At 65.5% G+C, this 56,464-nt stretch carries 53 protein-coding genes (1 of these 53 cut by a window edge); 17 read left to right on the top strand and 36 right to left on the bottom strand.

What is annotated here, in order from left to right; genetic code table 11:
- Positions 1-401 (bottom strand): alpha/beta fold hydrolase (locus tag DQG15_RS06385; protein WP_116084671.1); only part of this gene is annotated, 401 nt, incomplete at its 3' end.
- 337 nt (positions 402-738) lie between these two features.
- Here DQG15_RS06385 and DQG15_RS06390 point away from each other — a divergent pair.
- On the top strand, positions 739-1,299 hold the full coding sequence (locus DQG15_RS06390) for an adenylate kinase (RefSeq protein WP_232830744.1): 561 nt from the start codon (positions 739-741) through the stop codon (positions 1,297-1,299).
- 108 nt (positions 1,300-1,407) lie between these two features.
- Here the strand turns inward: DQG15_RS06390 and DQG15_RS06395 are convergent, their stop codons facing one another.
- On the bottom strand, positions 1,408-1,860 hold the full coding sequence (locus DQG15_RS06395; protein ID WP_116083794.1) for a GNAT family N-acetyltransferase: 453 nt from the start codon (positions 1,858-1,860) through the stop codon (positions 1,408-1,410).
- A 1,031-nt stretch (positions 1,861-2,891) separates the two neighbouring features.
- On the opposite strand from DQG15_RS06395, the gene DQG15_RS06400 reads away from it, so the two are divergent.
- Together DQG15_RS06400 and DQG15_RS18140 are read left to right on the top strand one after the other, a co-directional pair.
- Complete coding sequence (locus DQG15_RS06400) at positions 2,892-3,305, top strand: ester cyclase (RefSeq protein ID WP_116083795.1); 414 nt, start codon at positions 2,892-2,894, stop codon at positions 3,303-3,305.
- 175 nt (positions 3,306-3,480) lie between these two features.
- The gene (locus tag DQG15_RS18140) at positions 3,481-4,248 is read left to right on the top strand and encodes a hypothetical protein (protein WP_157968924.1); all 768 of its coding nucleotides are present in this window, start codon (positions 3,481-3,483) and stop codon (positions 4,246-4,248) included.
- A 188-nt stretch (positions 4,249-4,436) separates the two neighbouring features.
- Here DQG15_RS18140 and DQG15_RS06405 read toward each other — a convergent pair whose 3' ends face one another.
- Positions 4,437-5,387 carry a hypothetical protein gene (locus DQG15_RS06405; protein ID WP_232830745.1) on the bottom strand — a complete coding sequence of 317 codons (951 nt, stop codon included), beginning with the start codon at positions 5,385-5,387 and terminating at the stop codon, positions 4,437-4,439.
- A gap of 425 nt (positions 5,388-5,812) precedes the next feature.
- Here DQG15_RS06405 and DQG15_RS06410 point away from each other — a divergent pair, with 425 nt between their 5' ends.
- The gene (locus DQG15_RS06410; RefSeq protein ID WP_157968926.1) at positions 5,813-7,066 is read left to right on the top strand and encodes a hypothetical protein; all 1,254 of its coding nucleotides are present in this window, start codon (positions 5,813-5,815) and stop codon (positions 7,064-7,066) included.
- 650 nt (positions 7,067-7,716) lie between these two features.
- Here DQG15_RS06410 and DQG15_RS06415 read toward each other — a convergent pair.
- The 5 genes from DQG15_RS06415 to DQG15_RS06435 are packed head-to-tail and all read right to left on the bottom strand — an operon-like array spanning position 7,717 to position 13,403.
- Positions 7,717-8,658, bottom strand: a complete 942-nt coding sequence (locus DQG15_RS06415) for an ABC transporter substrate-binding protein (protein WP_116084672.1) — start codon at positions 8,656-8,658, stop codon at positions 7,717-7,719.
- Between the two features lie 41 nt (positions 8,659-8,699).
- Positions 8,700-9,650 (bottom strand): ABC transporter permease, encoded by a 951-nt coding sequence (locus DQG15_RS06420; RefSeq protein ID WP_116083800.1) that lies wholly within the window; start codon positions 9,648-9,650, stop codon positions 8,700-8,702.
- Between the two features lie 47 nt (positions 9,651-9,697).
- Positions 9,698-11,209 carry a sugar ABC transporter ATP-binding protein gene (locus DQG15_RS06425; RefSeq protein ID WP_116083801.1) on the bottom strand — a complete coding sequence of 504 codons (1,512 nt, stop codon included), beginning with the start codon at positions 11,207-11,209 and terminating at the stop codon, positions 9,698-9,700.
- A complete protein-coding gene (locus tag DQG15_RS06430) occupies positions 11,206-12,348 on the bottom strand; it encodes a Gfo/Idh/MocA family protein (protein ID WP_116083803.1) in 1,143 nt (380 codons plus the stop codon). Before DQG15_RS06430 ends, DQG15_RS06425 begins: the two co-directional genes overlap by 4 nt.
- Positions 12,345-13,403, bottom strand: a complete 1,059-nt coding sequence (locus tag DQG15_RS06435) for a sugar phosphate isomerase/epimerase (protein WP_116083805.1) — start codon at positions 13,401-13,403, stop codon at positions 12,345-12,347. The genes DQG15_RS06430 and DQG15_RS06435 overlap by 4 nt, the downstream gene beginning before the upstream one ends.
- Positions 13,404-13,532: 129 nt before the next feature.
- Between DQG15_RS06435 and DQG15_RS06440 the strand changes: the two genes are divergently transcribed.
- Positions 13,533-14,555: a LacI family DNA-binding transcriptional regulator gene (locus DQG15_RS06440; RefSeq protein ID WP_116083806.1), complete on the top strand. Its 1,023-nt coding sequence runs from the start codon at positions 13,533-13,535 to the stop codon at positions 14,553-14,555.
- Between the two features lie 266 nt (positions 14,556-14,821).
- Here DQG15_RS06440 and DQG15_RS06445 read toward each other — a convergent pair whose 3' ends face one another.
- The 7 genes from DQG15_RS06445 to DQG15_RS06475 form a co-directional block, all read right to left on the bottom strand.
- Positions 14,822-15,628, bottom strand: coding sequence for a DUF1684 domain-containing protein (locus DQG15_RS06445; RefSeq protein WP_116083808.1), 807 nt, complete (start codon positions 15,626-15,628; stop codon positions 14,822-14,824).
- Between the two features lie 25 nt (positions 15,629-15,653).
- Positions 15,654-16,406: an ABC transporter ATP-binding protein gene (locus DQG15_RS06450; protein ID WP_116083810.1), complete on the bottom strand. Its 753-nt coding sequence runs from the start codon at positions 16,404-16,406 to the stop codon at positions 15,654-15,656.
- Complete coding sequence (locus DQG15_RS06455) at positions 16,403-17,212, bottom strand: ABC transporter ATP-binding protein (RefSeq protein ID WP_116083811.1); 810 nt, start codon at positions 17,210-17,212, stop codon at positions 16,403-16,405. The genes DQG15_RS06450 and DQG15_RS06455 overlap by 4 nt, the downstream gene beginning before the upstream one ends.
- The gene (locus tag DQG15_RS06460) at positions 17,209-18,057 is read right to left on the bottom strand and encodes an ABC transporter permease (RefSeq protein ID WP_116083812.1); all 849 of its coding nucleotides are present in this window, start codon (positions 18,055-18,057) and stop codon (positions 17,209-17,211) included. The genes DQG15_RS06455 and DQG15_RS06460 overlap by 4 nt, the downstream gene beginning before the upstream one ends.
- Positions 18,054-19,010, bottom strand: a complete 957-nt coding sequence (locus DQG15_RS06465; protein WP_116083813.1) for an ABC transporter permease — start codon at positions 19,008-19,010, stop codon at positions 18,054-18,056. Before DQG15_RS06465 ends, DQG15_RS06460 begins: the two co-directional genes overlap by 4 nt.
- 66 nt (positions 19,011-19,076) lie before the next feature.
- On the bottom strand, positions 19,077-20,594 hold the full coding sequence (locus DQG15_RS06470; protein ID WP_116083814.1) for an ABC transporter substrate-binding protein: 1,518 nt from the start codon (positions 20,592-20,594) through the stop codon (positions 19,077-19,079).
- A gap of 223 nt (positions 20,595-20,817) precedes the next feature.
- Positions 20,818-21,300 (bottom strand): Lrp/AsnC family transcriptional regulator, encoded by a 483-nt coding sequence (locus DQG15_RS06475; RefSeq protein WP_116083815.1) that lies wholly within the window; start codon positions 21,298-21,300, stop codon positions 20,818-20,820.
- Positions 21,301-21,445: 145 nt separating this feature from the next.
- Here DQG15_RS06475 and DQG15_RS06480 point away from each other — a divergent pair, with 145 nt between their 5' ends.
- The gene (locus tag DQG15_RS06480) at positions 21,446-24,886 is read left to right on the top strand and encodes an indolepyruvate ferredoxin oxidoreductase family protein (RefSeq protein ID WP_116083816.1); all 3,441 of its coding nucleotides are present in this window, start codon (positions 21,446-21,448) and stop codon (positions 24,884-24,886) included.
- 114 nt (positions 24,887-25,000) lie between these two features.
- Here DQG15_RS06480 and DQG15_RS06485 read toward each other — a convergent pair whose 3' ends face one another.
- From DQG15_RS06485 to DQG15_RS06500, 4 genes are read right to left on the bottom strand one after another with little or no spacing between them, the layout of a single operon-like run.
- Positions 25,001-26,152, bottom strand: coding sequence for an energy transducer TonB (locus DQG15_RS06485; protein ID WP_116083818.1), 1,152 nt, complete (start codon positions 26,150-26,152; stop codon positions 25,001-25,003).
- 10 nt (positions 26,153-26,162) lie between these two features.
- Entirely contained in the window at positions 26,163-26,621 is a 459-nt protein-coding gene (locus DQG15_RS06490) for a biopolymer transporter ExbD (RefSeq protein ID WP_116083819.1), read from the bottom strand.
- Complete coding sequence (locus tag DQG15_RS06495; RefSeq protein ID WP_116083821.1) at positions 26,618-27,085, bottom strand: biopolymer transporter ExbD; 468 nt, start codon at positions 27,083-27,085, stop codon at positions 26,618-26,620. The genes DQG15_RS06490 and DQG15_RS06495 overlap by 4 nt, the downstream gene beginning before the upstream one ends.
- A complete protein-coding gene (locus tag DQG15_RS06500; protein WP_116083823.1) occupies positions 27,082-27,771 on the bottom strand; it encodes a MotA/TolQ/ExbB proton channel family protein in 690 nt (229 codons plus the stop codon). The genes DQG15_RS06495 and DQG15_RS06500 overlap by 4 nt, the downstream gene beginning before the upstream one ends.
- Positions 27,772-28,285: 514 nt before the next feature.
- Between DQG15_RS06500 and DQG15_RS06505 the strand changes: the two genes are divergently transcribed.
- From DQG15_RS06505 to grxD, 5 genes are all read left to right on the top strand, one after another.
- The gene (locus DQG15_RS06505) at positions 28,286-29,185 is read left to right on the top strand and encodes a LysR family transcriptional regulator (protein WP_116083824.1); all 900 of its coding nucleotides are present in this window, start codon (positions 28,286-28,288) and stop codon (positions 29,183-29,185) included.
- 404 nt (positions 29,186-29,589) lie between these two features.
- Entirely contained in the window at positions 29,590-31,749 is a 2,160-nt protein-coding gene (gene purL, locus DQG15_RS06510; RefSeq protein ID WP_116083826.1) for a phosphoribosylformylglycinamidine synthase subunit PurL, read from the top strand.
- Positions 31,749-32,660, top strand: coding sequence for a hypothetical protein (locus DQG15_RS06515; protein ID WP_116083828.1), 912 nt, complete (start codon positions 31,749-31,751; stop codon positions 32,658-32,660). Before purL ends, DQG15_RS06515 begins: the two co-directional genes overlap by 1 nt.
- A gap of 89 nt (positions 32,661-32,749) precedes the next feature.
- Positions 32,750-32,992: a BolA/IbaG family iron-sulfur metabolism protein gene (locus DQG15_RS06520; protein WP_116083830.1), complete on the top strand. Its 243-nt coding sequence runs from the start codon at positions 32,750-32,752 to the stop codon at positions 32,990-32,992.
- A gap of 51 nt (positions 32,993-33,043) precedes the next feature.
- Positions 33,044-33,418, top strand: a complete 375-nt coding sequence (grxD, locus tag DQG15_RS06525) for a Grx4 family monothiol glutaredoxin (protein WP_116084674.1) — start codon at positions 33,044-33,046, stop codon at positions 33,416-33,418.
- A 161-nt stretch (positions 33,419-33,579) separates the two neighbouring features.
- On the opposite strand, the gene DQG15_RS06530 is transcribed toward grxD, so the two are convergent.
- The 3 genes from DQG15_RS06530 to DQG15_RS06540 are packed head-to-tail and all read right to left on the bottom strand — an operon-like array spanning position 33,580 to position 34,713.
- Positions 33,580-33,885 (bottom strand): hypothetical protein, encoded by a 306-nt coding sequence (locus DQG15_RS06530; RefSeq protein ID WP_116083831.1) that lies wholly within the window; start codon positions 33,883-33,885, stop codon positions 33,580-33,582.
- On the bottom strand, positions 33,882-34,274 hold the full coding sequence (locus DQG15_RS06535; protein WP_116083833.1) for a cell division protein ZapA: 393 nt from the start codon (positions 34,272-34,274) through the stop codon (positions 33,882-33,884). Before DQG15_RS06535 ends, DQG15_RS06530 begins: the two co-directional genes overlap by 4 nt.
- Positions 34,267-34,713 carry a hypothetical protein gene (locus tag DQG15_RS06540; RefSeq protein ID WP_116083835.1) on the bottom strand — a complete coding sequence of 149 codons (447 nt, stop codon included), beginning with the start codon at positions 34,711-34,713 and terminating at the stop codon, positions 34,267-34,269. The genes DQG15_RS06535 and DQG15_RS06540 overlap by 8 nt, the downstream gene beginning before the upstream one ends.
- A gap of 245 nt (positions 34,714-34,958) precedes the next feature.
- Between DQG15_RS06540 and tkt the strand changes: the two genes are divergently transcribed.
- Positions 34,959-36,974 carry a transketolase gene (gene tkt / locus DQG15_RS06545; protein WP_116083836.1) on the top strand — a complete coding sequence of 672 codons (2,016 nt, stop codon included), beginning with the start codon at positions 34,959-34,961 and terminating at the stop codon, positions 36,972-36,974.
- A 68-nt stretch (positions 36,975-37,042) separates the two neighbouring features.
- On the opposite strand, the gene DQG15_RS06550 is transcribed toward tkt, so the two are convergent.
- Positions 37,043-37,438: a DoxX family protein gene (locus tag DQG15_RS06550; protein ID WP_116083838.1), complete on the bottom strand. Its 396-nt coding sequence runs from the start codon at positions 37,436-37,438 to the stop codon at positions 37,043-37,045.
- Between the two features lie 95 nt (positions 37,439-37,533).
- On the opposite strand from DQG15_RS06550, the gene DQG15_RS18380 reads away from it, so the two are divergent.
- The 3 genes from DQG15_RS18380 to DQG15_RS06560 all read left to right on the top strand — a co-directional run bounded on the left by DQG15_RS18380 (position 37,534) and on the right by DQG15_RS06560 (position 40,740).
- Positions 37,534-37,674, top strand: a complete 141-nt coding sequence (locus DQG15_RS18380; RefSeq protein WP_198665101.1) for a hypothetical protein — start codon at positions 37,534-37,536, stop codon at positions 37,672-37,674.
- 102 nt (positions 37,675-37,776) lie between these two features.
- Complete coding sequence (gene gap, locus DQG15_RS06555) at positions 37,777-38,778, top strand: type I glyceraldehyde-3-phosphate dehydrogenase (protein ID WP_116084676.1); 1,002 nt, start codon at positions 37,777-37,779, stop codon at positions 38,776-38,778.
- Between the two features lie 363 nt (positions 38,779-39,141).
- Positions 39,142-40,740, top strand: coding sequence for a PRC-barrel domain-containing protein (locus DQG15_RS06560; RefSeq protein WP_116083840.1), 1,599 nt, complete (start codon positions 39,142-39,144; stop codon positions 40,738-40,740).
- Positions 40,741-41,018: 278 nt separating this feature from the next.
- Here the strand turns inward: DQG15_RS06560 and coaD are convergent, their stop codons facing one another.
- From coaD to DQG15_RS18840, 3 genes are all read right to left on the bottom strand, one after another.
- On the bottom strand, positions 41,019-41,513 hold the full coding sequence (gene coaD, locus DQG15_RS06565) for a pantetheine-phosphate adenylyltransferase (protein ID WP_116083841.1): 495 nt from the start codon (positions 41,511-41,513) through the stop codon (positions 41,019-41,021).
- 71 nt (positions 41,514-41,584) lie between these two features.
- A complete protein-coding gene (gene chrA / locus DQG15_RS06570; protein ID WP_116083843.1) occupies positions 41,585-42,958 on the bottom strand; it encodes a chromate efflux transporter in 1,374 nt (457 codons plus the stop codon).
- A 102-nt stretch (positions 42,959-43,060) separates the two neighbouring features.
- Positions 43,061-43,444 (bottom strand): hypothetical protein, encoded by a 384-nt coding sequence (locus DQG15_RS18840; protein WP_370454171.1) that lies wholly within the window; start codon positions 43,442-43,444, stop codon positions 43,061-43,063.
- Between the two features lie 421 nt (positions 43,445-43,865).
- On the opposite strand from DQG15_RS18840, the gene DQG15_RS06580 reads away from it, so the two are divergent.
- The gene (locus DQG15_RS06580) at positions 43,866-45,218 is read left to right on the top strand and encodes an MmgE/PrpD family protein (protein WP_255415125.1); all 1,353 of its coding nucleotides are present in this window, start codon (positions 43,866-43,868) and stop codon (positions 45,216-45,218) included.
- A gap of 62 nt (positions 45,219-45,280) precedes the next feature.
- Here the strand turns inward: DQG15_RS06580 and DQG15_RS06585 are convergent, their stop codons facing one another.
- The 9 genes from DQG15_RS06585 to DQG15_RS06625 form a co-directional block, all read right to left on the bottom strand.
- Positions 45,281-46,309 (bottom strand): NAD/NADP octopine/nopaline dehydrogenase family protein, encoded by a 1,029-nt coding sequence (locus DQG15_RS06585; RefSeq protein ID WP_116083846.1) that lies wholly within the window; start codon positions 46,307-46,309, stop codon positions 45,281-45,283.
- Between the two features lie 61 nt (positions 46,310-46,370).
- Positions 46,371-47,330, bottom strand: coding sequence for an ABC transporter ATP-binding protein (locus DQG15_RS06590; RefSeq protein ID WP_116083848.1), 960 nt, complete (start codon positions 47,328-47,330; stop codon positions 46,371-46,373).
- Positions 47,327-48,319 carry an ABC transporter ATP-binding protein gene (locus DQG15_RS06595; RefSeq protein WP_116083849.1) on the bottom strand — a complete coding sequence of 331 codons (993 nt, stop codon included), beginning with the start codon at positions 48,317-48,319 and terminating at the stop codon, positions 47,327-47,329. The genes DQG15_RS06590 and DQG15_RS06595 overlap by 4 nt, the downstream gene beginning before the upstream one ends.
- Positions 48,316-49,188: an ABC transporter permease gene (locus DQG15_RS06600; protein ID WP_116083851.1), complete on the bottom strand. Its 873-nt coding sequence runs from the start codon at positions 49,186-49,188 to the stop codon at positions 48,316-48,318. The genes DQG15_RS06595 and DQG15_RS06600 overlap by 4 nt, the downstream gene beginning before the upstream one ends.
- The gene (locus DQG15_RS06605) at positions 49,188-50,126 is read right to left on the bottom strand and encodes an ABC transporter permease (RefSeq protein ID WP_116083852.1); all 939 of its coding nucleotides are present in this window, start codon (positions 50,124-50,126) and stop codon (positions 49,188-49,190) included. Before DQG15_RS06605 ends, DQG15_RS06600 begins: the two co-directional genes overlap by 1 nt.
- Positions 50,123-51,226: an FAD-binding oxidoreductase gene (locus DQG15_RS06610; RefSeq protein WP_232830748.1), complete on the bottom strand. Its 1,104-nt coding sequence runs from the start codon at positions 51,224-51,226 to the stop codon at positions 50,123-50,125. Before DQG15_RS06610 ends, DQG15_RS06605 begins: the two co-directional genes overlap by 4 nt.
- Positions 51,227-51,246: 20 nt before the next feature.
- Complete coding sequence (locus tag DQG15_RS06615; RefSeq protein ID WP_116083856.1) at positions 51,247-52,656, bottom strand: NAD(P)/FAD-dependent oxidoreductase; 1,410 nt, start codon at positions 52,654-52,656, stop codon at positions 51,247-51,249.
- Positions 52,653-52,952 carry a (2Fe-2S)-binding protein gene (locus DQG15_RS06620; RefSeq protein ID WP_116083857.1) on the bottom strand — a complete coding sequence of 100 codons (300 nt, stop codon included), beginning with the start codon at positions 52,950-52,952 and terminating at the stop codon, positions 52,653-52,655. The genes DQG15_RS06615 and DQG15_RS06620 overlap by 4 nt, the downstream gene beginning before the upstream one ends.
- On the bottom strand, positions 52,933-54,051 hold the full coding sequence (locus DQG15_RS06625) for an FAD-binding oxidoreductase (RefSeq protein WP_116083859.1): 1,119 nt from the start codon (positions 54,049-54,051) through the stop codon (positions 52,933-52,935). The genes DQG15_RS06620 and DQG15_RS06625 overlap by 20 nt, the downstream gene beginning before the upstream one ends.
- Positions 54,052-54,147: 96 nt before the next feature.
- Here DQG15_RS06625 and DQG15_RS06630 point away from each other — a divergent pair, with 96 nt between their 5' ends.
- Positions 54,148-55,065: a LysR family transcriptional regulator gene (locus tag DQG15_RS06630; protein ID WP_116083861.1), complete on the top strand. Its 918-nt coding sequence runs from the start codon at positions 54,148-54,150 to the stop codon at positions 55,063-55,065.
- A gap of 69 nt (positions 55,066-55,134) precedes the next feature.
- Here DQG15_RS06630 and DQG15_RS06635 read toward each other — a convergent pair whose 3' ends face one another.
- A protein-coding gene (locus DQG15_RS06635) for an ABC transporter substrate-binding protein (RefSeq protein ID WP_198665102.1) crosses the window boundary here: on the bottom strand, positions 55,135-56,464 show its 3' portion. Its footprint extends 167 nt past the window's final position; the window shows 1,330 of its 1,497 coding nt (coding positions 168-1,497); its start codon lies off the right edge, out of view — the gene reads right to left on this strand; the stop codon is at positions 55,135-55,137.

A 56,464-nucleotide genomic window follows, 5' to 3' on the forward strand; every position in this document is an offset into this window, starting at 1 on the left:
TCGTATATCGGCACCCCGTCCATGATGGCCAAGCCAGCCACGGCGTCGGGGAAATCCATCGCGAGGCGGAAGGCCCGGTAAGAGCCGCGATCGTGACCGGCAACGCCGAACCTGTCGAAGCCCAGCACGTCCATTGCCGCATGCAGCGCCATCGCCTTGGCGCGTCCGGAGGAACCTTCCACGGTTTCGGGTTGATAGCTTTTGCCGAAGCCAGGCAGGTCCGCGCAGACGACCGTGAACCGATCTCTCAGAAGGGGCGCGACCTGCCACCACGTCGTGTGGGTTCTCGGATGGCCGTGTAGAAGGAGAAGGGGAAAACCGGAACCGATGACGCGTACACAGATGGAGCCGTACGGGGTTTCCAGATGCTTGGCCTCGACGCCTTGGAAGAATTCGCTCATCAGTCGAACCTTTGCTTCGTTCTAAATGGTGCTTGTATACGAACGCTCTGCCCACGGAACCGTCAGCGGGAAATCGGAAATGGCCGAGAACGGCTCGACGCCAGCATGCGGCGCTGCCGCGTGCTGGAAGCCCAAGTGAGTGGGTCTGCGTGGCAGAGGCGGCCCAAAGCGGACGTCCGTCACCCTGCTCGGCCCATGGCGCTTCCGGCCCAGAGCGGACCTTCAGCCCTGGATCAGAATGCCGCAGCGCAGCCCGTCCAAGCTGTCGTTCGCCGCGCCTGCAAACCCTAACGGGGTAGCAAGGCCTGTAGAGCGGATGAAGCGGACATTGTAGAATGTGACGCGCACCGCTATTGCCCCCATGGTTTTGAATGCTCACGGCGGGACTGACGTGCCAAGAATATACCTGATCGGAGCATCATGCTCGGGCGTCTCAACGCTTGGCGCGACACTTTCCGCGCAGATGGGCGTTCCACTGCTGGACGTAGACGACTTCTATTGGATGCCAACAGATCCACCATTCACGACAAAGCACCTGCCAGAAGATCGGGTCCGCTTGATCCAAAAGCGGCAATCCCAGACGGACGGCTGGGTTCTGTCAGGCTCCTTTATGGGTTGGGGGGACATCCTGATTGAGAATGTTGAGATCATCGCCTTCCTATATACACCTACCGCGATACGGCTGCGACGTCTGGAGAGCCGAGAAGCACAAAGACATGGTGATCGTATCCTGCCGGGCGGCGACATGTATGAGGGCCATCTGGCATTCCGTGATTGGGCGTCTCGCTATGATGACTCCTCGTTCACAGGACGCAATCTCGAGCAGCATGAACGCTGGCTCAAATCACAAGCCGCTCCGGTTCTGAGGCTGCCGGCACACAGTCCGCTGAAGTGTTAGCTGATACCGTTGCGACCGCGTTGGAACGGCTCTGAAAGGCCACAAAGGGGTCGCCCCCTATCTTCGCGATAGGTGGTCTGGCAGGGAATAGCCCTGCCAGACCTGGTCTCAGATCTTGATGCGGAGTGCCGCATTTGGGAACGGGACCCCGAAGTCATCGACCGCGCGCCGGGAAACCTCCTGAAATCCGAGCGTCCTGTAAAAGCGGACGGCTCGCTCATTCTCAGTATAGACCTCAAGGGACAGTTCGCCCTTCCGGGTCAAGGCATCGGCGATAAGGGTCCGCCCGATACCGTGACCTTGCCAGCCCGGCGCGATGAATATGCCGCCGATGAAACACCCCAGAAGGCTGATGAAGCCAACAGCTTCTCCGCCAAGGCAGGCCACGAAAGTCTCCGCCTTCGGCAGATACGCCTCCTCGATCAGCTTGCGCTGTTCAGTCAGCCTTTCTTCACCAATGAAGGGGTGCGCCTCCAGCGAGGCTTCGAACCAGATGGTCGACAGTATTTTCAGATCCGTTGCCGCGTCAAAGGGCCGGATCACCACATTTACGTTCTTCAAGAGAACTCCACGGAAATCATGCAAAAAGGTTCGGCATCCATGTGCCGAGCGATGCCGCTACATGCGGGTCAATCGAAGCCTCTGTGCATAAATCTCCGTCTGGTGCGGGCCGAGCATAAGCCGCCCCGCCACCACTTTCAATGACAGCAGAGCGCTCGAAGCCGAATTGCTTCAGCACGGTGACCGCCTCACCCAGGTGAGGCGGTCATATGGCGAGGACGGCCCAGAGCCGCCGTTCGCAGGCGTCGAGCACTGCCGCAACGCAGCATGAGTACCGGCCATTCGTGCCCTCGCAGCATTCAATGCCCTCTGAAGGTCAGCAGAGCGGACGAAGCGCCGAATTGAGGATGCTTGAACGGGCGTAGCTTACAAAACCGCGTCCGAAATCCCATATGTAGTTAATCAGCGCGACATTCTTCGCTATAAAAGGCATCCCTCAATGACCATGTTTTCCATGAAGCCAAAGTTCAACCTTGCCGAATTCCTTGCGGTACCCGCCCCCGTGGGTGCGGCCAGATCCCGTGGCGCCCGACGCCGCGGACCGCAGTTCCAGCGCGATGCGGCATCGGAAGATACAACCATGCCCAAGCCGGATGAAGATCCCAGCTCGACAGAGAAATGAACCGCGCCGGATCTGCCGGCAACTGTATTCAGGCCAGAGCCGCATGACGGCAGTCGCTCCGGTTGCGACCATTGCAGCGAGCCTACGATCAGCCTCCGTGCGATCACCTGCTCGGTCTACCTCCGCCGCACCCCGGCCCAAAGCGGACGTCCGTCACCCTGCTCGGCCCATGGCGCTTCCGGCCCGTAGCTGACAATCGACAGGTCCGGCTGCTCAGGGCGCTCCCGGCCCTTAGCAGCCGTTGGCTGTGGCTTAGAGTGCTGCAGTGCGGCTTCCCCAAAGCAGTCGTTCGTCGATACTGCAGCATTTGAGTTCATGAGTTGACCGCTGAGCGGGCGAAGCGGGCATGCCATTGCTGCGCAATCTGCGCTACTCGAGATAGAATAAGCAGGTATTACGAGGTGAGCCGATGCAGCGGGAGGAAATTATAGATGCCTACCGGGAATACATTGCCTGCTTGAACGCCCAAGACTGGAGCAACCTCCAGCGCCATGTTGCGGACAACGTCGAATATAACGGGAGGACCATTGGGTTTGACGGCTACCGCGACATGCTAGTCGAGGATTTCCGAGCCATCCCCGATCTTTCGTTCAATATTGCCTTTCTTGTCTGCGACCCGCCCATGATCGCAAGCAGGCTTTCATTCGACTGCACACCGATGGGCCAGCTCTTCGGCATGCCTGTGAACAAAAAACGTGTCCGCTTCGCCGAGAACGTATTCTATGAGTTTCGTAACGGCAGGATACGGATCGTCTGGTCTGTTATCGACAAGGCAAGCGTCGCGGCCCAAATCTCAAATTATGCTGGGCAGTATGGGCTCTAAGCGATCATGCGGCACCGCGGCGGGATTCCTGCCGTTTAGGTGTGCCCGTCGTCGCTCGCGGCCCAGACCGGACGTTCGACGCATGTGTCGGCGACCGTCGCTCCCGGCCCGAAGCAGACCTCCAGAGGGAGGCCCGGTGCCAACCGCTTCCGGCCGTTAACTGCCGCTCACCAAGATGACCGGCGTTGCAGCGCAGATTCACCAGACCGGCCATTCGTGCATCGCGCTGCATTTTTCAAGCGTCAAGGTCGGCAAGCCTACGGCAGTGCAGCACTCGGTTTGTGACCTGGACCGTATGATGCGCAAACAAACAGTGAGCATAGGCGTCTGGCTGAGTAGATTGCGCGGGCGTCATGAAGATGATAGCCAGATAATCCCAATCTGTTATTCAATATGTAAAAGCAGGTCGATTCGAGTGCCGATGTCATATCTCAAATTTGTGGAATCCAGCCTTCTGAGGGTAGCGGTCTTAGTCTGCGTTCTCTGTCTGCCTTCAAACCCTGCTTTTGCCTGCATTCCTATCAACGAGCCTTTGGGACTTTCGATGTGTGTCGCGGGCACGTCATGGGAGCTGCGCGAAGGCGATGGAGATGATTTCCTCTTTTACAATGCCGTAGATGAATACGCTGGTAGCGTCAGGGTCTTTGAAGGGGGCACAAACGACGGACTGGAAAGCGAACGCGCTGCACGTATCATTGTGAGGTCCGACAGTCAGGAAACTCGAGATTTTACTCTCCTGAAAGCGGGAAAGGTTCCAAGCGGCAACTTCGTCTACGCAGCGCGCGGATCATTGAATGGTCGAACCAACATCTATGTAAATACGGTTTCTGTGGGCCCAACAGAAACGCTACGCATTACCACGTGGCGCATAGGTGAAGCGCTCTCTGATAGAGATCGTGAGCTGCATGCCGCCTTTGGAAAGTTGCTGTCCACCGGGCCGTAATAGCAGCGGATTTGGCCGCCAGCGTAGCCTTTGCATCAATGGCTGGAGAAGGTTCTGTTTGGCCCAACGCTCAGACAGACGACTGGCTTCGTCGAGAGCCTTCTGCGCCTGATGGGTTGGACTGGTAGGTGCCAGACTACAGCACCCTTCGCTGCAGCCCGGCCTTGAATTCTGTCTGCTTCGGCATCTCAGGCTTGCCTTTCTGCGACCGTGAACCGATCCACATAGGCTTTTGCCTGCCGGAGCCGTTCCTCGTCTTTTATGCTGTACCCCGGTGCGGATCGCGCACGCATGTTCCAGTCGCTCATGGCGGGTTCAAGGAAGGCAAAGACGGCCTGGTAGGCACTGATGTCTTCATTCAGGTTAAGATCGCCCCAAATCGGTGCGGGCCCGGCGGTGACGGTCGTAAAAAATCCTCTGTCATCAATTATCAGGTCCGGCCCAAGTGCCTCTGCGGTTACAGCCAGTCGGTCGCGGTAAGCGCCGCCGATATAGGTTCGCCAACCGACGTCGGGCAGGCCGGGGACATAGTCGAACGGGTCCGCCTCGCCAATTGCCCGGACCTTTGCGGCGCGCTTCTGTTCAAGCCGGCGCATGGTCACGAAGGATTGGTCGTGACGGACCAGAGGCGAGAAGGGCACTGGGTCCATCATCAATGCGCAGCGATAGCGTCGATGGGCCGGCGGGACAAAGCTGGCATAGTTTACGCCAAGCGGGCGCGGGGCAAAGCCGTAGCCCATATAACCGGCAAGGACCGGCACCCCCTCGAGAGCAGCATCAACTTGGGCCATCAGGTCCAGCGCTCCCTCCGCCTGCCATGGCAGCTCAATCCGGATCTCGGCCATTGGCAGAGGCGCATGCGCAAGGGCCAGCATTGGGTGGCCCGGGTGTCCCTCCGCGTCCGTGCCAGTCAGGTAGAGATAGCGGTGATCTGGCAGCCCGGTAGCGACGGCTCGGGATATCTCAGTCCGCCCTGCCTTGTCCGCGCGGGACAGTTTCAGCGACTTGGACCCTGTCGGCCGGACCATCGCATAAAAGGCCTGTGTTTTGCCTAAATGGTCGATGAATGCCTCGGCGGCCCGCGCGGAGGCCGTGCGGACTGGCGCATCGGCAAAGGTCCCGGTAATCCACAAGTGCAACCGCAGGACTGGCCTCGCGATCGGTGGGCCGTCTTTATGGCAGCTTTCGGAGTATAGCGGTTCCAATCTATATTCCCCGAGTATGGTGTCGCACCGAGCAGAGGTTGCCTGACGAGACCAGAGGGTCAAGTGTTGGACGCTCCAAGTGTCGCCTGCGGTCATTGCGCCATTCGCTCCGCCGCCATCCCGGCGCTCTTTTCGAACTGAGGACCACAAACGGATCATACCGCTTCTGTCGCGGCAGGGTGACCGGCGCTAGATCACAGGCCTGAACCTGTGGAAAAGCACTTACGCTGTCGTATGGGAGACACTGTATTGGGTCGAGTGGTTCAGAAAGCGTCGCCTTCTTCATAAAATCGCGAATACCCCATCAGCCGAGGCAAATGTGAAGGTCTATGAACATGCGACGATTTCGATAATGTCGCGTGAAACCGATCATCTGTCTCAAGGAAAACCGGGACGGTTCAGACCGGCTGAATAACAGCGTATGGCAAGGACGCGACACTGCTGTGATACGTATTGAACACGCAAGTTGCGTGCGCTTGATCGCGCAAATAGGCGGTGCGCTTATGAACAGGACATCGACCGGCTCACAGAGGAGTCCGCGCCGTATCTGGCTGTTCGGCATTGTCCTCGTTGCGTTGGCTGCATGTCGGCCAGGTGACCAGGAATGCACCAACACACCTCAGACACGGATCTATTTCGACCTGCCAGAAGATGAGCAGACGATGGACAAGGTTTTGTCCAATATGGTCCGGTGCCTCGATGAGACCTCTGCCACCGGCCGGGCCTCTGCAGTCGCGGGCGACGAGGATGCGCAAATGCAGACCGTGCTCAAAGCCCTCTATACCGATGCCGCCCCCGACGTGGCCGCCTTACGGGAAATGGGCGAGCGGCTTGATCAGGTAATGCGTACGCCGCAGGGCGTCTCGCCACCGGTGACCACGCTGCTGAATGAGGCCGTGCGGCAGCAGAACATCCGCTGGACCCGGGCGCTGCTGGAGGCCGGGGCCGACCCGAACGCATCAGGCAGTGTCATGGCCTACTCGGCGGTGCAGATATTCCACCCCGGATCGCCGTCGCTGCACATATTCAACGACGGGTCGCCTGCAACGGTGTTCCTGCGGGCCTATATCGACCATGGCGGACTGGTGAATATCGCGGGCGGCGGCGGGACCGGCAACTTACCTTTGCTCAGTGCCACAACGTCAAATCTGGCGGCCCGGGTCTTTCTGTTGAAGAATGGGGCCGACCCTTGGTACACGTCGCACTCCCCCAGTCGACTTCGCTTCCCGACCTCGGCCTTGGGCGCGCTGATCTGGGGGGCCAGAGCGCCTGATTACGCGGAGCAGATCGCAATATTGGCAGAAATGGGTTTGCTGCGCCCACCTGATCAACCGCTCTATCACGAGATCATTCAGGAGACCCTGCGGGGTCATCTCGAACGCTACGGGGAGGCCAGCGGCGCCACTGAACGACACAAGCTCTGGCAGGTGCAACAGGCGGTGCGTGCCCTGATCGATGCTGACGTTGTCAGACCGAACCCGGCGATCCTCGACCTACTGGACCGTCATGCCGTGCCCGATCCCGAAGGCGGCTGGATCCTCCGCGAAGGCGCGCTCTGGCAGCGGCATGACGACCCGCACGTGGGCTCGTTGCTCGGAACGAACATCCACTGAGTCGGAGTGGAAGATTCCGACAACTGCTCCTCGGCAGTCGCTATCCGAGATTGCTTTTTGCTCTACACGGATTTTTTGCACAAATACGCTGAATGAACGCTATGGTATTGGCGATGCCACGCTGATCGCGTCCCACTGGAGGCGTGGGGAGCTGGTCTTTGACGCCGAAAGAAACCGTGGATTTCTGCCGGCAGCACAAGTCGGCTCGCGTCCCATGACCGACTTTTGCTTTGACCGTCCTCTGGACACTGTTTCCAGTATCTCACAGGGCACGCAAACGGGCAGTATCCGCGAGAACGCGCAGTATGCAGTGTTACTCAGCGTTTGGTTAGCCCTTCAACTGGTTGTGGCTGGTATAATAGCGATGCCAAAGGCACTCTTGCGGGAATGCCTCGGCGGAGGGTAGCGATAGCCGTCAACCCTCAGAGCATTCGCCCGCTTGCGGTCGATAGCTCCCGATAGACTTACGGCGCTCCAATAGCATGTACTGTTGCAGCCCAAGACTAAGCGCACTTTGGCACTGAGTGCAGCGAAGGCCCGGTATCCGCCCCTCTTGTCGATCGAGCCAGCCCTTGTCTTTGTTCCCGCGAGGCGAACGCGCCCGCTTTGCGAAGAAAGCGGGCGCGCATCTTTTAACGATGTCGAACGGATCAGAACGGGCTGTCGGGGTAGTAGTACTGCTCGGCATTCTCGGGCGTGATCAGGACCGAGCCGATGGTGAAGGTGCCCGAGACTGGCGCGTTCGACACCATGCCGACCGCGGTCATCTCGATGGCCGTCGCGATCATAGCCGGCGGATAGGTGACGTCGGCGGGGATCATCTCGTCGCCGTCAATAACGCGCTTGACCATCTCCTTCATGCCCGCGCCGCCGAGAACGAATTGAATGTCGTCGCGTCCGGCGGCTTCGATGGCGGCGAGAACGCCGACGGCCATGTCATCGTCCGAAGCCCAGACCGCGTCGATCTGGTCGTGCTTCTGCAGGAAATCCTGCATCACGTTGAAGCTGTCGTCGCGGTTCCAGTTGCCGTGTTCCATGTCGAGGATGTTGATGCCGGACCCTTCGATGGCCGACTCAAACCCCTCGACACGCTCGTTGTCGATCGTTGTCGGAATACCGCGGAGCACGACGATGTCGCCGCCGTCCGGCATCTGGCTGACCATGTACTGCCCCGAGACGCGGCCGAAGCCGGGATTGTCACCCGCGACGTAGAGATCCTCGATACCGTCCTGGCTGAGACCGCGATCCACAACCGTCACCCAAACGCCGCTCTCGGCGACGGACTGGATCGGCGGGGTGAGCGGGTCGCTCTCGAACGGCAGCACGACCAGGGCGTCGATGCCGCGAGTGGCGACCATGTCCTCGATATCGTTGACCTGCGCGCCCGCATCGGAGGCCGCCGTCAGCACGAAATCGAGCTGCGGATACGCGTCTTCGAGGCGTTCGACGGTCTGTTGCGCGTGGAAGTTCATTCCGCCAGCCCAGCCATGCGTCGCGGCCGGGATCGACACGCCGATCACGGTCGTATCGTCTTGTGCCCAGGCCGCGCCCGACAGCGCCAGAATGGTACAGCTCATTAGCGTCGTCTTCATGTATGACATCTCGGTTCCTCCCAGTTGATCGGCCGGGCGTTTCAGCCCTTGGCCTTGGCCTCTCGCTGCAGAATGACGGCGAGAATGATGATGACGCCCTGGATCGCGCCGTTGAGATAGGGCGACACCAGGTCGGTCAGGTTCAGGATGTTGTCGATGAGGCTCAGGATCAGCACGCCGATGACGGTGCCCCACACCCGACCGAACCCGCCCTTGAGCACTGTGCCGCCGATGATGACCGCGGCGATGGCTTCCAACTCCCACAGAAGACCGGTCGAGGCCGAGGCGGATCCCAGGCGCGGGACATACATGATGGTCGCGATCCCGACGAGCAGGCCGAGCATCGCGTAAGTCAGCAGCCGCGTCCGGTTGACGTCGACATTCGAGTAATGCGCAACCGCCTCGTTGGAGCCGATCGCCGCGCAATGCCGCCCGAAGCGCGCGCGGCTCATGAGCACCTCTCCGATGAGGACGACGAGCGCGAACACGATGATCGGCCAGGAGATGCCGAGGATGCCTTCGAAATAGACCGGGCGGTAGAAGGTGCGCAGGCCAAAATCGAGCGACAGGGTTCCGCCGTCCGCGAGCCATGTGACGAGGCTCCGATAGATGCCCATCGTCCCCAGCGTGACGATGAAGGCTTCGATCCCGACGGTCGTGATGAGAAAGCCGTTCAGCATCCCGGCGAGAATACCCGCGACCACCGCCACCAGCATGCCGAGAAGGATGATCGGAACTCCGACGCCGAGCGACGGCAGTGCCGCGTTCATCACCAAGATCATCAGTCCGGCGATGAAGGCCGCCATCGATCCGACCGAGAGGTCCAGACCGCCCGCGGTGATGACGAAGGTCATTCCCACGGCGATGATGCCGATGAAGGCGGACCGCGCGAGCACGTTGGTGATGTTCGCCGCACCGAGGAAATTCGAGTTCATCATCGCGCCGATCGCGACAAGCACGACCAACGCGAGGATTGGCCCGAGCACGCTCATCGAGGGGAGGCTGCGCAAGGCGTGAGTATTTGTCGTCTCAGAAGTCATCAGGCCACCCGCCCCTCTTCATTCGCACCGAGTCCGACCGCGAGCCGCACGATCCTGTCCTCGGTCATCTCGGTTTTCGTCAGCATCCCGGCGACTTCGCCCGTGCGCATGACCATGACGCGGTCGGCAAGGCCGATGACTTCCTGCATCTCGGACGAGATCATGACGACGCCGTGCCCTCGGTCGGCCAGGCCGCGAAGGAAGGTGTAGATCTGCTGCTTGGTGCCGATATCGATGCCGCGTGTCGGCTCGTCCGCAATCAGGATCAAAGGCTCGGACTGCATAATCTTGGCCAGAAGCAGCTTCTGCTGGTTCCCGCCCGAGAGGTTGCCGACCGCCATGTTCCGCTGGCCCGCCCGGATGTTGAACTCTTCTATGGCCGCATCAAGGGCGCGGTCCTCGGCCGCCCGGTCGATCATCAAGCCGCCGAAGCGATCGAGAGCCTGCAAGGTCAGATTGACCCGCATGGACTTGTCGAGCAGCAGACCGCGCAGCTTGCGGTCCTCGGTCAGATAGCAGAGCCCGTGTTCGAGCGCGTCCCTCGGCCGCGTGATCGAGACGGCGCGCCCGGCAATCTCGACGCAGCCTGCGCTCGCGGCGCGCAGGCCGCAGAGACCCTCGAAGGCTTCGGTCCGGCCGGCCCCGATGAGACCGGAGACACCAAGGATCTCTCCGCGGCGAAGCTCGAAGGAAACACCACGCGCATGGCCCGGCACGGTAAGGTTCTCGACCTTGAGCATCACCTCGCCCGGTTCGCCCGTCTTCAAAGGATAGAGGTCCGAGACATCGCGCCCGACCATCGCGGTCGCCATCCCGTCCTCGCTGACCCCTGCGGCCCGGCCGTCATGCACGACCGCCCCATCCCGCAGGATCGTGACATGATCCGCGATCGCGGAGACCTCGCCGAGCTTGTGCGAGGTGAAAAGGACGGCTGTTCCCTGCCCCGTCATGCGGCGCACCTGGTCAAACAGGATCTCAGTCTCGGATCCGGTCAGCACGGCGGTGGGCTCATCCATGATGAGAACGCGGGCATCGCGGCTCAGAGCCTTGGCGATCTCGACCATCTGCTTGTCTGAGTTCGACAGCTCCGACACCTTCGCATCGGGATGCACACGGCAATTCACCCGACCCAGATAGTCGCGCGCCAGTTGCCGCATCCGGCGCTTGTCTAGAAACGGGCCGCGCCGCAGCTCGCGCCCGAGAAATATGTTCTGCTCCACGGTGAGCTGCTCGGCGAGATTGAACTCCTGATGGATCATCACGATCCCAGCTTCCTCGCCGTCGTGCAGGGACCCAAAGGTGACCTCTTCGCCATCCAGCAGGATCCGGCCCGCGCTCGCCGGCTGATAGCCTGCGAGTATCTTCATCGTGGTGGACTTGCCCGCACCGTTCTCGCCGATCAGTGCGAGCACCTCGCCCGCGCGAAGATCCAAGCTGACGCCATGCAGCACCTCGACCGGGCCGAAGCTCTTGCGCACGTCGCGCAGGCAGAGGACCGGCTCAGCCGTCATATCGTGACCCAGGCCGCGTCATCCCGCGAGGATGTCACGCAGGCGCGGATGAACGCCATGCCGTCGAGCCCTGCCGAAAGGCCCGGCAGTTTGCCCATGAGCGCCGAGCGCGGTTGGCCGCCTTGCGCGGCGCGGATGGCCTCGGCGGCCTCGGTGTAGAGCGTGGCGAAGGCCTCGAGGTAGCCTTCGGGATGTCCCGCCGGAATGCGGCTGACCGAATTGGCTGCCTCGGTCGCGCCCGCGCCGTTCCGGGTGATCCGGCGCGTCGGCTCGCCATGCGGCGTGTACCAGAGGTAATTGGGCTCTTCCTGCGCCCATTCGAGGCCGCCTACCTCGCCGAAGATCCGAAGGCGCAGACCGTTCTCGCATCCGGGTGCAACCTGACTGCACCAGAGCATGCCGCGCGCGCCGCTCGCATAGCGCAGCATGACATGCGCGTTGTCATCGAGCGCGCGACCCGCGCCGAAACTGTGCAGATCGGCCGCAAGTCGGTCCGGCACCTGGCCAGTTACGAAGGCCGCGAGATTGAAGGCATGCGTGCCGATATCGCCGATGGCGCCGCCCGCGCCGGAGCGGGCAGGATCGGTCCGCCATTCGGCCTGCTTGACGCCCTGGCTCTCCACGTCGTCGGTCATCCAGTCCTGCGGATACTCGACCTGGACCAGCCGGAGCGTGCCGATCGCACCGCCCGCAACCATGTCCTGCGCCTGCCGCACCATCGGGTAGCCGGTGTAATTGTGCGTCAGGATGAACAGCGCATCGCTCGCCGCGACCGCCTTTTCCATCGCCTCCGCGTCTTCGTGGGTCGCAGTCAGCGGCTTGTCACAGATCACATGGATGCCACGCTCGAGAAACGGCTTGGCGGCTGCGAAATGAACGTGGTTCGGGGTGACGATGCTGACCGCCTCGATGCCGTCCTCGCGGGCGGCCTCGGCCTCGGCCATCTCTTCGAAGGAGCCGTAGGAGCGGGCCGGATCGAGCCCGAGCGCCTCGCCGCTCGCCTTCGCCCGCTGGGGCGTGGAACTCAGCGCCCCTGCCACGAGATCGTAGTGTCCGTCGATGCGGCTGGCGATCCGGTGAACCCCGCCGATGAAGGCGTCCGAGCCGCCGCCAACCATGCCAAGTCTGATCCGTCTCATGTGTCCAACCCCAGCATCTTGCGGTTTGTGGCTTCGTCGATGTCGCCGCTCGCGAAATCGTCGAAGGCATGCGGCGTCACGCGGATGATGTGATCGCGGACGAATTGCGCACCCTCGCGCGCGCCGTCCTCTGGATGCTTGAGCGCACATTCCCATTCGACGACGGCCCAGCCGTCGAAATCCATGGCCGCGAGCTTCGAGAAGATCGCGCCGAAATCGACTTGGCCGTCACCGGGGCTGCGGAAGCGGCCCGCGCGATTCACCCAGGGCTGGTAGCCACCGTAAACGCCCTGCCGCCCAGTCGGATTGAACTCCGCATCCTTGACGTGGAACATCTTGATGCGCTCGGCATAAAGGTCGAGATTATCAAGATAATCAAGGCATTGCAGGACGTAGTGAGACGGGTCGTAGAGCATGTTGCACCGCGCGTGCCCGTCCAGGCGTTCGAGGAACATTTCGAAGGTGACGCCGTCGTGCAGATCCTCCATCGGGTGGATCTCGTAGCAGACGTCGACACCACATTCCTCGGCATGATCGAGGATCGGACGCCAGCGCGCGGCCAGTTCGTCGAAAGCGGTGTCGACAAGGCCCTGCGGCCGCTGCGGGAAGGGATAGACGAAGGGCCAGACGAGCCCGCCCGAGAAAGTGACATGCTGGCCGATGCCGAGCTTTTGCGATGCGGACAGCGCCGTCCTGATGCGTTCGCTCGCCCATTCCTGTCGGGCCGCGGGCTTGCCCTGCACCTCGGGCGGCGCGAAGCCATCGACCCAGGCGTCATAGGCGGGATGCACGGCCACGAGCTGACCAAGGATATGCGTGGACAGATCGGTGATCTCGACCCCGTTGTCGCGCGCCGTCCCGACCCATTCGTCGCGATACGTGTCGGATGTGGCGAGTTGGTCGAGATCGACGAGGCGCGCGTCCCAGACCGGGACCTGCACGCCCTTGTAGCCGACCTCCGCGGCCCACCGCGTGATACCGTCCCATGAATTGAATGGCGCCTCGTCGCCGGCGAATTGCGCCAGGAACAGGCCAGGGCCCTTGATCGTCTTCATATGTCCTCCCTTTCCGAGACGTACGCCCCTCCACTGGCGTATCGACTCAGCCTCCTGTAATCGATTACATCAGCGTCAGGACTTGCAGACAAGCCTCTTTCTTGCTCCGGAGCGGTGTAAGGAGACCCGATGAGCACTCGCGTCCGGATCGCAGACGTTGCAGCCGCAGCAGGCGTGTCGACCGCCACGGTCAGCCGGACGCTGTCCTCGCCCGGTATCGTCGGCGAAGAAACGCGGGCCCGCGTCATGGCCGCTGTCGCCGCCACGGGCTATCGGATCAACGCGGCCGCCCGGGATTTACGCCGGCAACAGCCGCGCGCAATCCTGGTTCTCGCGCCGAACCTCGCCAATACCTTCTTCAGCCGTATCATCGCCGCCATCCAGGATGTTGCTGGGCAAGCCGGGCTCGCGGTCCAGATCTCCGACAGCCGTGCTGGAACCGATATGCTTGAGACCATGGTCCAGGGTGGACGGGCCGACGGGATCGTGCTGCTCGACGGTGCCCTGCGGCCAGAGATGGTCCGCAATTGGAAATTGCCGGTCATCCAGCTGTGCGAATGGAACGACGATTACGCCCTGCCCGGCCTTCAGATCGACAATGCCGCCGCCGCCCGGGTTGCCGTCAATCACCTCGGGGATCTGGGGCATACGCGGATCCTGCATGTCGCCGGTCCGTCCGAGAACGTTTTGAGCCATGCCCGGCGAGCCGGGTTCGAGGACGCCATGGCCGCGCGAGGACTATCGCCCGAAATCCACCAGGGCGGGTTCACGATCGAAGCGGGCGCCGCAGCCGCACATGCATGGGCAAATATCGCCGATCGTCCGACGGCAGTCTTTACCGCATCGGACGAATGCGCCTTCGGGTTCATCTCCGAATGCTACCGGCTCGGCTTCAAGGTGCCGCGGGATGTCAGCGTGATCGGGTTCGACGATGTCGATTTCGCGGGCCATTTCCTTCCGCCGCTGACAACCATCCATCAGCCACGGGCGCGGCTTGGCCGGCAGGCCGCAGAGCGACTCGTCTCGGCCCTGCAGAGCGGCACGCCACTCGGCGCGGGCTATGACCAAATCCCGCCACATCTGGTCATCCGGTCCAGCACGTCGGCCTGTAGCGCCTCGAAACGGACCGCTGAGCAGTCCTTGAGGACGTGAAGGGCCTCTGTTGCACAAATCGGCTGACGGCCAAATCTCCCCTTCCCCAGGACGGACTATGCCGCAGCCATCTGTGATGGGTATGCCAAGCCCGGCGTAGCCGTTCAGGACGGCGATAGGGACCCGTAGCTCTGCGCCTCCTCCGCCGCATACTTCCGGCTGATCACTGCTGAAAAGGCGGGCACCCTCGAGACGTTCGCGCTTGCGGGCTGAGACCGGGGGAGCGCGTCACCCGGCTGGCGGGCGCGCGCCCCTCGATCGATGCGTCAGGCCCCGGCGTCCGATCCGCTCCGGACCCGCTTCTCTCCTGCTTCGATCCGCACGCCGAAGAGGTTCTCCCGCGGCGGCAACGGGCAGACGGCGTGGGAGGTGAAGGCGCAGGGCGGGTTGGTTGCGCGGTTGAAATCGATCACCACGCCGTCCTCCGTCACGTCCTCGCCGAAGACGAAGCGCATGTGTGCGTAGGTGTCGTCCAGCGAGGTCAGATCCCGGAAGACGAATTGCGGACGATCTGCGGTACCGTAGGTGGGCAGCATCGACATTTCGCGACCGGCGAACTCGAATCGCGCGACATGGGACACCGGCACCTCGGTCGGCACGCCGATGATCGTGTCGAGCGTGAGGGAGATGGGCTTCGGCAGCGGCTCCCAGCGGGCGGTGATGCGCAAGGCGGGATCCAGATCAAAGAAGGGGATCGGCGCCAGCCGTGCCGCGTTCTCAGACTGGATATCCCGGATGCGCAGCGCGCGCAGATCGTTGAGCGACGTGATCTCCATCGCGAACCGGTCGGTGCGCCAGGAGAAGCGGCCCGCCGCCCTGTCGAGCGGCATTTCCTCGCCTCCGCTCGTCACGAAGCGGCCGCTATCACCGTCCGTCAGCGTGAGCGTCCCGACCCGCTGCGGGCCCAGGGGCAGCACCACGTCATTTCCCTCGCCGCTGCCGATGGTCCATGTCCCCGGCGTGATCCACCAGCGCCCGAGCAGGTTCAGCCAGCCATCCTCGGCGGTCAGCTTGCTCATGCGGGTCTCGAACCACTCGGCATGAGCGGCGGCGAAGTCTGTATCGGCGGTCATCTCTGGGGGGTCCTGTCTGGTCATGTCAGGCGCTCTCCGGCATCCGCGGGATGCTGGAGAGCAGGCTTCTGGTATAGGCGTGCTGCGGGTCTGCAAGGATGCGGGCGGTGTCCCCGGCCTCCACGATGCGGCCCCGGTCGAGAACCACGATCCGGTCGCAGAGCGCGGCGACGACGCCCATGTCGTGAGACACGAAGACCATCGTCATCCGCTCCGAGATGTCCCGGAACAGGTCCACCACGCGCACGCGGGTGGATAGATCGAGGGCGCTGACCGCCTCGTCCGCCAGAACGAGCTCCGGCCGCGCGACAATCGCGCGAGCGATGGCGATCCGCTGCCGCTGGCCGCCGGAGAACTGCTCGGGAAAACGACCGAGGCTGTCCACCGGAAGACCCACAGCCGCCATCGCCTCCTCGGCCATGGCGCGGTGATCGCCCGGCACCTTGAGCGAGCGGAGCGGCTCGGTCACGATCCTGAGGATCCGGTGCGCGGGGTTGAGGGAGGAATAGGGATCCTGGAACACCGCCTGCACCCGGCGCCGGTAGCTGCGCATGTATCGCCCGCTCCTCGCGTCGAGCGGCTGGCCATCGAACAGGATGCGGCCGCCCCTAGGCGTATCGAGACCGAGGAGCAGGCGCAGGAGGGTGGACTTTCCGGACCCGCTCTCGCCCACGAGCCCGACATTGGAGCCGCGCGGCACGTCGAAGGTGATGTCCTCCAGCACGGGCCGGCCGGCGCCGTAGGCGAAGCTGACATTCTCGACCGACATCAGGCTCATGGGCGGCCCTCCAGGGCGCTGTCGAAGCGGCGCGCGGCATCGACGAGATCGTGGGTATAGGCGTCCTCGGGCTCTGTCAGGACGCGGGCCGTGCTGCCCCGCTCCACCGCCCGCCCCTGCCGCATGACCATCACGCGCTCGGCCACCTGCCCGACCACGGGAAGGTCGTGGCTGATGAACAGAAGCCCCAGACCCAGCTCCTTCACCAGCGCGTTGATGAGCTGGACGATCTCGGCCTGCGTGGTGACGTCGAGCGCCGTCGTCGGCTCGTCCGCGATCAGAAGCCGCGGCCGGCAGGCCAGCGCCATGGCGATGGCGACCCGCTGACGCTGGCCGCCGGAGACCTCGTGGGGATAGGCGCCGACCAGCCGCTCGGGCTCCGGCAGGCGTACCTGTTCGAGAAGCGCCATGACCTCGCGGCGGACCGCGCCGCGGCTTGCATCGTCGCCGCTTCGCTTCAGACGGCGCCGCACCGGCCCGGCGATCTGCGCGCCGAGCGGCATCAGGGGGTCGAGCGCGGTCAGCGGCTCCTGGAAGACGGTGGCGACGGCATCGCCCCTGAGACGCACCAGAGCCCGCTCCGGCGCACCCACCACCTGCGTTCCGCCAAGGCGGATACTCCCCGACGGACGGATCGCCGGCGGCAGAAGGCCGGTGACGGCCAGCGCGGTCAACGACTTGCCGGACCCGCTTTCGCCGATCAGCCCGAAGCGCTCGCCCGGCGCGATGGAAAAGGACAGATCCTCGACGAGGCGCGTGTTCGATGTCGCGAGCGTCAGCCCGTCGACGGTCAGAAGATCGCTCATCCCGCGTCCCTCCCGCTCCGGCCGAGCCGGTCCCTCAGCCCGTCCGCCAAGAGGTTGATCCCGATCACCAGGGCGAAGAGTGCAAGCCCCGGGAACACGGCGCCCCATGGCGCGGTGTAGACCGTGCTCTGGGCTTCCTGCAGCATCCGCCCCCAGGAGGCATTGGGCGGCGGCGCGCCGAGGCCGAGATAGGACAGCGACGCCTCTGCCATGACTGCGAGGCCGAATTGCAGCGCGAGGTTCACACCGAGGAAAGGCACGATGTTCGGAAGGATATGGAAGATCACGATGGCGCCCCATGAGGTGCCGGAGACGCGGGCCGCCGTGATGTAATCCTGCCCCAGCACCTGTTTCGTCAGGATCCGCGTGATCCGTCCGACGATGGGCGAGAGACCGATGCCGAGAGCGAGGATCGCGGTGCCGAGGGATGCTTCCTCCCGCGCGGCGACAACGAGCATGGCGATGAGCAACGTCGGGAAGGCGATCAGGATGTCGAAGACGGCGGCGAGTGCATCGTCCGCGAAGCGCGTGGCGAAAGCCGCGAGGATCCCGGTCACCATGCCGATCGCTCCGCCGATTGCGACCGCGCCGCAGCCGACGACGAGCGCGATCCGCGCGCCGATCATCAGCTGCGTGAAGAGATCCCGGCCGAGCCGGTCCGTCCCGGCCCAGTGCGCCGGGCTCGGCGGTTCGAGTCGGCTGCCCGCCATGTCCGAAAGGGCATAAGGCGTCCAGGCGAAGGAGATGAGGCCGGCCGCCACGATGACGCCGACGAGGATCAGGCCGAGCAAATAGGTCGCCCCGCCCCGGCTCCGGCGTGGCCCGGCGGCCCCTGCAGCGCTCATCGGCCACCCTCCTTGCGCAGGCGCGGATCGAGGACGCGCTGAAGTATGTCGGCAAGAAACCCGACCAGCAGCACGAGCAGCGTGGACACGATCAGGACGCCCTGCACGTTCGGATAATCCCGCTGCTGGATCCCCAGAAGGAGCATCGAGCCGAGGCCGGGGAGCGAGAAAACCTGCTCGACCACGACGGCGCCGAGGAAGGTCGTCGACAGCTCGATCCCGAGAACGGAAACCACGGGAACGGCTGCGTTTCGCAGCCCGTGCCGCATCAGCGCGCCGGTCCGGCTCTCGCCCAGCGCGCGCGCCGTGCGCAGGAAATCGGAATCGAGCACGTCCAGCGTCGCCGAGCGGACGTAGCGCATCAGGGACGCGGTCATGATGAGCGCGATGGTCAGGACCGGCAGGATCATCGACTGGACCGCCCGCCCCGGATCCTCGTAGCCGCGCAGGGGAAAGCCGCCGGATGGCAGCCAGCGAAGCGTCAGGGAGAACTGGTAGACGAGTAGGATCCCGAGCCAGAAGACCGGCACCGCGATGCCGACCTGCGAGACGACGGAGAGGACCAGCCCGTACCAGCGCCGTGCCTTCACGGCAGCGACGATACCGAGCGGGATGGCCAGCAGCATCGCGAGGAAGAAGGCCGCGAAGGTCAGCGGCAGCGTCACGCTCAGCCGGCGGGAAATCTCCTCGATCACCGGGGCGCGGGAGACGAAGGACTGGCCGAGGTCGAACCGCGCGAGATCGCCGAGATAGGCGACGAACTGCACGAGAAGTGACTGGTCGGATCCAAGCTGCGCCCGGGCCGCCTCGATCTGCTCCGGCGTCGCTCCGACTCCCACGAGCGCGTTTGCCGGATCGCCCGGCAGGAGCCGCAGGAGCACGAAGAGCACGATGGCGGCGGCGACGAGGGACAGCAGCAGGATCACCAGCCGCCGCGTCATGTATCCCAGCATGGATGGATCCAGTCTTCGAAAGCGAAACCGGAGCCGCCGCGGGTCGGGCGGCTCCGGATCGGGGCCTTACTCGGCCTTCTGGATGTCCGCCACGAAGAACTGGGAGTTCAGGCCGTTCAGCGGGTATCCCGTGACGTTAGACGTCGAGACGACGATCTGCGGATAGAGGTAGAGCCACATGCTGGCGGCGTCCTCGGCGATGATCTGGTTCGCCTCGGTCAGCATCTCCGTCTGCTCATCGATGCTGGAGACGCCCTCGGACTCCGAGATCAGACGCTGGACCTCGGCATTGTCGTAGCCCCAGTAGAAGTCCGGATTGCCGTAGAAGACGATGTCCCGATGGTTGACGTGCTCCTGGAGCGTCGCCTCGAAGTCCTGCTGCTGGTAGATCTTGGTGTACCACTCGTTGGCGGTGATGATGTTGATGCTGACATCGACACCCACCTCGGCCAGCTCGTTCTGCAGGAACTGCGCGACCACGGGGTGCGGGTCGTAATCGGGCGTGTCGAGGGTGAACGAGAAGCCATCGGGGTAGCCAGCCTCCTCCAGCATCTCCCGAGCGCTCTCGGGGTCGTAGGCGTTGACGTCCGTCAGATCGACGTACCACGGGTCGGTCGGCGGCACGAAGGAGCCGATGAGCGTGCCGTAATCCCCCCAGATCGCCTGCAGGAGACGCTCGTTGTCCACTGCGCGGGCAAGCGCCGACCGGACCTGCGGATCGTCGAACGGCTCCACCCGGTCGTTGTAGGCCATCAGTTCCTTGGTCGTGGACGCACCTTCGGACACGGTGAAGTCCGGATTGTCCGTGAACTGGGACAGCGCGTCGGGGCTCTGGATCGAGGTGATGATATCCACCGCGCCCGTCAGGAGCGCGTTGTTCTGCGCGGTGGCGTCCGTGAAGTACTGGAACATCACGCCGCCATTGGTCGGCGCGTCGCCCCAGTAATCCTCGAACGGCACCATGGAGAGCGCCGAACCGCGGCGCCATTCCTGCAGCGTATAGGGGCCGGTGCCGTCCTCGGCCGAACTGATGTCCTCTGCCGCGTCGTTCACGATCCAGACGTAGGAGAGGTTGTAGGGCAGCGATATCGACGGGGTCTTCAGCGTGACGACGACGGTGCCGTCATCCGGTGCTTCGACGCTCTCGATCACCGCGAGGCTGCTCTTGCGGGAGCTGGCCGAGCCCTCCGCCGTCACGCGCTCGATGGAGCTCTTCACATCTGCGGCGGTCATCGGCTCGCCCGAATGGAAGCTCACGCCGTCCTTCAACGTGAAGGTATAGGTCAGCCCGTCCTCGCTGATCTCGTAGTCCTCGACCAGCTTCGGCTCGACCTCGCCCTCGTCGGTGAGGACGAAGAGCCCTTCGTAGACGTTGCCGTTGAAGGCTTCGTTGATGCCCTGCCCGGCACCGGCGGTGTTGTCGAGGTTCTGCGGCTCGTAGAGCGAGCCGATATTGATGACGGCCTCGGGATCATAATCCTGCGCGAGGCCGGCAGCGGCGGACAGCGCCAGCGCGGACGCGGTCGTCATCGCCGCGAGTGCGTAGCCGCGGCCCTGACGAGACATGGTGGAGCGGATGGTCATGAATGTGCCCTGTAGTTTGGTCGGATTGTTTTCTCTCTCAGCAAGCAACCTAACCGAAATTTCTTCCGCCGCCACGTTGGGACGGACCAGAATTGGGCGCCCTCCCCTCGCGAGCCGGGCGCAGGCCTGCACGTTTCGTGGATTCCCTGCCCCGCGCGGTCACCGCTGCGCCTGCTCCGTAGCGGGGATCGCAGGCGGATCGCCCCGACGCGGGCGCACTGTATCAGGCCGGCTCGTCCACCGGGATCGCCGTGGTATGCTTGACGCGGCGCAGCACGAAGAGCGTGGAGGCGCTGGCGACGCAATCGAGTTCGTGCACCCGTCCCATCAGCACCGTTTCCAGATCCGCGATGTCGCGCACGACGAGGTGCACGAGGTAGTCCCAGTCGCCGGAGATCGAATAGACCTCGACGATGGACGGCTCGGCATCGACCGCCTTCTGGAAGGCCGCCCGGGCGGCGGCGTCCTGGGACTTCATCCGGACCTGGCAGAACGCATCCATCCCGCGCCCGACCTTTGACGGATCGACGAGGCGGACCGGCGCGCTGAGCACACCCGCCTCCTCCATCGCGCGGATCCGGCGCCAGACCGTGGCCGCGGAAGAGTTCACCTGTGCTGCGAGATCGCTGACGGGGATCGACGCATCTCTCTGCAGGGCAGACGCGATCCGAGCCTCCAACGGGCCGATAGTGAAATCCGATTTCAAAGTTTATGCTCCAGCCGAAACGGACCTGATGTCGTTGATTGATTTCTGCACAGACGAGGAATCGAATTTCAAGCGGTTCCGGCTACCATTTCCGGCAGCCACCGGCCCCGCCAGGGACCGTCAGCAGATCCGGGGAGGAGCCACGATGACCGACCAGACACCGATCCTGAAGGATTACGAGCTTCTGGACCGCTACACCCGCAGGGAGGGACGCGTCTTCCTCACCGGGACGCAGGCCATCGTCCGGATGGCGCTGGACCAGGCGCGGCGGGACCGCGAGGCAGGTTTGAACACCCGCGGCTTCATCTCCGGCTATCGCGGCTCCCCGGTCGGCGGGATTGATCTCGAGGTCTCCCAGAATTCAAAGCTCGTCAGCGAGGCGGGCGTCGATTTCATCCCGGCGGTGAACGAGGAGCTGGGCGCGACGCAGATCATTGGCACCCAGCAGGTCGAGATCGATCCCGACCGCACCGTCGATGGCGTCTTCGGCCTCTGGTACGGCAAAGGGCCCGGGGTCGACCGCGCCGGCGATGCGCTCAAGCACGGCAACGCCTACGGCTCCTCCCCACATGGCGGGGTGCTCGTGGTGGCCGGAGACGATCACGGCTGCGTCTCCTCGTCGATGTCCCACCAGTCGGACGTGGCGTTCATGAGCTTCTTCATGCCCACGATCAATCCGGCCAACGTCGCCGAATTCCTGACCTTCGCCGAATGGGGCTATGCGCTGTCGCGGTTCTCGGGAATGTGGGTCGGCTTCAAGGCGATCTCGGAGACGGTCGAGTCAGGCATGTCCTTCGATCTGCCGCAGGACCGCGTCTTCGCCGAGCCCGACTTCACGCCGCCCGAAACCGGGCTTCACTACCGCTGGCCGGATCTGCCGGGGCCGCAGATCGAGGCTCGGCTGGAGCACAAGAAGGCCGCCGTCCTTGCCTTCGCCCGCGCCAATCCAATCGACCGCGTCGAGTGGGACCACCCCGACGCGAGCTTCGGCATCGTCACCACCGGCAAGTCCCATCTCGACGTCCTCGAGGCCCTGCGCCTTCTCGGCATCGACCGTGCGCGCGCCAAGGAGATCGGGATCGACCTCTACAAGGTCGGCATGGTCTGGCCGCTGGAGCATGACGGCGCCCTCGAGTTCGCTCAGGGAAAGCGCGAACTCCTCGTCGTGGAGGAGAAGCGCGGCATCATCGAAAGCCAGCTGAAGGAATATTTCTACGACTTCCCCGGCCGGAAGCCCGAGCGGATGGTCGGCAAGCGGGACGAGACGGGCGAACGCCTGATCCCGTGGACGCAGGAACTCGGCCCCGTCATGCTCGCCCGCCACATCGCGGCGCGGCTGGAACGCAACTTCCCCGAGCTGGACCTTGCCGGAAAGGCCGAAGAGGTCGTTCCGCCACCGCCCCTCATCGATGTGAAGGGAGCGACGCGGACGCCCTACTTCTGCTCGGGCTGCCCGCACAACACTTCGACGAAGGTGCCCGAGGGCAGCCAGGCGCTGGCCGGGATCGGATGCCATTTCATGGCAAGCTGGATGAACCGCGACACCACCTCGCTCATCCAGATGGGGGGCGAGGGCGTGAACTGGGTGTCCCGCTCGAAGTACAACGGCAACCGCCACATCTTCCAGAACCTCGGCGACGGAACCTACTACCATTCAGGCTCCCTCGCGATCCGGCAGGCCATCGCGGCCGGCACCAACATCACCTACAAGATCCTCTTCAACGATGCCGTCGCGATGACCGGCGGGCAGGACGTGGACGGCCCTCTCACGGTTCAGGCCGTCGCCCAGTCCGTGGTCGCCGAAGGGGCGCGGAAGGTGGTGATCGTCTCGGACGAGCCGCAGCAGTTCAAGACCTCGGACTTCCCCGCCGGAATCGAGATCCATCACCGGCGCGAGATGGACCGCGTGCAGCGGGAGTTGCGCGAGATCCCGGGCACGACAATCCTCATCTATCAGCAGACCTGCGCCACCGAGAAACGTCGCCTGCGGAAGCGCGGCAAGATGGTGGACCCCAAGAAGTTTGCCGTCATCAATCCGCTCGTCTGCGAGGGCTGCGGCGATTGCTCGGTGGAATCCAACTGCCTGAGCGTGGAGCCGCTGGAGACCGAGTTCGGCCGCAAGCGGAAGATCAACCTCAACAGCTGCAACAAAGACTTCACCTGCCTGAACGGCTTCTGCCCCAGCTTCGTCACCGTCGAGGGCGGAACGCTGAAGAAGGGTGGCAAGGGGGCCGATCCGGCGCATCTGGACGCGCTCGCCGCGAAACTTCCGGAGCCCGCCCAGCCTGATCTGACCCGCCCCTGGGACATTCTCGTAACCGGCGTCGGCGGCACCGGCGTCGTCACCGTGGGCCAACTCATCGTCATGGCCGCGAACCTCGAGCAGAAGGGCGCCTCGGTTCTCGACTTTATGGGCTTCGCTCAGAAGTTCGGCCCGGTCCTGTCCTACATCCGGATGGCCGAGGCCGAGTCGGCGGTCAATCAGGTGAAGATCGAGCCGAGCTCCGCCGATGCACTGATCGGCTGCGACCTCGTCGTCAGCTCCTCTCCCAAGGCCTCGACGACCTACCGGAAGGGAGAGACCCGCGCCGTCATCAACACCGCCATCATGCCGACCGGCGATCTGGTGCAGAACCGCGACGCGGACCTCAACGCGGAGACCCGTCTCGCCGCCATCCGGGAAACCGTCCACGCCGGCACTCTCCAGACGCTGGACGCGAACGCGCTTTCGGAAGCGCTTCTCGGGGACAGCGTCTTCGCCAATGTCATGATCCTCGGCGCGGCCTGGCAGGCGGGGCTGGTTCCGCTCGGCCTCGAGAGCCTCTACCGCGCCATCGAGCTCAACGGCGTGAAACCGGACCTCAACAAGGCCGCCTTCTCCTGGGGCCGCGTCGTCGTGCATGACCGCGCCGCCGTGGAGCGCATCGCCGCGATCCCCGTGACCGAGGTGCAGACGCTGGAGGAGAAGATCGCGCGCCGCACGTCCTTCCTCGAAGGCTATCAGGGCAAGGCCTGGGCGCAGCGCTACGCCCGGGACGTCGCGAAGGTGGAAAGGGCGGAGACCGAGGCCGCCGGCGCCCCCGGCCCCCTGACGGACGCCGCGATGAAGGGCCTCTTCAAGGTGATGTCGTACAAGGACGAGTACGAGGTTGCCCGCTTGCATACCCAGACCGGCTTCTATGACAGCCTGTCCGACCGCTTCGAGGGCGACTTCACCATCAAGCACCACATGGCGCCGCCGTTCCTGCCCTCGGGGACCGATGCGAGGGGCCGCCCGTACAAGCGTGCGTTCGGTCCGTGGATGAAGAGCGCGCAGAGGGTGCTGGCGAAGATGAAGCCCCTGCGCGGCACCCCCTTCGACCCGTTCGGCTACACCGCCGAGCGTCGCATGGAGCGGGGCATGATCGACGAGTATCGCGCCCTGCTGGACCGCCTGACCGCCGGCCTCACGGCCGCGAACCGGGACGACGCGGCCCGCATCGCCGCCCTCGTCCTCGACGTCCGGGGCTTCGGCCCGGTCAAGGAAGAGGCCGCGGCGAAGGTCGAGGCCCAGACCCGCGCCGAGCTCGAGGCGACGGGGTTTTGAACGGCGAGGAGGAGCCGGGGCACCCCGGCTCCTCCCCGTGCTTGGCGGCGTTTGGCCTGCGCGGTCCGATACACAAGCTCAGGCCCGTGCCCTCGCGATCAGAGGGAGCGCTCTCTACCCCCTGAACGAGATCGGCAGGTTGAAGCTGTGCGCGTTGCCCGGAAGCTGGCTCGGGGCGGCGGGGAATCGGCCCGCGCGCTGGACGGCCTGGACCGCGGCCTGATCGATTGCAGCATTCCCGGAACTCTGGACGAGCCGCACGCCGGCGAGGCCGCCCGCCCGTGTCACCGTGAGCTGGACGACGGCGGTCCCGGAGGCGCGGCGGGCGCCGGACGGGTATCGTTTCCCCCGCTCCACGCGGTTCCGAATGGACGCGCCCCATTGCGCCTTGAGGTTCGCGACCTGCGCACTCGACAGCGTCGCCACGCTCGACTGCCGGTTGCCCCCTGCATTCTGGCCGCCGCCGCTTCCCGCGGCGCGCTGCGCGGCGCTCGCCGCGCTGGACCGGCTCGCCTGGCGCGCAGGCTCGGCGGGCTGCTGTTGTTGCCGCTTGGGCTGAGGCTGCGCCTCGGCGCGTTTCGGCTGCGGCGGCGGTGGCGGCGGATCGGGACGCTCCGGCATCTCGCGCGGCCGCGTGGCGACTTGCGCCGGCGCAAGCGGCGAGATGTCGTCCCGCTCAAGCAGCTCCCGCGCTTCCTCGGACAGCTGCACGGGCTCTTCGGCCGGATCGGTCTCGGGCGGCTGGTCCTCCGCCAGTTCCGGTTCGGGCTCGTCGGGTTCGGCTGCATCGGGCGCCTCGTCCGCCCGCAGCTCCTCCTCGGCCTCTTCCAGCTCCTCCTCGTCCGGCGGATCCTCCGGCGCCTCGGCGGTGGGCAGGGCGACGGTCTCCGGCGGCGGGGGCGCGGGGGGCGGTGGTGGCGGCGGAGCGAGGGCGGCCATCGTCTCGGGCGCGGGGGCCGTGGGCGTCCGGGGCGCGGCGCTGGCCGGGCGGCTCTCGGAAACGGGCGGTGGAGGCGGCGGGGCATCGACCATGTCCGGCGGCGGAGGCGCGGTCACCGGGGCGGGCTCGGACACATCGGGCGGCGTCTCCCAGGCCTCGACCATCGCGGCGACGGACGCGCTCGAGGCTTCGAGGGAGACGAGCGCGCTGCCACCGTCCCCGGCCGACTGGGCGCCGCCCTGGGGTTCGCGGAGGCCGAAGGCCGCGGCATGGATAGCAAGGGCGGCGGCCCCGGCGGCGATCATGTCGAACTTGGCGAAGCTCATCGCGAAGGCCTCATTCCAGCGCCGTGACGATCTGGGCACGCGGGAACCCGGCCGCGGCGATGCGCGGCAGGAGCGCGGCGAGACGCTCCCCCGGCAGGCCGAGATCGGCCCGGATCATCAGGACGGGAGGCTCGGCGCAGTGATCCTCGCCGCCCGCCTCGGCGGCATCCTCCGGCCGCACGTACGGCGACCCCTTGCAAAGAGCCTCGCGTTCGGCCGTCAGTGCCTCGAAGACGTCGTCCTCGCCCGTCGCGTCCTGAAAACCGAGCTGTCCCGAGGCATCGACATAAAGCGTGAGGGGCGCTTCGGCGGGCTCGTCCGAGGCGGAGTCGGGCGGTGTCACATCGAACGGTTCGGGCGGCGCGATCTGAGCGGTCATCAGGAAGAAGATCAGCAGCAGGAACACCACGTTGATCATCGGAATGATGCTCTCGCGCTCGGACTCGCGGATGGGTTCGTCCAGCATCATGGCCGTGCGCCCTCCGGGCCGTCGCCGCGCTCCACCGGCGCCGCTTCGTCCGCCCTGCCCTCATCCGCCGGGGCCTCGCCGGTGCCGACGAGAGTGAGGGAGGTGAAGCCCGCGCCGGACAGTTCCTCCATCGCGGAGACGACATGCTGGAGCGTCGCCCCGTCCCGCGCGCGCAGGACGATGGTATCGGCTTCGCTCTCGGTCATCTCGCCGAGTTCGGCGATCAGCGCCTCGGGATCCATCGCGATACCGTTGAGGCTGAGCGTTTCGGGGCGGATGTCCACGAGGCGGGGCGGACCGGAATACGCCTCCCCCTCCCCGCTCGACAACCGCAAGGGGACATGCATGTCGAGCCCGAAGCGGGACGCGAGCATGAAGAAGACGAGCAGCAGGAAGACGACGTCGATCATCGGCGTCAGGCTGGGCCTGCGCGGCCGCCTCGGCTCCTCCAGCGAGAACGTCATTGAGCGGCGACCCTGAGGCCGGCATCCGTCTTGCGCGGCAGAAGGATGCGGGCGCAGATATCCTCGATGTCCCGGCGCAGGCGGTCCACCTGGCTCTCGAACCAGCTTGCGGCCATCGTCGCCGGGATCGCGACGCCCATGCCCGCCGCGGTGGTCAGAAGCGCCTCCCAGATGCCGCCAGCGAGCGCCGCGGGATCGGCCCGCGAGCCGGCCTCCTGCAACGCCTGGAAGGCCGCGATCATGCCGACAACGGTGCCGAGAAGGCCAAGGAGCGGCGCGATGGTCGCGATGAGTTCCAGCAGCTTCAGGCCGGAGCGGGCGGCAGCGAGGCGTCCGCGGGCGACGCGGACGATGTCCCTCTCCGCATCGGCTGGCGTGAATTCAGGGCGCGAGAGCGCTTCGAAGGCGGTGACCGCGACCCGGGCCCGGGCGGAGCGGCGGTTCAGCACCCGCTCCAGCGCCTGGGCGTCCCGGCCCGCGCGCCAGTCGGCCACGGCGCGCTCGGTCCGGCGTCCGCCGCTCCACACGCCGAGGCGAAAGAGGTGGAGCACCTTCCAGATGATCACCGCGAGGGTCAGGACGGAGACGCCGCCGATGGTCCAGACGATCGGACCCCCCTGATCCATGAAATCGACGGCGCGCGCGCCGCCGCCACGGAGGAATGTCACAAGTTCGGTCAGGTCCATGGCTCGCGCTCCGCGCTCAGGGTTGGTCGTACCGCCGGGGTCGCAGGGCGGCGACATCTACCGGCAGCGCTCAAGAGCCCTGCTCCGGGCCACATGGCCTGTCGCCGTTTCCGGTCTCCGGACGATCGGTTGCTGGGCGCGGGCTTGCAACCGGCCGCAGACGTCACGCCGGCGGGCTGGCACGCCGCTCGTCGGGCGCGGCCTAGAATGACATAGTAATCTTGTCAACTTTGAACTTCTCGCGTCCCGCGCCGCCTCCCAAGACTCCCGCGGGTCGCCCGTTCGCGCCGCACTTTGCGACGCATCCGCATCCTGATACGAAATTAACGCCGATCCTCGATTTAAAGGCGGAGAACCGCACAAAGGACGGGCGTGCGGTCACCAAATCGCAAGGAGGCCGCAATAATGACGTGAGATCGGCACTATGCGTTTGATATCCGACAGGCGACCGGGGTAGCGACCTTCCAGAGCGACAGGGTGCGGAGCGTCTCCGCAGCGATATGGGCAGGGCAAGATGGACTGGGACAGGCTGAGGATCTTTCACGCGGTGGCCGATGCAGGCAGCCTCACCCGCGCCGGGGATTCGCTTCACCTCTCCCAATCCGCCGTCTCGCGCCAGATCCGGGCGCTCGAGGAGAGCCTGAACACCACCCTCTTCCATCGCCATGCCCGCGGCCTGATCCTGACCGAGCAGGGAGAGCTGCTGTTCGATGCGACACGCTCCATGGCCAAGCGACTCGAAGCGGCGTCCGCCCGCATCCGGGACAGCGAGGAGGAGGTCTTCGGCGAGCTGCGCGTGACGGCCACCACGGGTTTCGGCACGATCTGGCTCGCCCCGCGCCTGACCCGCCTCTACCACGAGCATCCGCAACTCAATATCGACCTGATGCTCGAGGAACGCGTGCTCGACCTTCCCATGCGCGAGGCGGACGTCGCGATCCGCATGAAGGAGCCGAGCCAGGCCGACCTGATCCGCAAGCGCCTGATGAGCGTGAGGATGCGGCTCTACGCCACGCCCGATTACCTCGCGCAGTTCGGCACGCCCGAAGACGTGCGCGAGCTGGAAAAGCACCGCCTCATCTACCAGGCGCCGAACGCGACGCAGGTCTCCGCCGGGGCGGCTCTGGTGCAGTATCTGCTCAGCCACGAGATCCCCTCCCGGCTGTCGGTGAACAACTACTTCGGCACCCTCCAGGGGGTTCTGAACCATCTCGGCATCGGCGTGCTGCCGAACTACGTGACCGAGACGGCGCCCCATCTTGTCAGGGTCCTGCCGGAGGTGGAGAGCAACGAAGTGCCGGTTTTCCTCGCCTATCCGGAGGAGCTGCGGCAGTCGAAGCGCATCTCCGCCTTCCGGGATTTCGTTGTCGACGAGATCCAGGTGATGCGGCAGCGCCTCGAGGACATGGCCTGACGGGCCCACATTTTCGGGATGGCGCCCCGTGCGGATCCGCGCGCAGACGGCTCGAAAAGGGCTGGACTGTGCGCCATCGGCAACAGATTGCCACCTCTGCTTCCTGCCGTCGCGAACGGGGTTGATCCCGCGCAGTACCCCCCCTAACTCCATGAGCATGGACGAGCGCTCCTAGAGTGCTTGTCTGTACCTCCCTGTTGGACTTGGGCCGAGACTTGTGTCTCGGCCTTTTTTTTGGCCCGCACCCTCTTTCGCGGTCTCCTCGAGGGGCGCGGCGAGGCCGATGCCCCGAGTGCCTGCGCCGTCCGTCGCACCGCCCGTGAAAAAGAGCGCGGGTTTCGCTTTTCCTCAGGCGCCCCCGGTTCTATGAACGCGCCCGGCGACAGTCAGCGAACGGGGCCACCATGCGCGAGCCGGATATCACCGAAGATCTCATCGCGGGCCACGGGCTCAAGCCAGAGGAATACCAGAGGATCCTTGAGATCATCGGGCGGGTCCCGTCCTTCACCGAGCTCGGCATCTTCTCGGCGATGTGGAACGAGCACTGCTCCTACAAGTCCTCCAGGAAGTGGCTGCGGACATTGCCGACGAGCGGTCCGCAGGTGATCTGCGGGCCGGGCGAGAATGCCGGCGTAGTCGATATCGGAGACGGACAGGCCGTGGTCTTCAAAATGGAGAGCCACAACCACCCCTCCTATATCGAGCCCTACCAGGGCGCGGCGACCGGCGTCGGCGGCATCCTGCGGGACGTCTTCACCATGGGCGCGCGGCCCATCGCGGCGATGAACTCCCTGAGTTTCGGGCAGCCGGGTCATCCCAGGACGCGCTCGCTGGTCCACGGCGTCGTCGAGGGCGTTGGCGGCTACGGCAACTGCTTCGGCGTGCCGACCGTGGGCGGCGAGGTGCGGTTCCACCCGGCCTATGACGGCAACTGCCTCGTGAACGCTTTCGCCGCCGGACTGGCTGATGCGGACGCGATCTTCTACTCGGCGGCGTCCGGCGTCGGCATGCCGGTGGTGTATCTCGGAGCGAAGACGGGCCGCGACGGCGTCGGCGGGGCGACCATGGCGTCGGCCGAGTTCGACGAGACCATCGAGGAGAAGCGTCCGACCGTTCAGGTCGGCGATCCGTTCACCGAGAAGCGGCTGATGGAGGCCTGCCTCGAGTTGATGGCGACGGGCGCCGTGATCTCGATCCAGGACATGGGCGCCGCGGGCCTGACCTGCTCCGCCGTCGAGATGGGCGACAAGGGCGGCCTCGGCATCAGGCTCGACCTCGACCTCGTGCCGGTGCGCGAGCGGGCCATGAGTGCTTACGAGATGATGCTGTCCGAGAGCCAGGAGCGGATGCTCATGGTGCTCCGTCCGGAGAAGGAAGCCGAGGCGCGGGCGGTCTTCGACAAGTGGGACCTCGACTTCGCCGTCGTCGGCGAGACCATCGCCGAGGACCGGTTCGTCGTGGTCCATGGCGGCGAGGTGAAGGCAGACCTTCCGCTCGGAACGCTCGCGGGCTCCGCACCCGAATACGACCGACCCTTCGCGGAGCCCGCCGAGGCCCCCGCGCTGGAGCCGGTGCCCGAGGCCGATCCCGTGGAGGCGCTCCGCGCGCTCCTCACGAGCCCGGACCACGCGCACAAGGCGTGGGTCTGGGAACAGTACGATACCATGGTGATGGCCGACACCGTTCGCGCACCGGGTCATGGCTCCGGCATCGTGCGGGTGCACGGGACCGACAAGGCGCTCGCCTTCACGTCGGACGTGACGCCCCGCTACGTCCGCGCCAACCCGCAGATGGGCGGGCGGCAGGCCGTGGCCGAAGCCTATCGCAACATCTGCGCGACCGGCGCCCGCCCCCTCGCCTGCACCGACAACCTCAATTTCGGCAACCCCGAGAAACCCGAGATCATGGGGCAGTTCGTGCGCGCCGTGACAGGGATCGGCGAGGCCTGCACCGCGCTCGACATGCCGATCGTCTCCGGCAATGTCAGTCTCTACAACGAGACCGACGGCGCTCCGATCCTGCCGACGCCGACCATCGGCGCGGTGGGCCTCGCCCTGAATCCGGGCGAGCTGATCGGAGCACGCGCGGCTGAAGGGGACGTCCTGCTGCTTCTGGGGCCGCAAGGGTCGCACCTCGGCGCCTCGGCGCTTCTGTGGCACCTCTGGGGCCGCGAGGACGGCGATGCGCCGGCGGTCGATCTCGAGCTCGAGCGGCGGCACGGCGAGTTCGTCCGGGCGAACGGCGCCCGGATGGCCGCCTGCACGGACCTGTCGGACGGTGGCCTCGCGCTGGCCGCGTTCGAGATGGCCGAGGCGGCGGGCTGCGGCGCCGAGATCGAGGGGGACGGACTGGCCGTGCTCTTCGGGGAGGATCAGGCCCGCTACCTGATCGCGGCCTCGGCGGAGGAGGCGGCGGCGCTGGCGTCGGCGGCCGAAAAGGCGGGCGTCGAACTGGCAGCCGTGGGAACGCTCGGCGGCACGGACTTCTCCCTGGGCGGCAGCCGGGCGCCGATGGCGGACCTCCGCACGGCCTGGCGCGGCGCCTTCGCTGAACTCTTCGGCTGATGGCGAAGGCCGCTCCGGTTCACCCGAAGCGCGTCCTTCTCCTCGTCGGCGCGCACAAGACGGCGTCCACCCATCTCCAGCGCGCCATCGCGGCGCAGAAAGCCGCCCTGCGGGATCTCGGCATCGGCGTTCTGGAGCCGAACGACGTCAGACGCTTCCTGGCTCCCCTGAGCTACCTGTTGCGCGATTACGGCTGGCGGCGTGAGCTGACGCACCTCGCCGTCGCCTCCGCGGGAGCGGTGTGCGGCTTCGCGCCGGAGACGCTCGTGGTGATGGACGAGAACATCCTCGGCGCGACCGAACCGCGCATGCTCTGGAGCGATGACGGGAAGTTCTACCCCTGGGGGCCCGGCCGCACGGCGCGGACGGCGGAACTGTTCCCCAAGTCGGAAATTTCGGTCGGGCTGGCGGTTCGCGACCTCGGCACCTTCCTGCCCTCCGCCTATGGCGAGGCGATCCGGAACGGCGCGCTGCGGACCTGGGAGGACTGGCTCGGCGGCACCGATCCGACGGAGCTGCGCTGGTCGTTCACGGCAAAGGCGCTGTCCGAGGCTGTGGCGACGGCGCCCCTCACGGTGTGGCGCTTCGAGGATTATCCGCAGATCGCGCCCCGTGTGTTGACGCAGCTCTTGGGACAGGACGCCGCCGCGAGGATTCCGCTGCCGCCGGAGCCTCAGCGCGTGGGGCTGTCCGCGGACGCCATCGGCGCGGTGCGGCGGCACCTCGAGGCCGGCGGCGATCCCGGGGATCGGGGGGCGCTGGAACGGGCGGTGAAGCGTCATCCTCGCGGCCTAGACGCGCCGGGCTTCAGGCCCTTCGACCGCGCAACGCTCGAGTGGCTGACGGAGGCCTACCGGCAGGACATCGACGCGATCGCCGCCCTGCCCCGCACCACCCTTCTCGCGCCCTGATAGCGCCCGATCGCGGCGATCCGCTTGCTCCTGCGCGGGGCGATCCCTACCTTGTGCACAACCAACACCGACACGCTGCGGAGACGACGATGGCAATGGAAGCGAATGACCTCGAGGCCCTGATCAAGGCGTCCTTCCCGGAGGCGACCGTCACGATCACGGACCTCAGGGGCGACGGCAACCATTACGCCGCAGAGGTCGTCGACGAGAGTTTCCGGGGCATGAACCGCGTCCAGCAGCAGCGCGCCGTCTATGCTGCGCTGAAGGGAAAGATGGACGGGCCGGCCGGCGAGCTGCACGCCCTGGCCCTTACGACGAAGGCGCCGGCCTGATCCCGAGGGGCCACCGCCTCACCTCACATGAATGCGAAGGACGAGATCCAGATGAGCACCACCACCGCCGAAGCCCAGATCAAAGAGACCGTGACGTCCAATCCCGTCGTGCTCTTCATGAAGGGCAACAAGACGATGCCGCAATGCGGCTTCTCCAGCCGGGTTGCCGGCGTGCTGAACTACATGGGCGTGGATTACGCCGATGTGGACGTTCTGCAGGACCAGGAGATCCGCCAGGGCATCAAGGATTATTCCGACTGGCCGACGATTCCGCAGCTTTACGTGAAGGGCGAGTTCGTAGGCGGCTGCGACATCATCACGGAGATGACCCTGTCGGGCGAACTCGACCAGCTCTTCGAGCAGAACGGCATCGCCTACGACAAGGATGCCGCCGCGAAGATCCGCGAAGCGAACGCGGAGGACTGAGCGGCGCTTTGCCGGCTCCACCGCGGTCAGGGCGCCCGTCCTTGAGGTGGGTGCGCTGAGCGTGGCGCGTGGGGGAGTCTGACGACGCGTCCCTTAGGACTGAACGAAACGGGGCGCCCGATGCCGGATCGGGCGCCCCGTTTTCTGTCAGGACAAAGGGATCAGGCTGGTTCGGGCGTTCCGAGCCGCGCCTCCATGATGGCGCGGGCAACCTGGTCCTGCGTGCAATCGGCGGTGCGGCCGGTCGCGATGCCCTCCGTACCGATGCGAACCTCGCAGCCTCCGGGATAGCGCATACGCGTCACGCCCGCCTCGCTGGAGACGAGTTTCGGGAGCTGCTGCTCGGGCGGGGCCTCGGCCATCGCGGCAGCCTCCGGATCGAGGATCCGGTCCAGCTTTCCGGGCTCGCAGGCGCCGAGTACGGCGATGGCGACGATCGGGGCGGTCAGGCGCAGGGCAAGGCTCATCCGGCTTTCTTCTCCAACAGGTCAGCGGCGCTTTCGGCGCGGGCAGCCATCTCGGACAGCAGCTGCGTCACGGATTCGGGGACGACGGGCACCTCAACGCGGCGGGGTTCCGGCGCGGGCGCATTGCGCATTTCCTCGATCAGGCGCTCTTGCCGGGCAAGGCTGTCCTCGGCGGCCTTGGCGCGATCCTCGAGGGCGGCGGTGCGATCGGCCAGCATGAGGCCGGCCATCAGCAGCATCCGGGTCTCGGGCACGCGGCCGAGCTGGTCCACCAGGGTACTCGCCTCGCGGTCCAGCATCTGGGCCGCGGCGTGCAGGAAGCGTTCCTCGCCCTCCTGGCAGGCGACGGTGAAGTCGCGTCCGCCGATCGTGATGTTCACCTCAGGCATCGAGCTGCTCCTTCACCAGGGGTTCGAGGGCGGCCAGGATCTCGTCGAGTTCGGCGCGGTCCTGTTCGCGCGCCTCGATCGCCTCCGTCGCCGCACGCTCCAGTTCGACCAGGCGCTCCAGCTGCTCCTCGTTGCTCGCCTTCAGCTCGGCGGCGTGATCGCGCAGCTGGCTATTTGCAGTCTGCTCGGCCTCCAGCGCCTCGCGCAGACGGCCGGCCTCGGCCTCGGCGGCTTCGGCACGCTGCGCATTCTCGCGCGACTTGATCTCGGCCTCGGCGGCGCGGGACGCGGCGATCTCGGTCGCCTGCTCGGCCTCGGCGAGACGCTCGGGGGTGATCCGCTCGTCCTCGTCCCCTGCCGCATCCGCACTCTCCGCGGCGGCGGCGATCCGGTCGAGCGCGGCGGCCAGGCGCCGTTCGAGCTCTTCGATTTCAGTCATCCATGCTCCCTCATCTTCAGCGCCCATACGCTCTGCCCGCTTCTGGCGGCAAGCCCCCGAATCGGCGCCGGGGTGGTTCCGGCCGATCTTAGCCAACGCATCCGGGGAATGCGCCCCCCTCCGCCCTTTCGCGCTCGCGAGAAGGCATTCATCGGCTTGACGCATCCCGAGGCACTGATACACCGCGAAGCGGCCGCGCCGGCAAGGCATGAGGCCCAAGTTTCTCGCAGGAAGGACCGCCCGCCGTGGAGATCGACGTTCTCAGATCCGCCTATCCCGATCACTGGAACAAGGCGGCCGCGATCCGCGCGCTCGCGCTCGACGCCGTTGCCGCGGCCAATTCGGGCCATACCGGCATGCCGCTCGGCATGGCCGATATCGCGACCGTACTGTTCGAAAAGCACATGAAGTTCGACGCGGCCAACCCCGACTGGCCGAACCGCGACCGCTTCATCGTCTCGAACGGCCACGGCTCGATGCTGCTCTACGCGCTTCTGTACCTTACCGGGTACGAGGACATGACGCTCGAGCAGGTGAAGAACTTCCGCCAGCTCGAGGCGATCACGGCCGGCCACCCCGAATACGGCCATGCCAAGGGAATCGAGACGACCACCGGGCCGCTCGGCCAGGGCATCGCGACCTCCGTCGGCTTCGCCATGGCCGAGGAGCACCTGCGCGCCGTCTGGGGATCGAAGATCTTCGACCACCACACCTACGTCTTCGCCGGTGACGGCTGCCTCATGGAGGGCGTGAGCCAGGAGGCGATTGCGCTTGCCGGCCACCAGAAGCTCGGCAACCTCATCGTCTTCTTCGACGACAATTCGATCACCATCGACGGCGAGGTCTCCCTTGCCGACAGCACGGACCAGAAGGCGCGCTTCGCCGCCTCCGGCTGGGAAGTGATGGGCTGCGACGGTCACGATCCGGTCTCCATCGACCACGCGATCAACGCCGCGAAGGCCTCCGACCGCCCGACGCTGATCGAATGCAAGACGCATATCGCCCTCGGCTCCTCCGCGCAGGATACCGCCAAGGGTCACGGCGCCCTGACCGATCCCGACGTCGTGCAGAACACCAAGGATGCCTATGGCTGGGGCTACGGCCCGTTCGAGATCCCGGACGAGCTGCTGCAGGAGTGGCGCGACATCGGCCGCAAGGGCGCTCAGGCGCGGGCCGAGTGGCAGGAAGCCTATGACGCCCTGTCCGACCGCAAGAAGGCGGAATTCGAGCGCACATGGGCCGGTGACGCGCCCAAGAAGCTCGCCGGTACGATCCGCGCCCTCAAGAAGCAGATCACCGAGGAAGCCCCGAAGGTCGCCACCCGCAAGGCGTCCGAGATGGCGCTCGAGGTGATCAATCCGATCATGCCCGAAACCTTCGGCGGATCGGCTGACCTCACCGGATCCAACAACACCCAGACGTCCGATCTCGGGATCTTCTCCCCGGAGAACCGCAAGGGCCGCTACATGCATTACGGCATCCGCGAGCACGGCATGTGCGCCGCGATGTCCGGCCTGAAGCTGCATGGTGGCCTGCGGCCCTACGGCGGCACGTTCATGTGCTTCGCCGACTATGCCCGCCCCTCGATCCGGCTCGCCTCCCTGATGCGGATCCCGGTGGTCTACGTGCTGACCCACGATTCGATCGGCCTCGGCGAGGACGGCCCGACTCACCAGCCCGTCGAGCATCTCGCGATGCTGCGCGCGACGCCGAACCTGCATGTGTTCCGGCCCTGCGACGGCGTCGAGACGGCGGAAGCCTGGGAACTGGCGCTCGGCCGGATGGATACGCCGTCCGTCCTCGCCCTCTCCCGCCAAGGGCTTCCCACGCTCCGTCTCGAGCACAAGCAGAAGAACCTGACGGCGAGCGGCGCCTACGTTCTCGCCGAAGCCGAGGGCAAGCGACAGGCGATCCTGATGGCGTCCGGCTCCGAGGTCTCCCTTGCCATGGCGGCGCGGGACCTGCTGCAGGCCGAGGGTATCGGGACGCGGGTCGTCTCCATGCCCTGCATGGACCTCTTCGCCGAGCAGGACGAGGCCTACCGCAAGCGCGTCCTTCCGGGCGGCGCGGTGCGCGTCGCCATCGAGGCGGCCGGCCCGATGGGCTGGGACCGCTGGCTCTCGGGCGAGCGCGGCCGCGGCCAGAAGGCCGGCTTCATCGGCATGGAGAGCTTCGGCGTCTCTGCACCGGCCGGCGACGCCTACGCCCATTTCGGCATCACGGCCGAGGCCGCGGCTGAGAAAGTTAAGTCCCTGCTCTGATCGGCAGGCCCCAGAAAACAGGGGGCGCGGCATTGCCTGCGCCCCCAACCCCCGGTTTCCGTCCGGATCTATGAGGCGCGCGCGCCCTGCCCCCTCTGGCGGCGCGCATCGAGCGCGAAGCGTCCGGCACCATGGGCGGCGAGAACGAGGCAACCGCCGGCGATGGCCCAGTTCTTCACGAAGATGGTGATCTGCCAGGGATCCTCCGGTTGCCAGTGGAACCAGCTCGTGACCGCGCAATAAGCGGCGAGGAGCGCCGCGACCGGGCCCGTACGCCACCCCAAGATGAGCGCAAGTCCCGCCGCGAGATTGAACGCGAGCGCAGGCCAGAGGAGCGCCTCGGGCAGCCCCCGCATGGCGAGAAGTGCGCGCGCGGGCTCCGGGTCCGAGATCTTCTGAACGCCGCCGCCGAGAAAGAGCAGCGCGATCAGGATGCGCCCGACGAGTGTTGCGAGATCGGCCATTCTGGTCTCCTTCCGGCGCGGTCCGCCCTTGTCGCGCGCGCGCCTGCGCGTCATTCAGGGGCCGTCCTCTCACCTGATACAAGGGCGCGCCGCCCGTGACCAATCGACTGGCCGTGATCCTCGGCATCCTGATCGCCCTCTTCGTCGCGGCCGATCTGATCTTCGACTGGGGCTGGTGCGTCTTTCTGGGAAAGGAGCTCCTGAAGCTCATCGAATGGGCCGCGTTCTGGCGTTGACGCCGCACTGCGCTTGACCTCGGCCCGCGAAACGGCATGGTCGCCGGCGACGAGGCGGCGCGCATCCTTCGCTCCGCCGGCATCGACAGCGGGAGAAGCAAGATGAGTGTCAAGGTCGCCATCAACGGGTTCGGTCGGATCGGACGCAACGTGCTGCGCGGGATCGTCGAGCGGGGCCGCGACGATATCGAGGTCGTGGCGATCAACGATCTCGGGCCGGTCGAGACCAATGCCCACCTGATCCGGTACGACAGCGTGCACGGCCGGTTCCCGAACGAGGTGAAGGTGGACGGCGACACGATCGACGTCGGCACCGGTCCGATCAAGGTCACCTCCATCCGCGACCCCAAGGACCTGCCGTGGGAGGGTGTCGACGTCGCGCTCGAATGCACCGGCATCTTCACCGCGCGTGACAAGGCCGCGGCGCATCTCGAGAACGGCTCCCGCCGGGTGCTGGTCTCCGCTCCCGCCAGCGGGGCCGACAAGACCATCGTCTACGGCGTGAACCACGCCACGCTCGGCGCGGAGGACAAGGTCGTCTCTAACGCGTCCTGCACGACGAACTGCCTGTCCCCCGTGGCGAAGATCCTGAACGACACGGTCGGCCTGAACCGCGGCTTCATGACCACGATCCATTCGTATACCGGCGACCAGCCGACGCTTGATACGATGCACAAGGATCTCTATCGCGGCCGCGCCGCGGCGCTCAGCATGATCCCGACCTCCACCGGTGCGGCAAAGGCCGTCGGCCTTGTCCTGCCGGAACTCAACGGCAAGCTCGACGGTGTCGCGATCCGGGTCCCGACGCCGAATGTCTCCGTGGTGGACCTCACCTTCGAAGCTTCCCGCGCGACCTCGGTGGAGGAGATCAACGACGCGATCCGCGCCGCTGCGGACGGGCCGATGAAGGGGATCCTGGGCTACACGGACGAGCCGCTGGTCTCCTCCGATTTCAACCACGACCCCCACTCCTCGATCTTCCACATGGACCAGACCAAGGTCATGGACGGCACCTTCGTGCGCATCCTGACGTGGTACGACAACGAATGGGGCTTCTCGAACCGCATGGCCGACACGGCCGTCGCGATGGGCAAACTCGGCTGAGATCGGCCCCCGCCCCTCTGAAGGGGCGGTGAAGCGCGTAGAAGGGCGCGGATCCCGGCCGGGGTTCGCGCCTTTTTCGTTGAGGCCGGTATATGATGAATGTCCGCAAGATCCCGGGGCACCGCGTGCGCTGCGTTGCGGGTCAATCTCGTTAACGAAGCATTAACCTCAACAGGAACCGGCGCCGCTGGTTCCGCCGTTTATTGGAGGGTTCCGCGGAAATCGGCCGACAGATAAACTGCTTCATTCTGGCGCACGTTCTTGTGACGGAATGTGCATTCGTAGTGAACTCTCTCCGCCTGATCCCGTTTGGCCGGTGTCTGCCCCTGAGGGGCTGAACCGAAATAAATGGGAGCTGTCATAATGACCGCACGCACGAACACTTGGAAGATGCTCGGTACGGCTACGGCCATCGGCGCCGCATCGTTCTCGCCCGCCTTCGCGCAGCAGGAGCTGTCCGACGAGCAGATCGCCAACCTTACCGACGAGTGCCGTGCGCTGATCGTCGCCTATGAAGAGCTGCCCGTAGAATCCGAGACGGTTACGGCGGACGACATCGTCATCCTCGCCGAGGACAACGATGCAGAGGCCTGCACGACCGCTTCCGCCGAGCTCGACGCCGAAGCGCAAGCCACGGCCACTGCCGAAGTCGAAGATTCCGAGGAGATCACCGAGACCGAAGAGGTCGAGATGTCCGAGGAAGTGACCGTCGAGGGTCAGGCCCAGGTCACGATCCCCGAGCCGCAGGTTTCCGTCGACAACCCCGCGCCGAACGTCACCGTGCGTCCCGGTCAGTCCCGCGTGCAGGTCACCGAGGGCAACAGCGAAGTCGAGATCGAGCAGCCGCAGCCGAACATTTCCGTCGAGATCCCGGAAATCATCGTCTCCGTCGAGATCCCGGCCCCGACCGTCTACATCCGCACGGATGAGCCGACCGTCGAAGTCGCGTCCGACGATCCGCAGGTCGAAGTCCAGCAGGGCGAGCCCACCGTGTCCGTTACGCAGGGCGAGCCGGAACTGGCCGTTGACCTCGATCTCGAGGCTGACGATGAGGCCGACACCGAAATGGCCGAAGCCGACGACAGCGATGTTGTTGAAGGCGAAGGCAATACCTCGGTCGACGGCAATGTCCGCGTGACCTCCTACGAGCCGACCGTGGAAATCGTGCAGAACGACGACGCTGCCGAAGTCACCATCCAGGACGGTGGCGCTCCGCAGGTGTCCTATGCCGGCAACGAGCCGCAGGTCAGCGTGACCTTCGCCGAGCAGCCGACGGTGCAGATCGTCAACACCGGCGAAGCCAACGTGCAGTACGAGACCTCCGAAGAGCGTGACGCACGCCGCTCCGAGCAGGACGCTTCTGCCGACATGGAAGGCGACGAAGAAGCCGCCGCTGACATGGAAGGCGAAGGTGAAGACGTCGCCGCGGCCGGTGAAATGACCACCGAAGAGGAAATGACGGACGCCGAAGCCGCCGCCGAGAACGTCGAGGCCGAAACCGAAGAGATGGCCGAAGACACCGGCGAAGCCATCGAAGACGGTGCCGAGAACGTCGAAGCCGCTGCGGAAGGTGCCGCCAACGAAGTCGAGACGGAAGTCGCCGAAGAGACGAACGAGATGTCCGACGAGAACATGGCTGAAGCCGATGCCGGCGCGATGCCGAACATCGTCACGGTCAACGATCTCCTCGCGATGGACGTGATCGGTGCCAACGGCGAAGACCTCGGTTCCGCCGAAGCCTTCATCGACAATGGCGGCGAAGTCATGATGATCCTCGAAGAGGGTGGCTTCCTCGGCATCGGTGGCTCGCAGGTCGCGATCCCGCTGTCCAACGTTCGCTTCACCCCCGAAGCGCTGCAGCTGACCGAGATGACCGAAGAGCAGATCGAAGCCGCCGGTGACGTCGACTACGACGCCAGCAACGAGCTGGAAGGCGAGTTCGAAATCGAGCTCAACCAGTAATCGATCCGGTCTTTGACTGAGTATCTTGGGGAAGCCCGCGGTTTGCGCCGCGGGCTTTCTCTTTTGCCGGAGCAGGACTTTCGGGCGGTGTGAGCGTCAGCGCGCCGCCTATCGCAGTACGATCGGCTCACCTTGCGCGTCCGCGAGCGACACCTGGTTCGATCTCGACACATGTTCGGGGGACTTCGAGGCGATCTTACGCCATGCCTGCTACGGCCGCCGAGCCATAGCCCGGAAAGGCCAGCGGGACGACATGCGGTCGTCCCTCTTCAAGCGAGCTAACGCGCGAGCTTTTCCGCAAGGCGAGTCGCAACCGACGGGGTGACGAACTTGGAGACGTCCCCGCCCAGCCGGGCAATTTCCTTGACCAGTTTGGAGGCGATGGCCTGATGCTCCGCCTCCGCCATCAGGAAGACCGTCTCGATGGCATCGTTCAGCTGGCGGTTCATGCCGACCATCTGGAACTCGTATTCGAAATCCGCCACTGCGCGCAGCCCCCGCACGATGACGCCGGCGCCGACGTCTGCGGCCGCGTCGATCAGGAGGTTCTCGAAGGGATGGACGACGATACTGCACCCGCGCGTATCGACGAGTTTGGCCGTCTCGGTTTCGATCATGGCAACGCGCTCGTCGAGGGAGAAGAGCGGACCCTTCTCCGCATTCACGGCAACGCCGATCACGAGCTTGTCCACGAGGGCCGTGGCCCGCTCGATGATATCGAGATGGCCGAGCGTCAGCGGGTCGAAAGTCCCCGGATAGAGTGCTGTCCGCATGACGTTTTCTCCTCGCTCCGTCGCGATCTGATGACATGGAACGCGGCCAGGCTGCAAGACGCTAGCCGGCATCAGACGGCCGCCAGCCCCGCTCCCCAGAGCAGCAACCCGGTTCCGGCCGCCCCGCCCAGGAGTGGCAGGATGCCGAGCTTGAAGCGCAAGGCCGCGACGAGCGCCGCCGCGACGAGGAGCGCGGAGGCGGGATCGAGCGTTGACCAGACGGGCCAGTCGAGCGCGAGCCCACCGGCCCGGACCGTTCGGACCTCGCCGAAGAGCACGTGCAGCCCGAACCAGACCGCCAGATTCGCCATGACGCCCACGACGGCTGCGGTGATCGCGGTCAGCGCTGACGTCAGGGCGCCGTTCTGCCGGAGCCGTTCGATAAAGGGCGCGCCGAGAAAGATCCAGAAGAAGCAGGGCGCAAACGTCACCCAGGAGGTCAGAAGTCCGCCCAGCGTGCCGGCAACGAGCGGAGGCATTGCCCCGGGATCGCGATAGGCCCCCATGAAACCGACGAACTGGGTGACGAGGATCAGCGGCCCCGGCGTCGTCTCCGCAAGGCCCAGCCCGTCCAGCATCTCCCCCGGCCGCAGCCAGCCGAAGCTCTCCACAGCCTCCTGGGCGACATAGGCAAGCGCGGCATAGGCCCCGCCGAAGGTCACGACCGCCATCGTGCTGAAGAACCCGGCGATCCGCGCGAAGACATCGTCAGCTCCGAAGAGCCCGTAGAGCGCAGCTACCGGCAGGAGCCAGATCGCAAGACAGATGGCGGCGCTGCGAAGGGGCCCGGACCGGTCAGGCGCGGCCGCCCCTGCCCCCAAAAGCGTGTCCTCGTCTCTCACCGTCCCGGACCCCGCCTGCCCCGTCGCTCCCTTGGTGAACGCCGCGGGCGCGCGCCGGCCAGCGATCAGTCCGATGGCGGCGGCCGCGGCGATGACGAGCGGGAACGGAACGCCGAAGACGAAGATGGCGAGGAAGGCGAGGATCGCGAGAACCGTCGTCCAGCCGCCGACGAGGACGCGTGTCCCGATCCGCAACACGGCCTGCACGACGATCGCGAGAACGGCGGCCTTCAGCCCGAAGAACAGACCCTCGACCACCCCCACATTGCCGAGCGTGGCATAAATCATGCTCAGGCCCATCACCGTGATCAGTCCCGGCAGGATGAAGAGCATGCCGGCGATCACACCGCCCCGAACGCCGTGGACGAGCCAGCCGATATAGGTCGCGAGTTGCTGCGCTTCGGGGCCGGGCAGAAGCATGCAGTAATTCAGGGCGTGCAGAAACCTCGCATCGCTGATCCAGCGCTTCTCCTCGACGACGATCCTGTGCATGAGCGCGATCTGCCCCGCCGGCCCGCCGAAACTCAGAACGCCGATCCGGGCCCACACGGCAAACGCCTCGCGCAGGTCCGGATGCACAACTTTTTCGCTGGTCTCAGTCATCCGGCACTCCGTACCGGTGATTTGTGACAGAGGATGACGGCCCGCCGGAACGGACCTGGGTTCGCTCTCCTCAATCGAGCGACGGCCCCAGACGCCCTCCCGTCAGGTCCGGCGCACCTCGTCACCGTCCTCGTCACCGTCCTCGGTCTCGGTCTCGGCGGTCGCGTAATCTTCGGTACGGTCTTCGTCGACCTCCACCGCCTCGATGACGTTGCCCTCATCGTCGAGGGCTTCCGGCTCCTCATCGTCGGTCCTGGAGCTGATTTCGGGATCGTTGTAATTGTTGGGATCGTAATCTTCGGGATCGTAGGCCTCGGCTTCGTCGGGGATCCCGGTGACGTGCGTCGTCCCCGTCTCGTCGTTGTAAACCAGCCCGTAGGTCGTTCCACCCTCGGACTTGTAGCGCAGGAATTCATGTATGCCGGCGTAGATGAAGGCCAGCGCGAATGGCGTCATGATCAGCGCGGCGATCAGGCGAGCTTCCATAAAAGGCTCCAACACAATTTGCAGTATCAGGACAAACTACAATGCGCGTCGACGGGGTTCGGGTCCGTGAACCAAGGAGATTCATGGCGAAGCAGGACGCTTCTGGCTGCCATGACGGGCTCCCGTCACCTGCCACCCGGCCGGGCTCAGCGCGCGCCTTAACCCCCACCCGTCACCGAACAAACTCTAATAGCGTTAAACCCCGGTCTCAATGCTTGGGGATGAAAGACGCCCGACATCAGCTCTTCACGTCGCTATGGCAGGTGTGCTGATGACAGCTCTCCTTCACGCACATGATGTATAACCCGCAGGAATGCACCAGCAAAAAATTCGCCTTTGAACTACTGAGCGAGCACTCCGATACAGCTCTCGACATCAAGCAATCGGATCGAGGAACGACTCATTGGATCAGGCCGCGACAATGTCTTCCAGAGACGACCAAGCCCCATATGAGATTGTCGGAGAGCTTGCGCGCTACATTGTTCAAGCGCGTGACGCCGCAGTGCCCTCCGTGGCCAGGGATCCCGCGCTGCAGTGTATATTCGATCTCATCGCGGCTTCGATCGTCGGCTTCAGCGACCCGGGACCGACCTCACTTCGCCAAGCCGCCAAGGAACTTTACACATCCGGCCACGCCACGATCTGGTTCGCCGACCAGACCAGCAGCGCGATAGGTGCGGCCTGGGCCAACAGCAGCGCTGCGGCAGCCAAGGATCTCGATGACGGCAACCGTTTTGCCGCCGGTCATCCGGGCGCTGCGATCATTCCCGCGGCCCTGGCTACCGCGCAGGAGGTCGGCGCGACGCTCGACAAGACCCTCGCCGCCATCGTTCTCGGCTACGAGGTCGCGGTGACCGTCGGCTCTGCGCGCACGACCTACGGAAGCTCGGGAACCTGGACGCCGTTCGGTGTGGTGGCCGCAGTCGCCGCGCTGCGCGGCACCCCGCTCGGGGCCATTGAGCACGCGCTGGCGATCGTCGGCGAAAGCGCCCCCAACCAAAGCTTCGCGGGCGGGCCTTCGCCGCGCATCCCGCACCCCGAGGGGGCCTCCGTCAAGGAAGGCATCCCCTGGGGCGTTGTCACCGGCATGACCGCAGTCGTCATGGCCGAAGCCGGCCATACCGGACCGCGCAACATTCTGGACAGCCGCCGCCACTACGTCTTCCCCGAGGACCTGCGCCTGGGCGCCGCACTGCACATTTGCCAGACTTACTTCAAACCCTATGCGTGCTGCCGCCACATTCACGCGCCGCTTGCCGCCTTGCATCAGGTGATGGCTGATCACGGGGTAAGCGGCGCGGAAATCGACGCGATCCACGTCGAAACCCATCCCCCTGCCCTGCGCATTTCGAACAAGGCGGATCCGGAGAACCTAGTCGATGTGCAGTACAGCATACCCTTCGACCTGGCGCTGTCCGCGCTGCACGGGCCCGAGATGCTTACACCGGTGACGGAGGCTTCTCTCTCACTTCCGGGCGTCAGGGAGCTGGCCCGGAAGGTCACGCTTGAGGCAAACGACGCGTTCGCGGCGGCCTACCCCACCGAAATCCTTGGCCGCGTGACCCTGACCTGCGGGGACCGCGTTCTGACCTCGGCACCAACCCCGCCCGAGGGTGAGCCGCTGATGAGCTGGCAGGAACTGGACACCAAGTTCCGACGTGCCACCCGGCTGGCCCTACAGATGGATCGACAGCAGGCGATCCTCGACGCAGTGACGTCCCTCAGGGCCGGAGAGATGCAGCCACTTCTGGCCCAGCTTGCCACCCCGCTTTGACCGCAAAACGCCGGCCCCTGTCTGGGACCGGCGTTCGCCTTCCGCGGCGGGGCGAATGCGCCCTACTCCAGACCGAGCAGCGCCCGAAGTCCCGATGCACCCTCTTGCGGCATCAGGTCGTTCAGGGCGCTGTAATCCCGGCCGTGGCAGGCGCTAAGGATTCGAATGCCGGCTTCGTGCAGCGGCACGGGGACGCCTGCCATCTCTGCAAGCATGACCAGCGGCACAAGGCCGAAAGGCACGTCTTCGGTGATGTAGCGGGTCTCGGGATCGACCGGCCCAAGAGGATCGGTTCCGGCCGCGACACGCGCGCGGAATACCGCGTCCAGCCCGCCCTCTGCGCCATCTGCCTGCGGCCGCGCCCTGCGGCCAAAACCGCGAGCGATCGCCAGCCGCTCTGCATCCAGCCCTTCGAGGAAGCGGGCAACGGAAGGCGTCATCAGCGAGTTCTGATGCCACTGCTCCCCGGTCTCGATCCGGGTCAGGTTGCACAGGGCCATGGCCAGGTGGGTCTGCGGGTTGAGGTTGCCGAGGGCGTTGTCCAAAAGGTCGCCGCCATGTTGGAACCGCGGACCAAAGAGCGCCTCGCAAAGCGTCAGGGCGCCGGCGATGTCGCCCCCCGGCAGGGTGCAGACGTCTACCCGCTTGCGCAGCGCCCCCACTCGGATCGCCGGGGGTTCGGGACTCTTGCAGGTCATCGCGGTGGTATTCCAGCAGATCACCGGCAGGGACAGGCCCCGCGCGTGCAACGCTTGCCCGAGGTGCAGCGCCGCAAAGGACAGGTGAGCGCTGATGATGATGCTCTGCCCATCGCGCAGATGCGGCAACAGCGCGTCCAGCACGGCGCGGTGGCCAGTGGCCGGCAAGGCCAGGATGATGACCTCTGCCTGGGCCAGCTCTGCGACATCCGCCACCAGTTCGGGTATGAAACGCCCCTCGACCGCGCCTGAGACGGCAAGTTCAGTCACCGCCCGCAATTCTGCACCGGCGACGCCGCGCGGCGACCAGATCCGGGGGCTGTGACCCGCGTTGGAGAGATAAGCGAAGTAGGCGCGCGCGATATTGCCCGCGCCAACGATACCGACGTTCATGGAGATTCCTACAGGTGGGTGCGCCACTCCGAGGGAACGGCGCACGCAAGTTTGCTAATAATCAGAAGAGGTGACAGGCGACCTGCCGTCCCGGCGCGATCTCTTTCGCGGCGGGCATGCTTTCGCGGCACTCCGCAAATGCGCGCGGGCAGCGGGTGTGAAACGGGCAGCCCGATGGCGGGTTGGCCGGCGACGGGATCTCGCCCGCGATGCGCGGCGGGTCCACCCGGTTCGCCGGGTCCGGGATGGGAGAGCTTTGCCGCAACAGCACCGTGTAGGGGTGCGCGGGATCATCCATGATCTCCTGCGTCGGACCGCTTTCCACCACATGGCCCAGGTACATCACGCAGGTCGTGTCGCAGAAGTGCCGGATCACACCAAGGTCATGCGATACGAAAAGGAAGGATAGCGTCCGCTTATCGCGCAGGTCGTCCAGCAGCCGCAGGATCTGCGCCTGAACCGAGACGTCCAGAGCCGAGACCGGTTCATCCGCCACGACGAGGTCCGGCTCTAGCACAAGCGCACGCGCGATGCCGATCCGCTGGCGCTGCCCGCCCGAAAACTCGTGCGGAAAGCGGTCCATCGCATCTTGCGGCAGCCCGACTTCTGACAGGATCGCCTCGGCCCGGTCGCGGCGCTCGGCGGGATCCCCGATGCCATGCACCTTCAGCGGCTCTTCGAGCGTCTTGCGGATGCTCCGGCGGCTGTTCAGCGACGCATAGGGGTCTTGGAAGATGAACTGCATGCGTTGGCGAAGGCGGCGCATCTGGGCCGGCGAGGCAGATGCCACGTCGATGCCGTCGAAGGTGACGCGGCCAGCGGTAGGCTCCTCCAGCCGCAGGATGGCGCGGGACGCCGTGGACTTGCCGCAGCCGGATTCCCCCACCAGCCCCACGCAGGATCCAAGCGCGACAGAAAGGCTGACGTTTTCAACCGCGCGCACCGTACGGGCCTTGCCGCCCAGAAACCCTCCCCCGATGGTGAAGTGCTTTTTCAGACTCTCGACTTTCAGCCCGGTCATGCTGCTTCCTCCGCCTTTGCGCGCAGGATGCAGCGCGCCTGGTGATCGGAGCCGCCTGCCCCGCTGATTGGCCCGAGAACCGGGTGATGGCCGCACTCCGGCCGGGCGTAGCCGCAGCGCGGCGCGAAGTAGCAGCCCGCAGGCCTCCCTGTGATGGAGGGAACGGAACCGGGGATCGGCTCCAGCGTATCTGCCCGCCGGTCCACACGTGGCATCGCCCGCAGGAGCGCCTCCGTGTAGGGATGGGCCGGGTTCGCAAAGAGGCGCGTACAGTCCGCCGTCTCGACGATTTCGCCTGCGTACATCACCGCGACGCGGTCCGCGATCTGGGCCACGACACCGAGGTTGTGGGTGATGAAGATCACTCCCATGCCGCGTTCGCGCTTCAGGTCGTCCAGCAGGGTCAGCACCTGGTGCTGCACCGTCACGTCCAGCGCGGTGGTGGGTTCATCGGCCAGCAAAACCTTCGGGCGACAGGCCAGCGCGATGGCGATCATCGCCCGCTGCCGCATCCCACCCGAGAACTGGTGCGGGTACTCGGTGACCCGTCGGGCCGGGTCCGGCACGCGCACTTCGTCCAGCAGATCACGCGCCTCATTCAGAGCCGCGCCATGGCTCATGCCACGGTGGATCATCAAGACCTCGGCAATCTGGTCGCCAACAGTCATCGTGGGGTTCAGCGATGTCATCGGTTCCTGAAAGATCATCGCGATATCGTTGCCGCGGACCTTGGCCATCTGCCGTTCGGACAGCTTTGCCAGGTCGCGTCCCTCGAAAAGGATTTCGCCGCGACCGATCCGGGCGCCTGCCTGCGGCAGCAGCCGCAACGTCGACAGCGCCGTGACGCTCTTGCCGGAGCCGCTTTCGCCCACCACGGCCAGGGTCTCGTTGGCGGCAAGCGACAGGTCCACGTCCTGGATGGCGGCATGCCAGCGGCCATTCACCCGGAATTCCGTGGTCAAGCCGCGAATGTCGAGCAGAGCAGTCATGACTCACCTTTCAGTTTCGGGTCGATGGCGTCGCGCAGGGCGTCGCCCAGAATGTTCAGCGCCAGCACGGTCAGCAGGATCGCCAGCGACGGGAAGACCACCAGCCACCAGGACGACAGGATGTTCTCGAAGCCTTCACGGATCATCCCGCCCCAGGTCGGGGTCGGCGGCTGCACGCCCAGACCGATGAAGGACAACGAGGCTTCCGTGCGGATCGCGCTTGCCATCCAGAGTGACGCGACAACGACGATGTCCGACAGGATATTGGGCAGGATATGCACGCCCATGATCCGCAGGGGAGAGAACCCGAGCGCACGGCCCGCTTCCACGTATTCCTTCCGCTTGGCCGAGATCGTCGGCGCCCGGGCGATGCGTACGAACGGGGCGGTTTCGGTGATTGCGATGGCGATGATCAGGTTCTCCAGACTCGCCCCCAGCATCGCCGCAACCATCAGGCCGAGCAGCAGAGTCGGGAAGGACAGCATCACATCGACAAGGCCCATAATGAGCTGGTCCACCATGCCGCCGACATAGCCTGCGAAGATCCCGATTGCGGACCCGACGGTCATCGCGATCAGCACCGACAGGAAGCCCACCAGAAGCGAAACACGGGTGCCGTACAGAAGGCGCGATAGCACGTCGCGTCCGTAGCTGTCGGTGCCCAGCCAGAATTCCGGCGAAGGACCTTCCAACCGATTCAGAATGTTCTGTTGCAGCGGATCATGGGGCGCGAGAAGCGGCGCGAAGATCGCCGAGAGGAGGATCAGCGCCAGCAGCCCGATACCCACCCAGGACAGGCGATTGCGGTTCAGGGTCTGCAGCAAGACATTGGGTTTGCGGGCGGGGATGGTTTCAGTCACGGCGGTCATCAGGAATAGCTCACTCTGGGATCGACGACCGCGTAGATCAGGTCGGTCAGGATGTTCACGAGGATCACGAAGCTGGCGAAGATCACCATCAGCCCCTGCAGCAGCGTGTAGTCACGTGCCTGCAATGCGCCGAGGATCAGCTTCCCCAAACCCGGACGGGTGAAGACCAACTCCACCAGCACCGAGTTGCCGATCAGCGTCCCGAAGTAGAGGCCAACAACAGTGACCACGGGGATCAGCGCGTTGCGCAGCCCGTGCCGCATGATCAGGCGACGCGGCGGCACGCCCTTGGCGCGGGCGGTGCGTATGTAATCCTCCCCGAGCACGTTCAGCATCGACGAGCGCGTCACGCGGGTGATGTAGGCCGTCATGATCAGGCCAAGGTTCAGCGCTGGCAGAGCCAGGTTGCGGAGATGATCCACGATGTTGTCGGAGGCGATCGACATGACCGGGAACCAGCGCAGGTAGACCGCGAAGGCCAGCAGCATCAGGATCCCGGACACGAACCCCGGAAAGGACAGGCCGGTCAGCGACAGGATCCGCGACACGTAGTCCGGCCAGGCATTGCGGTACAGCGCCGCCACCATGCCGAGCGGCAGACCGAAGATGGCACCGATGATGATCGACGCTGCTGTCAGCTCCAGCGTGTAGGGCAGGACGCGGGCGACCTCTTCCAGCACCGGGCGCCCGCTGCTCATCGAGACGCCGAAATTGCCGCCCAGCATATCCCGCAGGAAGGCCAGGTACTGCACGCCGATCGGCTGATCGAGCCCCAGCCTGGCGCGCAGGGCCGACAGCGACGCCTCGCTTGCCTGGTCGCCCAGCATGGCCATGGCAGCATCGCCCGGCACCAACCGGACCAGCACGAAGACCATGGTCAACATGGCCAGAAGTGTCGGGATCGCGGCCAGCAATCTCCTAATGATGTATCTTGTCATGCGGCTTTCCTGTTGGTCGCCAGTCGGCCCGGGTCAAAGGCCGACAGGTCGGTTCTTGTACGCCCGGTCTCTGCCAGGTCTGCGATCACCCGTCCGACGGACGGGACCAATTGGAACCCGTGCCCGGAAAATCCGAAGGCATGGATCAGGCCCGGGGCCCGAGCGGACGGTCCAATGACGGGCAAGAGGTCGGCGGTGGCCGCTTCCATGCCCGCCCAGGCACGGACAAGGCGCAGATCCGCCACCCACGGGAAAAGGGCCAGGGTCGTGGACATGGCCCCCGAGAGCGCGCCGAAGTCCACAGAGGCCGAGTCGCCATCCGGGCGCAGTCGCCCCTGGACCCCGCCGCCGATCAGAAACGTGCCGTCCGCAGTCTGCTTGAACGACAGCTTGCGGTTCTGTGCCGAGACGACGGGCCCAAGGCAGGGTTCGCAGCGCTCGGTCACGATCATCATCGAATTCTTGATGCCGACGTTCAGCAGATCACCGGCCAGCCTGGCGATCTGGCGGCCCCAGGCCCCGGCGGCATTGACGATCGTAGGGGCCACATGAGAGGTGCCGCCCGCCACGACCGTCCAGTGCGTTTCCTCCCGGCCCAGCCAGGTGACGGGGCGGTTTTCAAGGATCTCCACGTCAGCCTCGAGGCAGGCCGCGCGAAAGGCCCGGATGGTGCGATGCGGATCGGCAGAGCCGTCGAGCGCGACATAGGCCGCCCCAAGCGCGCCGGGCTGCATGACCGGTACCAGTTCCGCCAGGCGGTCCGGATCGATCCAGCTTTCGTGGTGCATCCCCGCGGCCTTCAGCCGCGCGATACGGGCCTTGATCCGGGCCTTGGCCTCCGCATCCATGGCCACCTGCACTTGTCCCACCGCGTGGAAGCCGCAGTCGTCTCCCACGAGCGCGGTCATGTCCTCCCACTGGGCCTGGGCCTCCAGGCTCAGCGGCAGCTCCTCTACCGCGCGAGCGAGGCTGCGCACACCGGCAGCCGTCGCCCCCGAGGCATGCCGGCCGGTGAAGGCACCCTCCAGCAGAACCACCCGCAGCCCGCGCCGCGCCGATTGCAGAGCCGCCGAGAGCCCGTGCAGCCCGCCACCGATCACGATAAGGTCGGCGCCTGCCCTCATGCCTTTGCCTTCCCAAGGGAAGCAAGTTCACCCACGCTGACCGGCTTCAAGGGTGGGCGGATGTTGTGAAAGCCTACTTCGGCTCGCGGCATGTCATGTGCCTCGGCGATCAGCCTTGCAACGGTATAGCCACACTGGCGGCCCTGGCAGGGCCCCATGCCGGCACGGGTTTCGGATTTTACCCGGTTGGGATCTGCCGAGCCCCGGCCGGCTGCCGCGCGGATCTGGCCCGCGGTCAGCTCCTCGCAGCGGCAGACGATGACGTCGTCACTGATCTTGCCCTCGGGCGCGGGATAGAGGGTATCTAGCAGCGGCCGCGTGGCACGTGCTTTCGACAGCGCGCGATCACCTGCCGCCCGGGCCTGCTTTGCCTTTGCTTCGGACAGAACGTCCAGCGACCGGGCAATGCCGACGGCCGCCAACGTGCCCTTGGCGAGCGCTGCCCTGGCCCCGTCGATCCCCGCCGCATCACCCGCAACGAACAGCCCGCGGCGCGTGGTTTCGCCCCAGGCGTCCAGCACGGGCCGCAGCGATTGCTGCGCGTCGGACCAGGTGTGCTCGCACTGCAGAGAAAGTGTGGGGTGAACCGAAGGCACAAGCCCTTCATGGATCAGCAGCACGCCTGCGGGGGCCGTTTTCTCGCCCTCGGGGGTCTCCCAGCGGATGCGCTCGAGGCGGTCTTTGCCCTCGGCGCGAAGCTGCCTCACCCCGGTTTCGCGGCGCAGGCCCGCCGCCCGCAGTCCGGCCTGCCAGGCCAGCCCCTTGGCCAGGCTTTTCCAGTCGCGCAGGGCACCGCTCAGATGCGGCAGTCCCCGGCGCACCGTGTCTCGCGGGGCGGTATCCAGGAAGCCCGCGATCTGGCCACCCAGCTTGCGGAGTTGGTGCGCATAAAGCAGCGGCAACGGGCCCGCGCCGCAGATCCAGACCGGCCCTTCGGGCAGCAGGCCGCCGGATTTCAGCATGATCTGGGCTGCGCCAACGGTCATCACACCCGGGTGCGTCCAGCCCGGGAAGGGCACCGGGCGCTCTTGTGCGCCGATTGCGAGAAGGACGCGCCGCGCCTCGACGACCTCGGCCTGACCTTCCCGGATCACGAAGACCTGCCAGCATTGCTCAGTGGCGTCCGGGCCGGTCTCCTCGATCTGCCAGACCCGCGACAGGGGACGGTAGTCGGCCCCGCAGGCGCGGAACGATCGGGCGACGCCGGCCCCTTGTCGATATTCAGCACCTAGCCTCTGCGCCAGCTCCGATCCGGGCTGGCAGTTGCGCTCGACCCCGCGCCAGATCTGACCGCCCGGTGCGGGCTGTTCATCAAGCACGATCACGGACAGCTCGCGTGCGCGCAGATCACAGGCGGCCTGCATCCCGGCAGGCCCGGCACCAATGATGGCAGTATCGAAGATCATCGCGCCACCACCTTCCGCGCGCTCATCTGGCGCGCGATGGTCATGCCGTCGCGCACCGGCTCGAGGCAGCTTTGCGTTGATCCCTTGCCGTCGATCTCGGCCAGGCAGTCGAAGCAGCAGCCCATCATGCAGAAGGGCGCGCGCGGGCTCTCGCTGATCGAGGTGGTACGCGCGGTCCCGAGATGGCGCAGCAGGACACTTGCCGCAGTCTCTCCGACATATGCCTCGACCGGCTGCCCCTCGACGAACACGGTCACGGTTGGCCCTTCGGAGCTGTCAGGCAAGGGTCGGAACATGGAAACGGTCCTTTGAGAAGTGGCGGGTATCGCCGGTCAGCGCGCCGGCAAGGATCTGTTCGGCCAGCCGTTCGGCATGGATCGCGGCAAGGGTGACGCCGGAATGGCAACTGACGGTCCACAGGCCGGGATAGGCCTCGGGCTGGGTGTAGAGCGGCCCTCCATCGGGCGAGAGGACCCGCAGCCCCGACCACTGCCGCACGATGCGCGCCCCACTCAGCGCAGGCAGGATGCGCAGGGCACGTTCGGCCACCATCGTGCCGGAGGCCTGGGTGGTGCCGGTGTCCAGGCCGACATCCTCGTGTGTGGTCCCGATCATAACGGTGCCATCCGCCGTCTGGCGTAACCCGCTGCAGGGCATGGGAAGCATCGGCGCCATCCGTTCGGTGACCAGCAACTGCCCACGTTGCGGGCGCAGCGGGAGGTCGACCCCCAAGGGCGCAACGATGCCAGGGGTGGCCAGCCCCGCAGCCACGATCACGTTCGGCGCCCGCAGCGTCTCTCCATCGGGACCAGTCAGCTCGTATCCGTCGTCGGTGGTTCTCAGGGTCTGGACTGGCCAGTCCCAAAGAATCTCTCCGCCCAGCTCCAGAAACCCTTGTTGCAATGCCGCCAGCAGTTTGAGGGGGTTCACGTGACCGTCGCTGGCTCCATAGCTGGCGCCCGCAACCTCGGGCCCCAGCGGCGCATCGGGCAGCCGGGCCTGCAACGCGTCCCGGTCCAGCATCTCGACACCCTCCGGCAGGGCACCGCCGCCGATTTCCTCGAGCACGGCACGACGGTCTATCAGCGCCTGCTCGGAGAGGCTGAAGACCAGCCCGCCCGGCTTCTGATAATCCAGGCCGATGCCGCTGCATTGCTCCAGCGCGTCGCGGAACCGCGGCCAAAGCGCCGCGCTTTCAGCCGTCCAGCGCGCATAGGCGGGCAGGTTCCCGCCCTTGCCCTGCACCCAGACCAGCCCGAAATTCGCCCGCGCCGCACGAAAGTCGCTCGCGCCTCCATCCACCACGCAGACCGACTGCCCGCGCTTTTGCAGCCCGTAGGCAAGAGAGACACCCACGGTGCCTGCTCCGATCACGATGTGGTCTGGCTGTGCCACGCTGGGCTCCCTCGCTTGTTATTGATCTTTACTCAAATCAGAGGGTAGAAAGTCAAAATCGAAAAGTTGGCCTTAATATTCTTTTAGGTTATACCTATGCGTGAACCCAGCCTCAGACAGTTCGAAGCCCTCATGGCCGTAGTGGAGGCCGGTAGCGTCAGTCGTGCCGCAGAACGGCTGTCAATCTCCCAGCCTGCGGCAAGCAAGTTGATTGCGACGCTGGAAGAAGACACGGAGATGCAACTTTTTGACCGCGCTAGCGGCCGGCTGGTCGCCTCGGAACAAGGGATGCGCCTCTACAACGAGGCCAACAGGGTCTTTGGCGGCGTAGGCCAGCTGATCCGCGCTGTCGAAGCCATCCGACGGGAAAATCGCGGGCAACTGCGCGTCGGCGTCATGCCGGGGCTGTCGGGCGGGTTCATCGTGCGGGCGGTCCGCGCCTTTCAGGAGCGTTTCCCCGATGCCTTCATTTCCGTCGATACGCGCAGTTCGCAGTTCCTGGCGGATTGGATGGTATCCGGCCGGCTGGACGTGGCGATCCTGGTGACGCGAGTGGATCACCCCACGATCTCCACGCGGCCGGTGCATTCCAAGCCGATGGTGTGCCTGCTGCCGATCGGGCATCCGCTTGCCGCCAAGGAAAGGATTACCCCCGAGGACCTGCACGGAGAGCCCTTCATCGCCTTTGCCCACGCCAGCCTGACCCGCAACCGGATGGATGCCGTCTTCGAGCGAGCTGGTCTTCGGCCCGATATCCGTATCGAGGCCGCCACTGCCCCAAACGTCTGCGAATTCGTCGCCGGCGGCATGGGAGTGACCGTGGTCGATCCGCTGGTATCGGAAGGCGTCAAAGGCCGGGTCGAGATGCGCCCCTTCGACCCGGCCACCAGCTCCGAGTTCCACACCAGCTGGCCCTCGCACAGCCGCAACTCGAAGCTGGTCAGCGCCTTCGTCGAAGAGATCACCCGGTCTGCCGCAATCTCTGTTTGGGAAGAAGAGAGCGCGCAGGGCTGAGCAAACGTCGAGACGGCGCCCCGGAGGGCGCCGCCTGCAAGTTTCGTAAAACGCTATCGGGAGCTCTTCTTACTCCGAAAGCGTGGTGTTTTCGGTGATTGCGGGCGCCAGGTTCAGGTTGCCCGTCAGCTCGTACCCGTAGTCAAGTTCGTCGCTCCGGGCCCAGACCTGCATCAGGCTGAACAGCGGGACGGAACACACGTCATCGTGGATGAGCTTCTGCGCTTCGGCCCAGAGCTGCATCTGCGCTTCCGGGTCGGTCTCGACACGTGCTGCGTCGATCTGCTCGTCCGCAACGTCGCAATGCGAAAAGTTGGTCACGGCTGTGGGCGTGCCTACGGTCGCCTGCGAATGGTAGAATTGGCTCAGGTAGCTGTCGGCCACCGGGAAGCGCGCGGCACCGTAGAAGACCACGTCGCTCAGGTCCTGACGGATCTGCTGGTGATAGGTCGGGTGATCGACGACGTTCATATCCATCGTGATGCCGACCTGTGCCAGCTGCGCCTGGATCACTTCCATGATCGGCTGCTGCGAGGAGCTCGAGGAAACGACCGCGGTCAGCGTGATCCCCTCAGGGAAGCCCGCCTCGTCGAGCAGCGACTTGGCCAGCTCCGGGTCATAGCTGTAGGTGCCGGCATCGCAGTTCTCGCCAAGGTAGCCCGAGGGCACCGCAGAGCAGCCGCGCGGACCAACACCTTCCCCGACGAAGGCCGAGATCTCGTCCACGTTGATGGCATGAGCCACGGCTGAGCGAACCTTGATGTTGTCCAGTGGCTCATGCGTTTCGTTCAGATAGAGGGTGCGATATTCACCGGGCGCGAAGACATCGACGATTACGTCCTCGTTGCGGCTGACCTGGTCGACCCAACGCTGTTCGCGCTTGCCGTAGATCAGGTCCAGCTCGCCAGACATCAACGCCAGTTCTCGGCTGGAGTCCGAGGGGATTATCTGCAGGCGAATGCCGTCCAGCTTGGGCTCGCCCCGGTAGTAATCGGCGTTCGCCACCAGGTCGACATGTTGCTGGGTCACGGCCTCTTCGAACGTGAACGGGCCTGTGCCGACGGGATCGCCGTTGAAGGCATCGCCCTTCTCTTCGACGGCCTTGCGGCTGACGATCATGCCGCCATGATAGTTCGCGACCAGGCCAAGGAAGCCCGGGACCGGCGTGCTCAGCGTGATCTGCACGGTCATCGGATCAAGTGCCTCGATGCTCTCGAAGGCGGCGTAATCATTTGCGAAGGACGACCGTTCCGGATCGGCCGCTCGCTCCAGGGAATAGACGACGTCATCGGCGGTCAACGGGCCGTAGCCCTGCTGGAACTCTACATCGTCACGCAGGTGGAAGGTCCATGTGAGCCCGTCCTCGGAGGTCTCCCAGCTGGTCGCAAGGTCCGGCTCG

Source organism: Tropicimonas sp. IMCC34011, assembly GCF_003390865.1.
In the GTDB taxonomy this organism is placed as follows: domain Bacteria; phylum Pseudomonadota; class Alphaproteobacteria; order Rhodobacterales; family Rhodobacteraceae; genus Tropicimonas_B.

Excerpts from the sequence above, each read along its gene's own strand:
- DQG15_RS06620 (WP_116083857.1), bottom strand. The coding sequence starts at position 52,952 with ATGTTCCGACCCTTGCCTGACAGCTCCGAAGGGCCAACCGTGACCGTG.
- DQG15_RS06515 (WP_116083828.1), top strand. The coding sequence starts at position 31,749 with ATGGCGAAGGCCGCTCCGGTTCACCCGAAGCGCGTCCTTCTCCTCGTC.
- DQG15_RS06400 (WP_116083795.1), top strand. The coding sequence starts at position 2,892 with ATGCAGCGGGAGGAAATTATAGATGCCTACCGGGAATACATTGCCTGC.
- DQG15_RS06560 (WP_116083840.1), top strand. The coding sequence starts at position 39,142 with ATGACCGCACGCACGAACACTTGGAAGATGCTCGGTACGGCTACGGCC.
- DQG15_RS06485 (WP_116083818.1), bottom strand. The coding sequence starts at position 26,152 with ATGAGCTTCGCCAAGTTCGACATGATCGCCGCCGGGGCCGCCGCCCTT.
- DQG15_RS06455 (WP_116083811.1), bottom strand. The coding sequence starts at position 17,212 with ATGAGCGATCTTCTGACCGTCGACGGGCTGACGCTCGCGACATCGAAC.
- DQG15_RS06415 (WP_116084672.1), bottom strand. The coding sequence starts at position 8,658 with ATGAAGACGACGCTAATGAGCTGTACCATTCTGGCGCTGTCGGGCGCG.
- DQG15_RS06580 (WP_255415125.1), top strand. The coding sequence starts at position 43,866 with ATGTCTTCCAGAGACGACCAAGCCCCATATGAGATTGTCGGAGAGCTT.
- DQG15_RS06450 (WP_116083810.1), bottom strand. The coding sequence starts at position 16,406 with ATGAGCCTGATGTCGGTCGAGAATGTCAGCTTCGCCTACGGCGCCGGC.
- DQG15_RS06495 (WP_116083821.1), bottom strand. The coding sequence starts at position 27,085 with ATGACGTTCTCGCTGGAGGAGCCGAGGCGGCCGCGCAGGCCCAGCCTG.
- DQG15_RS06615 (WP_116083856.1), bottom strand. The coding sequence starts at position 52,656 with ATGATCTTCGATACTGCCATCATTGGTGCCGGGCCTGCCGGGATGCAG.
- grxD (WP_116084674.1), top strand. The coding sequence starts at position 33,044 with ATGAGCACCACCACCGCCGAAGCCCAGATCAAAGAGACCGTGACGTCC.
- DQG15_RS06470 (WP_116083814.1), bottom strand. The coding sequence starts at position 20,594 with ATGACCATCCGCTCCACCATGTCTCGTCAGGGCCGCGGCTACGCACTC.
- DQG15_RS06500 (WP_116083823.1), bottom strand. The coding sequence starts at position 27,771 with ATGGACCTGACCGAACTTGTGACATTCCTCCGTGGCGGCGGCGCGCGC.
- DQG15_RS06600 (WP_116083851.1), bottom strand. The coding sequence starts at position 49,188 with ATGACCGCCGTGACTGAAACCATCCCCGCCCGCAAACCCAATGTCTTG.
- DQG15_RS18840 (WP_370454171.1), bottom strand. The coding sequence starts at position 43,444 with ATGGAAGCTCGCCTGATCGCCGCGCTGATCATGACGCCATTCGCGCTG.
- DQG15_RS06445 (WP_116083808.1), bottom strand. The coding sequence starts at position 15,628 with ATGACCGCCGATACAGACTTCGCCGCCGCTCATGCCGAGTGGTTCGAG.
- DQG15_RS06430 (WP_116083803.1), bottom strand. The coding sequence starts at position 12,348 with ATGAGACGGATCAGACTTGGCATGGTTGGCGGCGGCTCGGACGCCTTC.
- chrA (WP_116083843.1), bottom strand. The coding sequence starts at position 42,958 with ATGACTGAGACCAGCGAAAAAGTTGTGCATCCGGACCTGCGCGAGGCG.
- purL (WP_116083826.1), top strand. The coding sequence starts at position 29,590 with ATGCGCGAGCCGGATATCACCGAAGATCTCATCGCGGGCCACGGGCTC.
- gap (WP_116084676.1), top strand. The coding sequence starts at position 37,777 with ATGAGTGTCAAGGTCGCCATCAACGGGTTCGGTCGGATCGGACGCAAC.
- DQG15_RS06465 (WP_116083813.1), bottom strand. The coding sequence starts at position 19,010 with ATGCTGGGATACATGACGCGGCGGCTGGTGATCCTGCTGCTGTCCCTC.
- DQG15_RS06585 (WP_116083846.1), bottom strand. The coding sequence starts at position 46,309 with ATGAACGTCGGTATCGTTGGCGCGGGCAATATCGCGCGCGCCTACTTC.
- DQG15_RS06595 (WP_116083849.1), bottom strand. The coding sequence starts at position 48,319 with ATGACTGCTCTGCTCGACATTCGCGGCTTGACCACGGAATTCCGGGTG.
- DQG15_RS06505 (WP_116083824.1), top strand. The coding sequence starts at position 28,286 with ATGGACTGGGACAGGCTGAGGATCTTTCACGCGGTGGCCGATGCAGGC.
- DQG15_RS06420 (WP_116083800.1), bottom strand. The coding sequence starts at position 9,650 with ATGAGCGTGCTCGGGCCAATCCTCGCGTTGGTCGTGCTTGTCGCGATC.
- DQG15_RS06425 (WP_116083801.1), bottom strand. The coding sequence starts at position 11,209 with ATGACGGCTGAGCCGGTCCTCTGCCTGCGCGACGTGCGCAAGAGCTTC.
- DQG15_RS06435 (WP_116083805.1), bottom strand. The coding sequence starts at position 13,403 with ATGAAGACGATCAAGGGCCCTGGCCTGTTCCTGGCGCAATTCGCCGGC.
- DQG15_RS06480 (WP_116083816.1), top strand. The coding sequence starts at position 21,446 with ATGACCGACCAGACACCGATCCTGAAGGATTACGAGCTTCTGGACCGC.
- DQG15_RS06440 (WP_116083806.1), top strand. The coding sequence starts at position 13,533 with ATGAGCACTCGCGTCCGGATCGCAGACGTTGCAGCCGCAGCAGGCGTG.
- DQG15_RS06520 (WP_116083830.1), top strand. The coding sequence starts at position 32,750 with ATGGCAATGGAAGCGAATGACCTCGAGGCCCTGATCAAGGCGTCCTTC.
- DQG15_RS06605 (WP_116083852.1), bottom strand. The coding sequence starts at position 50,126 with ATGACAAGATACATCATTAGGAGATTGCTGGCCGCGATCCCGACACTT.
- coaD (WP_116083841.1), bottom strand. The coding sequence starts at position 41,513 with ATGCGGACAGCACTCTATCCGGGGACTTTCGACCCGCTGACGCTCGGC.
- DQG15_RS06530 (WP_116083831.1), bottom strand. The coding sequence starts at position 33,885 with ATGAGCCTTGCCCTGCGCCTGACCGCCCCGATCGTCGCCATCGCCGTA.
- DQG15_RS06590 (WP_116083848.1), bottom strand. The coding sequence starts at position 47,330 with ATGACCGGGCTGAAAGTCGAGAGTCTGAAAAAGCACTTCACCATCGGG.
- DQG15_RS18140 (WP_157968924.1), top strand. The coding sequence starts at position 3,481 with ATGACCGGCGTTGCAGCGCAGATTCACCAGACCGGCCATTCGTGCATC.
- DQG15_RS06535 (WP_116083833.1), bottom strand. The coding sequence starts at position 34,274 with ATGCCTGAGGTGAACATCACGATCGGCGGACGCGACTTCACCGTCGCC.
- DQG15_RS06540 (WP_116083835.1), bottom strand. The coding sequence starts at position 34,713 with ATGACTGAAATCGAAGAGCTCGAACGGCGCCTGGCCGCCGCGCTCGAC.
- DQG15_RS06550 (WP_116083838.1), bottom strand. The coding sequence starts at position 37,438 with ATGGCCGATCTCGCAACACTCGTCGGGCGCATCCTGATCGCGCTGCTC.
- DQG15_RS06460 (WP_116083812.1), bottom strand. The coding sequence starts at position 18,057 with ATGAGCGCTGCAGGGGCCGCCGGGCCACGCCGGAGCCGGGGCGGGGCG.
- DQG15_RS06630 (WP_116083861.1), top strand. The coding sequence starts at position 54,148 with ATGCGTGAACCCAGCCTCAGACAGTTCGAAGCCCTCATGGCCGTAGTG.
- DQG15_RS06490 (WP_116083819.1), bottom strand. The coding sequence starts at position 26,621 with ATGATGCTGGACGAACCCATCCGCGAGTCCGAGCGCGAGAGCATCATT.